Origin of the sequence: Marinobacter sp. (genome assembly GCF_041690455.1) — a bacterium.
GTDB lineage: Bacteria > Pseudomonadota > Gammaproteobacteria > Pseudomonadales > Oleiphilaceae > Marinobacter.
This window is the reverse complement of sequence record NZ_JAWLHI010000034.1, coordinates 1-44,306: the sequence shown is the minus strand read 5'-3', so window position 1 is coordinate 44,306 and position 44,306 is coordinate 1. Positions and strand designations below refer to the sequence as shown.

The window sequence follows — 44,306 nt, the reverse complement described above, 5'->3', positions numbered from 1 at the left end:
CGAGGCCGGTGCCGCTGCCTCCTACATTCCCGGCGGTGAGCTCTACTCGGCGCTGGATTCTGGCATTGTCGACGGCGCCCACTGGGGTGCTTCCCAGGGTGCTTACAGCATGGGTCTGTACGAGGTCGCCAAGTACCACGTGCAACCGGCCCTGAACATCGCCGGCACCGACGTCATCATCGTCAGCCAGAAGGCCCTGGACAAGCTGCCGGAAGACATGCAGAAGATCGTCAAGGATGCCCTGAACGAGCAGTTCTGGGTCCGCACCAACGAGTACCAGTACAAGGAACGCATCACTCTGGCCAAGGCCATTGCCGAGCAGGGAGTACAGGTCAACGTTCTTCCGGATGAAGTGCAGGACAAGCTGGTGGCAACCGCCCAGCAAATGTGGGACGAGGAAGGCAAGCGCAGCGAGAATGCCCAGAAGGCACTGGACATGCTCAAGAGCTACCTGAGCGACCTCGGCTACCTCTGATCAGCCATCGGAATAACCCGGGCCGGAGTCCAGCACTCCGGCCTTTTTGTCCCTGACTACAACCAACGTCCTCCTGGAGAGAACCATGGGTGTGATGATTGCCGCATTCATGAGAGGGGTAACCCGTCTCAATGATGTCGTCGGGCGCTGGATAGCCCTGCTCGTGTTCGCGATGTTTGCGTTCCTGCTGCTTGAGGTGGGCTTCCGCTACCTGTTCAACTCGCCGACAGTCTGGACCAATGAGTTGACCCAGATGCTGTTCGGTATCTATGCGGTGATGTCCGGTGGCTACATTATGGCCCACCGGGGCCACGTCAATGTCGACCTGTTGCATTCCCACCTGGCGCCGCGCAAACGGGCGGTGCTGGACATCGTCACCTCCACGGTATTCTTCATCTTCACTCTTGCGCTGCTCTGGTTCGGCATCGACATGGCCCGGGAGTCCATGTCCAGCTGGGAGACCTCCTACTCCGCATGGAATCCGCCCATCTGGCCGGTCAAGCTGGCGATTCCGGTAGGTACGGCACTGCTGGTCCTGCAAGGCCTGGTGAAGCTGCTTGAGGACATCGCCGTGGCCTTCAACCTGGATTACTACACCCCCGAAGAGTCTGATTCCGAAGGAGAGCAGCTGTGAGTATTGAAGCCCTGACCCTGCTGTTCTTCGGCGCACTGCTGTTTTTCCTGCTGCTGGGCCTGCCGTTGGCGTTTGTGCTGGGCGGCGTGTCCGTGGTGTTCCTCTATTTCACCTGGGGTTTTGATTCCTTCTACATGGTGGCTTCCCAGATCTGGGGCACCATGGAAAGCTTCACCCTGGTGGCCATTCCCCTGTTTGTGTTCATGGCCATGATCCTGGAACGCACCGGCGTGGCCAGGGATCTGTACCGGATGATGCACCTCTGGTGCGGCGGCCTCAGAGGCGGCCTGGCCCTGGGCACCCTGGGGATCTGTGCGGTGTTCGCCGCCATGGTGGGCATCAGCGGCGCCGCGGTCGTGGCCATGGGCACCATTGCCCTGCCCTCCATGCTCGAACGCGGCTACGATAAGAGCATGGCTCTTGGTGTCATCAATACCGGTGGTGGCTGGGGCATCCTGATTCCGCCCAGCATCCTGATGATCCTGTATGCGTTGATCACCGGGGTTTCGGTGGGCCAGATGTTCGCTGCCGGCATCATGCCCGGCATCCTGCTGATGGTCCTGACGGCCATCTACATCATCGTGCGCTGCCACCTGCAGCCGGAGCTGGCCCCCGCCCTGCCCAAAGAGGAAAGAGGCACCTGGCCGGAAAAATTCCGGGCCCTGCGGGCGGTGCTGTTGCCAATCGGTGTGGTCGTTATGGTGCTGGGTTCCATCATCGGCGGCATTACCACTCCGACCGAGGCCGCCGCCATGGGCGTACTGGGCGCACTGATTTCGGCCGCCGTCTATAAACAGTTCAAGTGGAGTATCCTGCAGGAAGCGGCGATCCGCACCTTCAAGCTCACCGGCATGATCATGTGGATCCTGTTTGCCGCCCACGCCTTCAGCGCCGCCTACCAGAGCATGGGCGCCCAGGAACTGATCGAGAGCCTGATGAACATGGTCCCCGGTGGTCCCTGGGGCATCATCATCGCCATGATGGTGATCGTGTTCCTGCTGGCCATGGTACTCGACCCGGTGGGCATCATGCTGATCACCCTGCCGGTCTTCATGCCGATCGTGGAATCCCTGGGCTTCGACCCGATCTGGTTCGGTATCCTGTTCGTGATCAACATGGAAATCGGGTACATGACGCCGCCCTTCGGCTTCAACCTGTTCTATCTGAAGGGCATCGTGCCACCGTCGATCACCATGAAGGATATCTACAAGTCGATCATCCCCTTTGTCATTGTGGAGATCATCGGCATCATCCTGATCATGATCTTCCCGGAGATTGCCACCTGGCTACCGGACCTGTTCTTCTAACCAGGCACTCCTGACGGGCAAACAAAAAGCCCGGCGGACATCCTCCGTCGGGCTTTTTGTTTCCGGTTCCCGGCCAGGCCGAGGACGGCAACCGGGGCGGGAGTTAAAGCGGGGTCAGATGAAAACTTTCATCTGACCCCTGGTTTGGCGGCAACTGGGGGGATCAGGCCATCAGGTTGTAGATGAACACGATCACTACGGCAATCGGGGTCACGAACCGGATCAGGTTGTACCACAGGCCGAAGGCGCCACCGGTCAGCGCCAGATCGGACTTGAGTGACTCCCGGGCCACGAACCAGCCCACGAACAGGGCCGTCAGCAGGCCGGACAGCGGCAGCATGATGTTGGCGGTGACGTAGTCCAGCAGATCGAAGATGGTCTTGCCCTCGAAACGGTCGAACATGGCCAGCGGGGTAATATCGGACCACACATTCAGGGACAGAATCGAGGCAATGCCCAGTGCCCAGCACAGCAGACCTACCAGAACTGCGCTGCCGGTGCGGGCAAGGCTGGTCTTTTCCTCAACCCACTCGACCACCGGCTCCAGCAGGGAAATGCCCGAAGTCCAGGCTGCGAACAGCAACAGCACGAAGAACAAGGCGCCAAACAGGCTGCCAAAGGGCATGTTGCCAAACGCCAGCGGCAGGGTCTGGAAGATCAGACCGGGGCCCGCACCGGCTTCAAGACCGTTGGCAAACACCACCGGGAAAATGGCCAGGCCCGCCAGCAGGGCAACCCCGGTATCCATGATCGCGACGCTGATGGCGGTGCGGCCAATGGACACATCCCGGCCCAGATAGGAGCCGTAGGCCATCATGATCGCCATGCCCAGGCTGAGGGTGAAGAAAGCGTGGCCGAGGGCAACCAGCACACCGCTGACGGTAAGGGCGCCGAAGTTCGGACTGAACAGGAAGCTGACCGCCTCACCGAAATGCCCGGTGGTGGTGGCATAGCCCACCGCAACCAGCAGCAGTATGAACAGCGCCGGCATGAGGATGGTCGCAGCGCGTTCCAGACCGCCCTTCAGACCCCGGGAGACCACCAGCACCACCAATGCCATAAACACTGTGTGCCAGATCAGCAGTTGCACCGGGCTGCCGAGCAGGCCACCGAACAGGTCGCCGATGGATTCGGCAGTACCACCGGTGAAGTCACCGGCGGCGGCGTGACCAATGTAGGAAGCGGCCCAACCACCAATCACCGAATAGAAAGAAAGGATGATAAAGGCCGCAAGCATGCCCACGATCGCCGAGATCCGCCAGAGCGGGGAGGCGAGGTTGCGCTCGGCCACCAGGCGGAAGCTGGTAATCGGGTTGTGCCGACCGTTCCGGCCGATGAACACCTCGGCCATCATGATGGGGATACCGATGATGGCGATGCACAGCAGGTACACCAGGACAAAGGCGCCACCACCGTTCTCACCGGTGACGTACGGGAATTTCCAGACGTTGCCCAGACCAACGGCAGAACCGGTAGCCGCCAGAATGAACGCCAGCCGGGACGACCAGAGGCCACGGGCGGTGTAATCGCCGTTACCCGACACGGAGTTGGATTGAGACATGTTGATTTCCTGTGCTTTTGGCTAAGGAATTGAAAGAGGATCGAGCGCCCGGGGCAGGCCCGGGCTGTTGGGTCGCGATTCTGCCAGCACTGACGTGCCGATGCCAGTGCCGGCTTGTATCAGGCAGTCGCCGTCAGACGGGCCCGGGGATGGAAGCGGGCATTCACCCACAGGGAAAAGACGATGACCGCACCACCAATGGCCAGCCGGAGCAGATCGGCATCCCGGTTCCAGATCAACAGGTTAACCAGCAGGCCGGCCGGTACCAGGGCATTGTTCATGATCGCCAGGGTACCGGCATCCACCTTGCAGGCGCCCCGATTCCACAGGAACAACCCCAGGCCCGAGGCGGCAAATCCGAGCCATGCCAGCACACCCCACTGCAGACCAGTGGAAGGCAGCCGCTCCGGGTTACCGAAGATCAGGAACGAAGGCAGCGCGATGACCAGTGCACCGAAGAAGAAATAACCGAAGGTCCGGAACGAGCCCAGATCCAGCGGATACCGCTGCATGATGTGCTTGTAGCCCACCTGGCCGGCGGCAAAGGTAAAGTTGGCCACCTGCAGCAGCAGGAAACCGGTGACGAAGTCCTGGCTCAGGCCGTCATACCGGATGATCCCCGCCCCAAGGGTAGCAATGGCCGCAGCCAGCAGGGCCACCGGCGAAAACCGGCGGAACAGTGCGTCATCGATCAGCGTCACATACAGGGGCGTGAAAATGGTGAACAACAGGACTTCCGGAACCGTCAGGTAGCTGAACGAGCGGTAGAGACACAGATAGGTCACCCCGAACTGCAGCATACCAGTCACCAGAATACCCAGCTTGAGTCCGGACGGCACACCGCGCCAGCGGGTAAAGGGCAGAAAGATCAGTGACGCGATCAGGACCCGTGTCAGCACCGCAAAATCACTGTCTACTTGCCCGGCAAGGAATTCTCCGATCAGGCTGAAGGAGAACGCCCAGAGAACCGTAACAAAAATCAGCAAACCCATGTTGATAATCTCTCCCATTAACCGAGGCGCGTACTGTAACTGCTTTTCGGGTAGGATGCAGGCCTGTTTGATACTGAGATCCGGGAACCAAACGCCAAGATGGACGAAACCCACCAGCCATTACCCGAAGCCCGGCAACCGCTTCTGACCCGGGTCCTTGCCGAGTGGCGTACCCTGGCCATTCTTGGCGGGCCGATCCTCATCGCGCAGGTTGCCCAGATGGCGAACGGGGTGATCGATACCGTCATGGCCGGTCATGCCAGCGCCGAAGACCTGGCCGCCGTGGGTATAGGCAGCAGCCTGTGGATGCCGCTGTTCCTGTTTTTCATGGGGGCCTTGAGCGCCCTGCAACCGATCATCTCCGGCTACAACGGCGCAGGCAGCCGTGAAAAGATCATGCCGGCCACCTGGCAGGGCCTCTACCTGGCCGCCGGCGGCTCGGTGATCATGATCCTGCTGCTGATCAATGTGAAGCCGGTGCTCACCCTGCTGGAACTGGACGCCAATACCACCCGCATCACCCAGGGTTACCTGGATGCCTTTGCCTGGGGTGTTCCGGCCATGCTGTTGATGACCGCCTTGCGGGGACTGACGGACGGCCTGGGGCACACCCGGGTGATCATGGCATTTTCCGTACTCAGTACGCTGATCAACCTGCCCCTGAACTACATCTTCATCTATGGCAAGCTCGGGCTTCCGGCCATGGGTGGCATCGGCTGTGGCTGGGCCACCTCACTGTCCAATGGCTTTGCTGCGGTGGCGATGCTGGTCTACCTGAACGGGAGCCGGCTGTACCGGAGCTTCCACCTTATTGCCGATTGGGCCGCCCCGGACCGGGCGGGCCTGGGGTACATTCTGCGAATCGGCGTGCCGATCGGCTTCACTATTTTCGTCGAGGCGAGCATGTTTGCGGTCATTGCCCTGTTCCTGGCGCCGCTAGGCCCGGTGGTGGTCGCGGGCCACCAGATTGCCCTGAACGTGGTATCGCTGCTGTTCATGCTGCCATTGAGCCTGGGCATGGCCCTGACTCTGCGGGTGAGCTTCCTGATCGGCGCCCGGGCGCCGGACAGCGCCAGGCTCATTTCCCGAAGCTCGCTGGCGTTGGCGGCAGCCATTGCCCTGGTCTTTGCTACCCTGCTCTACACCTTTTCCCCGGAAATTGCCGCCCTGTATTCGGGGGAGGCAGACGTTCGATCGGTCACTGTCGCCCTGCTGGGCTTTGCGGCCCTGTTCCAGGTGGCCGATGTGGTGCAAGTGACCTGCATCAGCGCCCTGCGGGGTTACAAGGATACCCGCATACCCATGTTCATCATGCTGTTTTCGTTCTGGGGGATCGGACTACCCCTGGGTTACACCCTGACCTTCACAGACTGGATCGTGCCCGCCATGGGGGCAGCAGGCTTTTGGGTGGGTCTGACCTGCGGCCTGACCTCCGCCAGCCTTCTGCTCGGCTGGCGCCTGTTCCGCTACACTCCGGGTCAGGCCGGCTGAGCTACCGCCCGAATCCTCGGTTCCGCAAATACAGCCCGATCACGGCCGGTTTCCTTGGCCTGATACAGGGCATGATCGGCGCGGGCAAGCCAGCTATCGATGCGCTCGCCCCAATCCAGCTCGGCCACGCCGAAAGACGCTGTTATTGCACCACCAGGATGCTTCACATGCTTGCGGAGAAGATGCTGCAGGTTACCAATGACAGTCTTTAGGCCATTGCCGTCGACGCCCGGGAGCAGCAGGACAAACTCCTCACCGCCATACCGGAACAACTGGTCCGACTTGCGGGTGTTCTTGCGCAGTACCTTGACCAGATCGACGAGGACAGCATCACCTACACCATGGCCATACTCATCGTTGATTTTTTTGAAATGATCGATGTCAAGCAGGATCAGCGCGCAGGAGATTCCGGTGCGGGTCGCATGGGCCTGAGCAATTTCCAACTCCTCGTCCATGGCCCGTCGATTCTTCACCCCGGTCAACGGGTCAAGGGTCGCCAGATGCTCCAGGCGCCGCCGTTGGTCCTCATTGCGATTGGCAAAAATGAAGGCGCAAGCACTGACCACCAGTGCCGTGGACACAAACGAACCCATCTGCTCTATGCCTGAGAACGCACTGACCTGGGTTACCATCAGCAAGACGGCGGTAGTATTTATGGCGATGGCAACCCGGGGGGGTGTCAGGAAAAAACTGGTAACCAGGCAAGGGTATAGCCAGAACAATCCAGGATCGCCCACCAGACCCGCCATTAGCACCGCTCCGAATGAAGCGATGATCGCCATGACCAGGCCGCTGCGGCCGGTATCACCGGTCCACCAGGCATGCGCGACGCTGCCGCACAGCCCACTCAGGATCAGAACGTCCAACGTTCCCGCCGTCAGATTACCCTGATAGAAGCGAAGCACAGCAAAAGGCGTAATGCCCAGAAAACCGCACAGGCCCAACAAACTGATGATGGACAGGCGAAAATCCGATCTAAGGCGTTGGAACATTGGAAAAGGTTTCCGACATGGGTCGCGTGGTGGTCCAAAGCGTAGCCCAACAAGTCCGACAGGTCGTCATGTCTGGCTATTTTTTAATAATGTTTCATGGTACGTACAGGTTCATACGCGGCATTCCCCGGAACGGACCGGAAAACCCACACTAGCTACAGGGAATTGATAACGTAACTCCGCACTCCGGAAACCAAACTTTACCAAGCGGTAAAAAACGGGCATCTATACTGGGATCAGCTGAAATTTCAAGGTTACGGTTGTCTATGTCCAACGCCCCTACTCCCCAGTCAGACCAGGAATTGCTAAACGCCCGCCTGGAACAGGCCAACCAGCAACTGCTTCAGTCGGAAAAACTGGCGGCCATTGGCCAGCTTGCCGCCGGCGTAGCCCACGAGATCAATAATCCCGTGGGCTACGTCTATTCAAACCTGCAAACCCTGGACACCTATCTCAACGACCTGTTCCGGCTGACCGAGGCGGTGGACAGCGCCAGATCCCTTGATGACCTCCGACTGATCAAGCAGAACATTGACTACGATTATCTGAGGGATGACCTTCGGGATCTGCTGGCGGAGTCCCGGGAAGGCATCGAGCGGGTCAAGACCATCATCGCGGCGATGAAGGACTTCTCCCACATCGAGGAGGAAGCGTTCAAGCCGGCGGATATCCATCGGGGCATCGAGACCACCCTGAACGTGGTCAACAACGAACTGAAATACAAGGCGGAGGTCGTTCGGGAGTTCGACGAGCTGCCGGAGGTGGAATGTATCATCTCCCAGATCAACCAGGTGGTGATGAACCTGCTGGTCAACGCCGCCCATGCTATTGAAAGCTTTGGCCGGATCACCATTCGCACCCGCCAGGAGGGCGACCATGTCATCATCGAAGTGCACGACACTGGTAAAGGCATATCGCCCGAACACCGGCACCGGATCTTCGAGCCGTTCTTTACCACCAAGCCGGTTGGCAAAGGTACGGGCCTGGGCCTCTCCCTGTCCTTCAACATCATCGAAAAACACAAGGGCAGCCTCGACGTGGACAGCACCCCCGGTGAAGGCACCTGCTTCCGCCTGACCCTGCCAGTTACTCAGCCAGACACCGATAACGAATAACCCCGGCGACACGGAGACGAGCCATGATCAAGATCCAGCTGGTGGACGACGAACGCAACATTCTCAGCGCCCTGCGCCGGCTGCTCAAACCCGAGGGCTGGGAGGTGCACACCTACGACAATGTCGAGGAAGCGCTCGGCAGCCTCCAGGAACATGAGTACGCCGCGATTGTCTCGGATTACCGGATGCCCACCGCCGACGGCGTCACCTACCTGCAGTTCGCCAAACAGCGCCAGCCCGATGCCATCCGCCTGGTGCTCAGTGCCTATGGTGACCGGGACTCCATGATCAAGGCCATCAACCAGGCAGAGGTGCATCGGTACCTGTCCAAGCCCTGGGAAGACCATGAAGTGGTCAGTGCCATCCGCTCGGCCATCGATCTGTATCAGCTGAAAAAGGAAAACCAGCGCCTGCGGGAGGAAAACAACCGCCAGAAAGACATGCTCCGGGCCCGCGAGGAAGAGCTGTTGCGACTGGAGGCCGAGAACCCCGGCATCACCCGGGTCCAGCGCGATGCCGACGGCTCGGTGCTGATTGGCGACGATGACTGAACCGGACCTGCGCAATGCCTGATTTCAGCCCGGAAGATAACAAGCTTGCCCTGAAGGTTGTGTTTTACGGCCCGGCCCTGAGCGGCAAGACCACTAACCTGATGCAGCTGCATTCCCTGCTCAATCCGGAGCGCAAGGGCGAGCTGATGGTGCTCGAAACCCGGGACGACCGCACCCTGTTCTTCGATATGCTGCCCATCGGCCTGCGCAGCCGCTCCGGACTGGACCTGAGGCTGAAGCTCTATACCGTACCCGGCCAGGTCCAGCACGACAGCACCCGCAAGGCGGTACTGTCCCGTGCCGACGGCGTGGTGTTCGTGGCCGACTCCCAGGTCGCCCAGCAGGACAACAACGCCATCGCCTTCGGTAACCTGGAAGAGAACCTGGACAAAGTGGGGCTGGATATCGACACCCTGCCCATGGTGGTGCAATTCAACAAGCGCGACCTCCCGGCGGTGGTCGACGAGGCCGAACTCCAGGCACGCTGGGCCGGAACGCCCTGGGCACCGCTGGCCATGGCCTCCGCCCTGCAGGGCACGGGTGTCATCGAAACCTTCCAGGCTCTGCTCGACCGACTTTACACGGGCATCGATGCCGAGTTTGACCTTGTCGGCAAGCACGGCATTGACCGGGCTACTTTTATCGGCCGACTGAGCGCCAGTCACGGAGTGGGTGATGCGTAACTTCGAGGACGATCCGACGCTGTCCGACCTGCTGGATCCGGATCAGCTCCAGAGACTCAGCAACGGGCTGAGCGCCCTGTGCCGCGAGCCGGTTATGATCAGCGAAGCCCGTAGCGGGGATGCTGTTCCGGTGGAATTCAACCTGGAAACCGTCGGCTGGCTGGGCGGTGGTGCCTCTGCGGGGGAACGGGAGGCCGCGGCCGAACTGGTGTCGTTCCTGATGCTGTTCGTGGCCAAGTACCGGCTGGCCGCCAATATCCACCATGACACCACCGAAGCCAGCTATGCGGAGCTTCAGCGCCAGAACGAGGCCCTCCGGGCATCCGAGGCAAAGTACCGGGAACTGTCCGACCAGTTGCAGCAGAAAGTGGATGAACAGGTCGCCGTGATCCGCCAGGCTCAGCAGGAACTGTACGAGAGTGCCCGGTTACGCTCCGTTGGCCACCTGGCGGCCGGTGTCGCCCACGAGATCAACAATCCCGTCGGGTTCATCAGCAGCAACCTGCGGGTGGCCCGGGATTATGTCCAGAACCTCGAGCCCCTGTTGGCAGAGACTGCGGAAAACCGGGAACTGCTGGAGGATTTCAACGATCTGCTGAGCGAGTCGATCGAGGGGACCGACCGCATTGCCCGCATCGTCGCTGACCTGAAGACCTTCTCCAGCATCGACCAGGCCGACAACGCCCTGTGCGACCTGAACAGCCTGCTGCGAAGCGCCTGCCACCTGGTACAGACTGAATATGACCACCGCCTGAACATCACGGAGAACCTGGCTGAGCTGCCCAGGATCCCGGGCCATCCTTCCAGGCTGTCCCAGACCCTTTTCAATTTGCTGGACAACGCGGCCCAGGCGGTCGGTGACGATGGCCGCATCCTGGTCAGGACCCTGGCCGACAATACCAGTATCCAGGTGATCATCCAGGACAACGGCTGCGGCATACCGGAGGCGGTTCGCAGCCAGGTTTTCGATGCCTTTTTCACCACCCGGCCGGTGGGCTCCGGCACCGGACTGGGACTCACCGTGGCCCGGGATACAGTCCGTGCCCACAGTGGCCAACTGACACTCGACAGCCAGGAGGGGGCGGGTACCCGCGTCGTCCTTACACTGCCAGTCAAACAAGGTTCCTGAATGGCAAATCGCTACGCATCCCTGTTCTACGGAAACGACACCGACAAAGATCCGGGCCCGGAGCCGGCGAAGCGCGCCGCGCCCTATCGCCTGCTGCTGGTGGACGACGAGCCCAACATCCTGGCCTCCCTGCGCCGGGTGTTCCAGCGGGAGAACTACGAACTGCTGTTCGCCCGCAGCGGTGCCGAGGCCCTGAAAATCCTGGAAAAGCAGCCGGTCGAGCTGATCATGACCGACTTCATGATGCCCGGCATGAATGGCAGCGAACTGCTCCGGGAGGTCCGGGAGCGCTGGCCCCAGACGATCCGTATCATGCTCACCGGCCACGCCAACACCGACGCGGTGATGGGCTCGATCAAGGACGGCGCGGTCTATCGCTTCATCCTCAAACCCTGGAACGACGACGACATCCGCCTGACCATTGCCCTGGCACTGGAACAGTACGAGCTGATGCAGCGCAACCGGAGCCTGGAACAACAGACCCAGAAACAGGGCCGGGACCTGGAGACCATCAGCAAGCTCACCGCCACCAACCGCAGCCAGCTGGCCATCCTGCTGCACAAGAAAGGCTGGCTGAACCCCCAGCAGATCCAGCAGCTGCACCGGGAAATGCAGAGCCAGAAGACACCGGTGGTACGCCAGCTGCTCAAGCACGACTGGGTCGACTTCACCAAGGTCTTCGAACTGCTGCGGGACGAGATGCTGTTCGAGGAGGTGGACCTGAGGGAGTTCCAGCCGGACCCCAGCCTGCTGTCCCTGATCCCCCAGAAGATCTGTACCCGCCAGCTGGTGCTGCCACTGCGGGTCAGCGGCCAGCGGCTGCGCCTGGCCATGGTGGACCCCATGGACATCAACCTGATCGACGAACTGGGGTTCATGACCGGCTACACCGTCCACCCCCTGCTGTGCGAAACCTCGCAAATGCAGACCAAGCTGGCGGAGATCTTTGGCGACACCAACGATCTGGAAGATATCACCACCAAGGTGGGCTCTGATGATCCCTACGAGGGCATCGAGATCGTCCTGGACGAGGACACCGACCAGGAATCCCTGGAACAGTTGCTGGGCAGCTCCGAGGAACCGCCGGCGATCCGGCTGGTGAATGCCATCATCCTCGAAGCCCTGCGCCTGGGCGCCAGTGACATCCATATTCACCCGCGCACCAAATCACTGGTGGTGCGCTACCGCATTGACGGGGTGCTTCAGGACAAGATCCACATTCCCACCAACCTGCTGATGTCGGTGGTCTCGCGCATCAAGGTCATGGCCGAACTGGACATCACCGAGCGGCGGCGGCCCCAGGATGGCCGGATCACCGTCAAGACCCCGATGCGCATTGTCGACCTGCGGATCTCCACCCTGCCCACCATCAATGGCGAAAAGGTGGTCATGCGGGTGCTGGAGCGCCAGTCCTCGGCGCAGTCCCTGGAAGACCTGGGCCTGTCGCAGCACAACCTGGCCCGGCTCAAGCACGTGATCGCCAAGCCCCAGGGCATCATCCTGGCCACCGGCCCCACCGGCAGCGGCAAGACCACCACCTTGTATGCGCTGTTGCAGCACAATGCCTCACCGGAGCGCAATTACGTCACCATCGAGGACCCGGTGGAGTTCCACGTGGACATGGCCGGCCAGGTGCCGGTCAAGGACCGCATCGGACTGGATTTCGCCAGCGTCCTGCGGGCAATCCTGCGCCAGGATCCGGATGTGATCCTGCTGGGCGAGATCCGGGACGAGGAAACCGCCGATGTAGCCTTCCACGCGGCGATGACCGGCCACCTGGTCTATTCTACCCTGCATACCAGTTCCGCCGCCGCCACCGTGGCGCGGCTGCTGGATCTGGGCCTGAAGCCTTTTGTGCTGGCCTCGGCGCTGGAAGCCATCATTGCCCAGCGCCTGGTGCGGCGGATCTGCACCCACTGCCGGGAAGAGACCGAACGGCCCACAGAGGTTCTTGAGCAACTGGGGCCGCAGTTTCTGAGTGAGGATCTGCGCTTCTTCCGGGGCCGGGGCTGCGAGAAATGTCACAAGGGTTATAAGGGCCGGGTCGCCATTCACGAAGTGCTGACCATGAACGAGGAGCTCCGGATTGCCATTACCGAAGGCGCCAGCGCCATGCAGATCGAGACCCTGGCCCGGGAAAAGGGCATGATGGTGCTGCTGGACGATGCCCTGGAAAAACTGCGCGACGGTCTGACCACCGCCGACGAAATCCTGCGCCTGCTGGGACCTCAGGTACTCCATGGTTAATGCGCTCAAGCGACCGGCCTTCTGGTACTGCCTGGCCCTCGCCCTGGCCATATCCCTGGGCTCCGTGGGCCTGATCATCCTGATCGATTTCGGCGTCAGCGGCCCGGAAAGCGTCGGTCGCCTGGCACTGCGTCCCGGAGGAGGACTAATCGCGTTAACCCTGTGCGCAGCCTTCCTGGCGCTGTTGTTGCGCTACCGCTGGCTCGCGACCGGCCTGGGCTTCGGCCTCATTGCCCTTGCCTCGCTGCTGACGCTGGCGCCCCGTTTACCCAAGAGCGACTGGCTGGACATCGCCGCTCTCAACCCGTTACTGATGCTGGTAATTCTGCTGATCAGCCTGAGCGGATTGGCCGCCATGCACCTGTCCCGGGGCTGGTTTGTCGGGCTGGTCTGCGGCCCGATGGTGTTCGGCCTCGGTCTGCTGTCCCTGCTATCCCACTGGCATCCGGGGTTGTCCGGTCTGGGGCTTGGTAATATCACCGAATCCACCCTGGTTCTCAGCCCCCTGGTCATGCTTGCGGGTTTGACCCTGCCGTTCCTGTACTCCATCTATCACAGCGAAGTGCAGTTCTATTCCAAGGGTCTGCTCGTGCTCGGAATCCTGGGCATCCTGGTCACCACACTGAGCTGGCATGCCTTGCGCCTGCAATCCGGCGAGCGCCTGATCGAACGGGCCGAGTCACTGGCGAGCCAGCTCGAGGCCTCTGCCAACTCCGAGTTCGACATCAAGCTTGCCCTGATTCGCCGCCTCGCCGAGCGCTGGGAGCTGCTCGACGGTGTCCCATCACAGACGTTCTGGGAGCAGGAAGTGAGCAGCTACCTCCGTGACTTCCCGGACCTGCGGCTGATCACCATCCTCAACCGGGAGCACAGCCCGGTGCGCATCGAGTCCCGCACCCTCGATTACCGGGGCTGGCTGGAAATCTTCCTGTCAGACCAGCAAAACCGGGATTGGCTCGATCACATCATCAAATCCCGCTCCGCGCATCTGAGTGTGCCGCTGGAGGACTATCAGGGCCGTTATCACGCAGCCATCGCCGTTCCGATCACTCCGGGCCCGGGGTATTCGTGGTCAGTTCTTGCCGTGGTGGATCTCCAGACTGTCTACGAGAAGTTGACGGCCTATTATGACGGTAACCTGCACATCAAGGTGTACCACCACGAAGAGGCTGTTTTCGATAGTGCACTGGATATCCCCTCGGACCAGGAATCCCTGCTGGCTTCCCATCGGATCACGCCACACCACGACAGTGAACGCAGGATTGAGGTCTACACCCGCAGAGGCAGCCTTCCCCCGGGCGAACTCTACCTGCCACCGGCGGTTCTGTTCACCGGTCTGGGACTGAGCTTCCTGGTGATGCTGTCGCATTTTTTCTGGCGTCAGTCCGAACAACGGGCCCGAACCCTGGCAGAGCTGAACGACGCACTGAACCAGCATCTGGAAGAGGAGCGGGAGCTGCGGACCACCAATGAGACCCTGTCCCGGGAACGGGACCAGTTCTTCGCACTGTCTCCGGACATGTTTTGTATCGTTGACCTCAACAGCCATTTCTTCGAGCTCAACGAAACCTTTGTCCATACCCTGGGCTACACCCGCGACCAGCTGCTGGGCAGCTCCTACATGAATCTGATCCACACCGAAGACCACGAAAAGGTCATCGAGGCGGTGCAATCACTGACCGAGGGCCACGAGGTCAAGGACCTTCTGATTCGGGCCCTGGACTGTGAAGGCAACCCGCACTGGCTGCAGATCAACGCTATTCTCAGTGCCGACGACCTGATCTACGTGGTCGCCAGGGACACCACCGAACAGCTGGCCATTGAAGAAAAGCTGAGGGAAAACGAGACCCTGCTCAAACTGGCCGAGCGCCTGGCGCTGCTGGGTGGCTGGGTGGTTGACCTGTCAACGGGCCAATCGGTCTGGTCGGATGGCGTCTGCGATATCCACGAAATTCCCCGGGGACAGGCGCCGGACGTGGAAGACGCCATCAATTTCTATGTCGACGAACACCGGGAGCAGATCCGGGCAGCGGTGCTACTGTGCATGGAAACCGGCATTCCGTTCGATGAGGAGCTGCAGATACGAACCGCCAAGGGCAACCTTCGGTGGGTCCGGTCCATCGGTCATGCGGTGCAGGACGATGAGGGCAAGGTAGTAAAGCTTCAGGGGGCGTTCCAGGACATCACCGCCAGTCATCAGGCGATGGAGCAGATCCGGCGCTATGCAGAACGACAGGCGAACATCTTCGAGAGTATCACCGATGCCTTCTTTACCCTCGATGCCGACTGGCGCTTTACCTACGTCAACCGAAAATCAGAGGAACTCCTGCACAAAAAGCGGGAAGAACTGATCGGTCACAGTCTGTGGGAGATGTTTCCCGAAGCCATCGGGACAGAATTCGATGACCAGTACCGCCATGCCATGGACACCGGCGAATCCGTTTCCTTTGAAGCCTATTACGCGCCCCTGGACAACTGGCTCGAAGTCAGCGCCTACCCGTCCGACGAGGGCCTCGCGGTCTACTACCGCAGCATCCGGGAGCGCAAGGAAGCCCAACAAAAACTCGAAGCGGCCATGGCCGAACTGGAACGCAGTAACCGCGAACTCCAGGATTTCGCCTTCGTGGCATCCCACGACCTGCAGGAACCCCTGCGCAAGATCCAGGCTTTCTCCGACCGGCTGATGACCAAGTCCGACCAGTTCGGCCCCAGCGAACAGGACTACCTGAAACGCATGCAGTCCGCCGCCGGGCGCATGCAGCAGCTGATCGAGGATCTGCTGAGTTACTCCCGGGTCACCACCCGCGCCAAGCCGATGGCACAGTGCCACACGGACGACGTCCTTACCGGAGTGCTACAAGATCTGGACACCGCCATTACCCGAGAGCAGGCCCGCATCAAGGTTCAGCCGCTGCCGGATCTGGTGGGAGACGCGACCCAGCTGCGCCAGGTATTCCAGAACCTGCTCAGCAACGCCATCAAATTCCATGCCCCTGGCACACCTCCGGAAATTTCCGTCTATGCTGAGGATGTGGATGACTCGGGCTGGACGCTGGTGGTGCAGGACAGGGGGATCGGATTCGATCCACGCTACACCCAGAAACTGTTCCACCCGTTCCAGCGCCTGCATAGCCGGGAGGGGTATGTGGGTACCGGGATTGGCATGGCCATTGTGAAAAAAATCCTGGATCGCCATAGTGCGGAGATCACCGTGGTTAGCGCACTCGGCGAAGGAACCACGTTCCGGATCCGGTTCACAAGCAGTCCTACCCAGGAGCAGAGCAAGGATGAATAAACCTGTAAAACCCGCCCTGGTGGTGGTTGCCGATGATGACCCGGACGACTGCCTGATGATCCGGGAAGCCTTCGAGGACCAGTGTGCCGACTGCACACTGTGCTTTGTCCACGATGGCGAAGAACTGATGGATTTGCTCCATGGTCAGCATCCGGACCGCGAGGGCCAGACCTGTCCGGTTCCGGACCTGTTGCTGCTGGATCTGAACATGCCGCTCAAGGATGGCCGGCAGTCCCTGCAGGAGATCAAGTCCGACCCCCGGCTGCAGGTACTGCCTACGGTCATCATGACCACATCCAGTGATCAGGATGACCGGGACTTCTGCCAGCAACGGGGCGCCAATGACTATATCGTCAAGCCCCGGAAATACAGCGATCTGCTGGATGTCGTAGAGTCACTCACAAAACAGTGGATTAACAGGGAACATGACTGATCCGATGCTCCGTGTCCTGCTCATCGAGGACGACGAAGACGATTACCTGATCACACGGGATCTCCTGCACGACGTCAGCCCCTCGGGCGTTGAGCTGATCTGGCGCGACACCATGGCTGCCGGGCTCGAAACCCTGGAGCAGGAGCGGATCGATGTCACCCTCGTCGATCTCCGCCTGGGTCCGGATTCCGGCCTGGATGTCATCCGGGAAGCCCAGGACCGGGGGATTACCTCTCCTTTCATCCTGCTCACCGGCCAGGGCGATGCCGATCTGGATGCCCGGGCGGTGGAACTCGGCGCAGCGGATTACCTGATCAAAGGGCAGCTGGATGGCCATTCCCTTATCCGCAGCATCCGCTATGCAGTAGACCGGGCCGCCGCCAACGAGGATCTGGCCAGCAGCGAGGCCCATTACCGCCTGTTGTTCGAAAACAATCCGGCACCCATGTACCTGGTGCAGCCCGAATCAGGGCGTATCGAATCCATGAACCGCGTCGCCATGGCACTCTATGGTTTCCATACCGAAGAAGCCGTTGACCTGTCACTGCCGGATCTGCGGTGCAATACCAGCCCCGTGCCCCGGGAAGGCGTCATCCTGCGCGAGGGCAGCATTCTGGAGGAGCATCGGACCCGGGATGGCGACAGCCTCTATGTTGAACTCCTCACCGAGCGTATTGTACTGGATCATCATCCCCTCGATCTGGTGATGGTCACCGACATGACCCGGCAGATCGACAACAACCGCCGGCTGCGGCTTCTGCAACAGTGCATCGAATCCAGCTCGAACGGCATCGTCATTGCCGATGCCCAGAAACCGGACATGCCGCTGGTGTATGTGAACCCCACCTTCGAACGTATCACCGGCTTCAGTCCGGAAGAGTCGGTAGGGCGGAATTGCCGGTTCCTGCAGGGCTGCAGCGACGATCCGAGCAACGAACAGGCGCTCGCCGAGATCCGCAATGCCCTTTCCACTGGGGGCGAGACATCCGTGGTACTACGCAACTTCCGCAAGGACGGCACGCCGTTCTGGAACGACCTGTACCTGTCGCCGATCCGCAACGACGAAGGCGAGGTGACCCACTTCGTCGGCGTCCAGAATGATATTTCCGAACGCAAGGATGTCGAGAACCAGCTGGCCTACAACGCAAGCCATGATGTGCTCACCCAGCTGCCCAACCGGGCCCTGCTGGAAGACCGTCTGGAACAGGCCTGCCGCTTCGCCCAGCGCCATGGCCGCACCCTGGCCCTGCTGTTCATCGACCTGGACGGATTCAAGCTGATCAATGACTCCCTGGGGCACCGCACCGGGGACAAGCTGCTGATCGAGGTGGCCCGCCGACTCATGGAGGTCTGCCGGACCGGGGATACCGTGGCGCGGGTCAGTGGCGACGAGTATGTGATGTTGTTGCCGGACCTGGCCCGCAACGAAGACGCGCTGATGGTGGTCGAACAGATCATGCGCACACTTTCCGCGCCCTACAACGTCAACGACGAAAACCTGCATCTGACCGCCAGCGTAGGTATCGTTACCACCGACGGCAGCATCAGCCAACCCACAGAACTGATCCAGCAGGCCGACCTGGCCATGTACCGGGCCAAACAGATGGGGCGGAACACCTACCAGTGGTTCTCCGAGCAACTCAATACCGAGGCCAGTTACCGGGTCAAGCTGCGCAACGAGCTGCAGGATGCCATCGACAATGAGCGGCTCACCCTCTATTACCAGCCCCTGATCGATTCTCGCACCGGCAAGGCCAGGGCAGTGGAAGCCCTCGTGCGCTGGAACCACCCGGAACGGGGCCTGGTGTCACCGGGAGATTTCCTGCCCCTGGCGGAAGAAACCGGGCAGATCATCGCGCTGGGCCAGTGGGTTCTGGAGCAGGCCTGCAGAGACATGCTGCGGCTGCATAAGGCCGGGTTCAAGGACTGCACGGTAGCCGTGAACGTGTCTCCCATGCAGGTACGCAAAGCCGGCTTTATTAGTGCGGTAAGCGATGCACTGGAAGCCTCCGGCCTGCCCCCGGAAGCCCTGGAACTGGAAATTGTCGAGTCGGCGGTGCTCTACGACGCCGACCAGGTGATCCGGACCCTGCATGATCTGAGGGATCTCGGGGTGGGCATCGCCATTGACGATTTCGGCACCGGTTTCTCCAGTCTCAGCTACATCAAGCTGTTGCCGGCCAACAAGATCAAGATCGACCGCTCCTTCATCCGGGATGTCATCCAGGACCGCAGTGACGCCGCCATCACCCAGGGGGTGATTTCCATGGCCCACCACCTGTCCCTGGACGTGGTGGCGGAAGGGGTGGAGACTGACGCCCAGGCCGCATTCCTGCGCCGGAACAAGTGCGATCTGCTCCAGGGGTTCCTGTTCGCACGGCCCATGCCCCTCAACCTGCTGGAAGAATACATGCACACCCGGGGAGGCTACGCCAACACGACGTCCGATGTTCAGGACAGCCCGGAAAAGACCCTGTTGCTGCTGGACGATGAAACAAACATCCTGCGGGCTCTTACCCGGGTGTTACGCCGGGATGGTTACCGAATCCTGACCACCACCAGCGTGCAGGAAGCCTTCAGCCTGTTGGCGGAGAACCATGTCCAGGTCATCATCTCGGATCAACGGATGCCGGAAATGTCCGGCACCGAGTTTCTCAGCCGGGTAAAGGGGATACACCCGGATACCGTCCGCATCGTGCTATCCGGCTACACCGACCTGAAATCCGTAACGGAAGCCATCAACGAGGGATCGATCTACAAGTTCCTGACCAAGCCCTGGGACGACAAACAGATCCGGGAGCACGTGCAGAATGCCTTCCAGTATCACCGGACCCTTCAGGGCTGATCAGGTCAGTCCCAGGGCTTTGGCATGATGGTTCAGATGATCGTCAATGAACGAGGCGATGAAGAAGTAGCTGTGGTCGTAACCCCGGTGCATACGCAGGTTGATGTGATGGTGAAACTTTTCACAGATATCCGCCAGCGCCTCCGGGTTCAGCTGGGTTTCCAGAAATTCGTCGGCGGTCCCCTGGTCCACCAGCAGCGGCAGCCGCTCCCGGGCCGTGGGAATCAACAGGGAGGCATCCCACTGCTCCCAGCTTGAGTGATCATCTCCCAGGTAACCGCTGAACGCCTTCTGGCCCCAGGGGCACTCGGTGGGGTTGGCGATCGGTGCAAAAGCCGAGACTGACTGGTAGCGCCCCGGATTCTTCAGGGCACAGATCAGGGCGCCGTGCCCGCCCATGGAATGACCACTGACCGATCGCAGGTCCGTCACCGGCAGTTCGTTCTCCACCAGCTGCGGCAGTTCCTTCACCACGTAATCATACATCCGGTAGTGGGGAGCCCAGGGCTGCTGGGTGGCATTGATGTAGAAACCCGCACCGGTGCCGAAGTCGTAGCTGTCATCCTCGCCCGGCAGATTGAGTCCCCGGGGGCTGGTGTCCGGACACACGATGGCCAGACCCAGTTTCGCGGCCAGTTTCTGGGCACCGGCTTTCTGCATGAAGTTCTGGTCGGTGCAGGTCAGCCCGGACAGCCAGTAGAGCACCGGCGCCGGCTTGGGCGAGCTGCCCACGGCAGAAGGGGGCAGAAACACCGCGAACTCCATCGAGCACTCGAGGCTCGCGGAGGTGTGACGATAACGGCGGTGTTCGCCACCAAAGCAAACGTTGCTGGATAGCAGTTCCATAATGGATCCCGGTCTGAAAAGGTGAACTCAGTCCTCGTCCGCGCTGGCGTATTTCGGCAACTCAAGACCACAACCGGTTCGGGCCAGCTCGGCGAGGATAGCAGTACGTGTAACAATGCCGACCAGTTTGCCGTGGTCGACAACCGGATACACTTTCGGCTTGCCGGCGCCAAGGTTCTGGGCCAGATCCACCACCGCCATCTCCGGTGAGATGGTCACGGGCTGACGGAACATGACATCGTCCACGATCGGGTCACCCTCACAGTGATAGCTGCTCACCAGCAGGGAATGAATGCAATCCTGTTCGGAGACGAACCCCAGTACCCGCCGATGGTCATCCACCACGGGCAGACCGGTGACATGGTTGGTCAGCAGGGTCTTGACCACCTTCGTCAGGGGTGTGCCGCAGCGAACCGGCTCAATGTGGTTCCACATCACATCGGATACTTTCAGTGACCGCATGGGCAAATCCCTCCACTTCCGTTTTCATCGCAGGCCAAACCAGACCGTCTATCCCTAAACATAGGCAATCAGGGGACAAAAGGAAAACCGATTCGGTGGAAACGGTTTACAGTTGAAAATAACTGACTAAACTCAATCAGTTATACCCAAGACAGGGTAAATCCACTTTCTCAATCCATGGCAAACGCAGGGAGATCCCCATGTCAGCCATTGAAAACTTTATTGGTCAGATCAACGGTCTGGTGTGGGGCCCTCCCATGCTGGTCATGATCCTCGGGGTGGGGCTGTTTCTCAGTATCGGCCTCAAACTGATGCCGGTCCTCAAGCTGGGGGCCGGTTTCAAGCTTATGTGGCAGGGGCGCAAGGCCACCGGTGCCGAAACGGAAGGTGAAATCCCGCCGTTCCAGGCCCTGATGACCGCGCTCTCGGCAACCGTTGGAACCGGCAACATTGCCGGCGTGGCCACCGCGGTCTTCCTGGGTGGACCGGGTGCCCTGTTCTGGATGTGGCTCACAGCCCTGGTGGGTATGGCCACGAAGTACTCCGAGGCGGTACTCGCGGTACGCTTCCGCGAGGTGGATGAGCGCGGCAACCACGTGGGTGGCCCCATGTATTACATCCGCAACGGTCTGGGCAGCAAATGGACCTGGCTGGGTGTGTTGTTCGCCATCTTCGCCGCCATCGCAGGCTTTGGTATCGGCAACACGGTACAGGCCAACTCGGTGGCGGATGTGATGGAGGCCAACTTCGGCCTGCCCCACTGGGCCACCGGCGTCATCCTCATGGTGCTGGTCGGGATGGTGCTGATTGGTGGTATTCGCCGGATCGGCCATGTGGCCAGCGCTCTGGTTCCCTTTATGGCCATCTCCTACCTGCTGGCGGGCATCGTGGTGCTCGCCATCAACGCCGCGGACATTCCCGCTGCCATCGCGCTGGTGTTCAAGCATGCCTTCAGTCCGATTGCCGCCGAAGGTGGCTTTGCCGGTGCCGCGGTCTGGACCGCCATCCGCTTCGGTGTCGCCCGTGGCGTCTTCTCCAACGAGGCCGGGCTGGGTTCCGCGCCCATTGCCCACGCCGCCGCGCAGACCCGTGACCCGATCAACCAGGGCATGGTGGCGATGCTGGGTACCTTCATCGACACCATCATCATCTGCACCATCACCGGACTGGTAATCATCACCTCCGGCGTCTGGACCAGCGGCGTTTCCGGGGCGGAACTCACTTCCATGGCGTTTGCCGATGCACTTCCGGGTGTGGGCAACTATATTGTTGCTATTGCCCTGGCGGTGTTTGCCTTCACCACCATCCTGGGCTGGTCGTTCTACGGCGAGCGCAGCATCGAATTCCTGTTCGGTGTGAAGGCAATCGTGCCTTACCGGGTTGCCTGGATTATCGCCATCCCGGTAGGCGCCACCCTGAACCTGGGATTCGTCTGGCTGGTGGCCGACACCCTGAACGCCATGATGGCGCTGCCCAACCTGGTGGCTCTGTTACTGCTCAGCCCGGTGGTGTTCAAATTGACCCGGGAGCACTTCGCCCGGGAAAAAGCACTGGGCGTTGATTGATACGCAGGGTCTCAAGCTCCTGTTATATCGATGTAAAAAAGTGTTTGGATGAGATGGATCATTGGCCCCTTGTATTCACCTCATCCAGCACCAGAATAGTTGTATACACTCAAGAAACCGGAACGACCATCAGAGGAGAGAATCTATGAGTTTGCGTCTTGGAGATACCGCACCGGATTTCGAACAGGATTCAACGGAAGGCAAGATCCGATTCTACGATTGGCTGGGCGACAGCTGGGGCGTGCTGTTTTCGCACCCGGCAGACTTCACCCCGGTGTGCACCACCGAGCTCGGCCTCACCGCCAAGCTGAAGGACCAGTTCGCCAAGCGTAACGTCAAGGCCATTGCCCTGAGTGTCGACCCGGTCGACTCCCACAAGGAATGGGTGAAGGACATCGAGGAAACCCAGGGCTGCTCGGTCAACTTCCCGATCATCGCTGACGAGGACCGCAAGGTTTCCGAGCTGTACGACATGATTCACCCCAATGCCGACAGCAGCCTGACCGTGCGCTCCCTGTTCGTGATCGACCCGAACAAGAAGGTGCGCCTGATCATTACCTACCCGGCCTCTACCGGTCGTAACTTCAACGAGGTACTGCGGGTCATCGACTCCCTGCAGCTGACCGACGAGCACAAGGTCGCAACCCCGGGCAACTGGGAGCGTGGCGGTGACGTGGTGATCGTGCCGTCACTGCAGGACGAGGAAGAGATCAAGGAACGGTTCCCACAGGGCTACAAGGCGGTGAAGTCCTACCTGCGCATGACCCCCGATCCCAAGACCAACTGGGGCGGTGACTGAGGAATGAAGAAGGGGTCAGAAGAAAACTTCTTCTGACCCCGGAGTAAGGTCTCAAGATGGGGTCAGATGAAAGCTTTCATCTGACCCCTTTTTTTATGAGCCCGGATCAAGCCAACGGGGTCTGAAGAACTCGTTCTTCTGACCCCATTTTTACACCTCGATCAGAATGCCGGAACCACGGCACCCTCATACTTCTCCATGATGAATTCCCTCACGGCCTCGGACTTCAGCGCCGCCGCCAGCTTCTGCATGGCTTCGCTGTCCTTGTTGTCCGGGCGGGCCACCAGGATGTTCACGTAGGGAGACTCGGAACCTTCGATCACCAGCGCGTCTTCAGACGGGTTCAGGCCCGCTTCCAGCGCGTAGTTGGTGTTGATCAGGGCGAGGTCCACCTGGTTCAGGATCCGCGGCAGGGTGGCTGCTTCCAGCTCCTTGAACTCCAGATCCTTCGGGTTTTCGGCAATGTCACGCGGAGTCGCGGTGATCTTGCTCGCGTCCTTCAGCTTGATCAGACCGGCCTTCTGCAGCAGAAGCAGGGCGCGGCCACCGTTGGTCGGGTCGTTCGGAATCGCTACTACGGCACCGTCTTCCAGCGCATCCAGGGAATCGATCTTGCTGGAGTAGGCACCAAACGGCTCAACGTGAACACCGGTGACGGTGACCAGATTGGTTCCACGGCCTTCGTTGAACTCGTCCAGGTACGGCTGGTGCTGGAAGAAGTTGGCGTCCATCCGCTTCTGGTCCACCTGGATGTTGGGCTGGATGTAGTCGGTGAATACTTTCACATCCAGCTCCACACCTTGCTCAGCCAGGGTCGGCTTCACAAACTCCAGGATTTCCGCGTGGGGAACAGGAGTCGCGGCTACGGACAGCTCCTCGGCGGAAGCGGCAACGGAAAAAGTGGCGGCTGCGGCAAACGCGGCCAGTGTTTTCTTGATATTCATAACCTGTTCTCCTGTGTAAGAGACATTGAAGTTAGATGATCCTGCTGGCTCGGGCCGCCGACGGGCGATGCTTCCCGAAAACGTGGAGCGCCAGGGATGACGCGACCGAGCCCTACAGGGACGTATTCACGGGCGTTTTTCGGGAAGCATCGCCCGTCGGCGGCTCCCCCCAAACTCTGACGGCTATTTACGGCTGAAATAGAGCACCAGACGGTCGCCAACCATCTGCAACACCTGAACAAAAATGACCAGCAAAGCAACGGTAATCACCATTACGTCGGTCTGGAATCGCTGATAACCGAAGCGGATGGCCAGGTCGCCGAGACCACCACCGCCGATGACACCGGACATGGCGGCATAGGACACCAGGGTAATAGCGGTAACGGTAATGCCGGCGATGATGCCCGGCAGGGCCTCGGGCAGTAAAGCCCCGAAGATGATCTGGCGCACGTTGGCACCCATGGCCTGGGTGGCCTCAATAATGCCCCGGTCCACTTCCCGCAGGGAGGTTTCCACCAGTCGGGCGAAGAAGGGCGCGCCCCCGGCCACCAGCGGGGGAATGGCACCGGCGACACCCAACGAAGTGCCGATCAGCATCACGGTGAACGGGATCATCACGATCAGCAGGATGATGAACGGCACCGAACGCAGCACGTTTACCACAAATGACAATACGGCGTAGGCCACCGGTTGTTCCAGCAATTGGCGCTTTCCAAACAGGAACAGCAGCACCCCGATGGGCAGGCCAATCAGCACGCTGAACAGCAGGGACATGCCGACCATCACCAGGGTATCCCAGCTGGCCCAGCCGATTTCGCTCCAGTCGACGTTACTCAACAGGGCTTCCATTAGCGCAGCACCTCCACGTGAACGTCGGCGGCGTCGAATTCCTGCATGGCCACATCCAGATCACCACCGACCAGGGACAGGGTCAGCTGTCCGTAGGGAGTGTCCTTGATATGGTCGATGCGGCCGGACAGGATGCTGAAATCCACGCCGGACTTGCGGGCCACGCCGCCCAGCAGCGGCTGGTAGGTGGACTCACCCTTGAAGGTCAGGCGCAGGATGCGGCCATCGGCTTTCTGCAGATCCTCCTGCAGTTCCTCGTGATCGATGCTCTCGCTCTCGAATACGAAATCCCGGGTGGTCGGATGCTGCGGGTGCAGGAACACTTCGCTGACCGGTCCCATCTCCACCACGCGACCGGCGTCCATCACCGCCACCCGGTCGCAAACCCGGCGTACCACATCCATCTCGTGGGTGATCAGCACGATGGTCAGGCCCAGCTCCTGGTTGATGTCCGCCAGCAATTTCAGGACCGATTGGGTGGTCTGCGGATCCAGGGCGCTGGTGGCTTCGTCGCACAGCAGGATGGTCGGGCGGCAGGCGAGGGCACGGGCAATACCCACCCGCTGCTTCTGGCCGCCCGAGAGCTGGGACGGGTACTTGTTGGCATGGTCGGTCAGGCTGACCCGGGCCAACAGTTCCTCGACCCGTTCCCGGATCTCGGCTTTTGAATAGATACCGGCGAGTTTCATCGGGAAGGCGATGTTGTCCGCCACGGTCTTGGAGGACAGCAGGTTGAAGTGCTGGAAGATCATGCCCACCTTGCGGCGGAATGCCCGCAACTGGGCCGGGTTGTAGCCGGTTATGTCCTCGTCGTCGATCAGGATGCGACCACCCGTGGGTGGCTCCAGCAGGTTGATCAGACGCACCAGCGTGGATTTGCCCGCCCCGGAGTGACCGACGATGCCGAACACCTCGCCGGTTTCAATGGTCATATCGGTGGGGTGCAGCGCAGGGATCGCCCGGCCGCCCACCTGATAGGACTTCTGTACCTGGTCAAATACAATCACAGTCAGCGCCTTGTGGGTACAGCGTTAAAAGCCGCCGATTATAGCGCAATCAGTGACCAAACCCGAATGGGAATGAATTACGAACCATGGCGAGGGCATGGGTAAATGCCCTTACAACCACGGTCCAGGGTGCTCATGCCAGCCTACAGTGAGTAGAGCTTGGTCACGTGCAGGATCGGTCCGGTCGGAGCACCGGTCGGTGAACCACCTCTGGGCTCCAGACTGATGGCCAGGGTCCGGCTCCGGGACAGCGCCTCACGGGCCTCATCGGTCAGACGGACCTGATGAACTCCGCCGGCGGGAATGACGCCGAGCGAGAGCGGCTGGCCGTTTTCCGGAACCACCCACAGCTCGTAGTCCTTGCCAGCCTCGGCAGCACTGGCGGCGACCGAACGCAGCTTCAGCAGATTCTCGGCCCCGGATTCACTGACCAGCCAGAGCGGATCTTCCAGGTTAGCCTGTACGATAGCGCCGGAGAGCTGCTCGCCGGTTGGGCGGGGCTGCTGCACCATGACCACCGCAAGAACCAGCACCGCGGCAGTCGCCAGTACACTCCAGCTGGGCCAGAACCAGCGGCCAATACCACGAACCTCGGCCTGCGCGGGCTGCTCCTGCGCGCCCCACAGCCGTCGCTCGATGTTCTTCCAGACGGAAGCGGGGGGCTGATTCTCCGGGACATCCTCGGCCAGGGCACCGAGTTTTTCTTCCCAAAACCAGACTTCCCGGCGCACCTGGGCCGATTCCATCATCCATTGCTCGAATCGGCGGCGAGCTGCTCCCCTCAGGGATCCGAGGACGTATTCCGCCGCCAGTGCTTCAATGCGTTCCGGTGTCTTTTTCATTGTTCAAGGCACCTTTTCAAAGCCATCAGCCCGCGCCGTATCCAGCTCTTTACGGTACCGATGGGGGAGCTCAAAGCCTGGGCCAACTCCTCATGGGTAAAGCCACGGTAATAGGACAGGAGGATGCTGTCACGCTGAACATCGGACAGCTCATCGAGGCAACCGGTCAATTTCTCGGCACCGGACTCCCGCAGGGAGAACTCCAGCGGCCCCTCACGACCGTCGTCCAGTTCGTTCAGGTCCTCATCGTTGACGGTTTGTCGCGCCTTGCGGGCACGGATGAGGTCCAGGGTGCGGTAGCGGGCAATGGTCATCATCCAGCTCAGTGGCGCGCCCCGGTCACTGTGGTACTCACCGGCGCTGTGCCAGATCTGGATGAAAGCGTCCTGAAGCGCTTCCTCCGCCAGCTCCCGTTGACCGGCCAGCCGGAGACACAGCCCGAACATGCGCGCGGCAATGTGTTCATACAGCTCCTGGAATGCCCGGCGGTCCTGCTGGGAAACCTTCATTAGCAGCCGCATGAGCTGATCCTGATCGGCATCGGTCTGTGCCATAGCTACCCCTTAATTATCCTCGTTGTCTTCGGGTAATACGCGGCCCCAGTCTGCAGGGATGCGTATCGAGGCTATACCGGTATTTTTTGTTCCATGGTGCATCTGTCTGCAAACCCGCCCCGTTTCCCCCTGTGCAATACCCAAAAACCCATATTCGAGGAGAACGGGATGAACAACGTAATAAAACGGTCCGGCCTCACCATTGCTATCGCCAGTGCTGTGCTGTCTGCCGGCCTCAGCCACGCCTCAAGCCATCGCGAGGCGCCCTTCATTACGGAAGTGCCCAAAGTCGATGGTACTGATTTTTACATGTTTCGCAGCTACGAATCCGGCCGTGAGGGATTTGTGACCCTTATTGCCAATTATCTGCCCCTGCAGGATGCCTACGGCGGTCCAAATTATTTCGACCTGGACGAGGATGCCATCTACGAGATCCACGTGGATAACGATGGTGACGCAGTTGAAGATCTGACGTTCCGGTTTGAACTCCAGGACGTTCTCAACGACATTCAGCTACCCGTCGGGCCCGAAGGTGCCACTGAAATGGTCTCGGTCCCGCTGAAAAACATCGGCGACGCCACCGACAACGCCAACGTTCAACTCCGCCAGGAGTATAGCGTGAAGGTTGTAACCGGTGACCGGAATACCGGGACGGTACAAACAGCGACCAACGTGAGCACCGGTACCGATACCTTCGCCAAGCCCCTGGACAACATCGGTGCCAAGTCGTTCGCCGACTATGCGGCCTATGCGAACCAGCACGTGTTCGGCGTCGACATTCCGGGCTGTAACACCAACGGCAGGGTCTTCGTCGGCCAGCGCAAAGAGGCTTTCGCGGTCAATCTGGGCGAGATCTTTGATCTTGTGAATACCAACCCGCTCGGAGCACGCAATGGCGAGGGCCCTGGTGATCTGGCCGACAAGAACGTCACCTCTTTTGCCCTGGAAGTCCCGACGGACTGCCTGACCGGCTCTGCCGTGAACTCCAACGGTCAGCCGGTGATCGGTGCTTGGACCACCGCCAGCGTGCGTCAGGCCCGCGTGCTCAATCCTGCGCCTTCCGCCAATGGCAAGGGGGCGACCGTAGAAGGCGGCGCCTATACCCAGGTTTCCCGGTTGGGCATGCCACTGGTGAACGAGGTGGTGATCGGTCTTAAAGACAAGAATCGCTTCAATGCCAGCGAACCCAAGGACGACGGTCAGTTCCTGACCTATGTGACCCATCCGACCTTGCCGGAACTGCTCGAAGTTCTCTTCCCGGTCGAGGCGCCTAACAACTTCCCGAGAAACGACCTGGTCACTGCCTTCCTGACCGGTGTCCCCGGCGTCAATATGCCGGTCGACGTGACGGCTTCCGAAATGCTACGCCTGACTCCCGCCATTGACCCGACGCCACTGGACTCCCAATCCGACCTGGGCGTACTCGGCGGGGATAATGCCGGCTTCCCGAACGGCCGCCGGCCCTATGATGACACTGTCGACATAGCGCTTCGCGTTGCCATGGGCGTGCTCGCAGATGCTGCAGACGCGCCGGATGGAGGCCTTGCTTACACCGACGGTGTCCAGCTGGCAGCCGACCCGTCGACCCTGCCAGCCGACTACGAAGTCTTCCCGTACCTGGCAACGCCGATTGCAGGTTCACCCAACGATTAAGAGGTGCAAGCCATGAGAATTCTGCTCCGATTGGCAACCGCCGGGTTACTGGCAGCGGCTCTTAGCGGCTGTTTCGGGGGCTCCAGCAACGGACGCCCGAATCCATCGGTTGATTTTACGACCTTCGTGAAAGCCCAGATCGCTTCGACCGGCAAGGTCACGGCAACTGTGGCAGTCAACCCGATCGACTTCAGTTTCAACGATAAGAACAACCCACAGGCCTATGACGATCTTTTCCGTTAACACCAAAGGCAGCCGGACATTGCTTGACCCGTGTCCGGCCACCTTCCTCCCTGCCCTCCGGGGCAGGGCTTTTTGGATTGGGCTCGGTCTCGCCGGCCTGTTGTTGTCTCGAGACCCGTTGCAGGCGGCGCCGAGTCCAATCCAAAGCGATTTCGTGGACGACACTGTCTTGGCGACCCTGCCCGACACCCCGCCGGTACCCGAACAGCTCCCGACGACGTCAACCGACCTTGCCGACCGCGTTCAGAACCTGATCGGCAAGGCCCGCAGCACCGGCGACCCACGTTACCTCGGTTATGCGGAGCGGCTGTTCCAGCGGTGGCCGGAATCACCGCTCAATGACCGGCTGCTGGTACTCCGGGCCACGCTCTCCCAGAGCCTGCACCGGTTCGAGCAGGCACGGGAGGACCTCACCGTGGTGCTGGAACGAAGCCGGAACCGCCAACACCGGATCCAGGCCCGGCTGACGCTGGCCAACCTGGAGACGGTCCGGGGTCGCTACGCCGAAGCTGATCACCAATGCCGCCAGCTGGCACTCGAATACCCGGGGCTTATCGCCGAGAGCTGCTCCGCCCAGGTTGCCGCCAGAACCGGGGATCCGGAGGCCGCATACCGGGCACTCGTAACACTCTTGGCGAACGGCGAAACAGAGCGCTCGACCGCCCGACTCTGGGCCGAGGGAACCCTGGGAGACATCGCAGCACAACTGGGCCGGGACGTGGCAGAGAATCACTGGCGTAATGTGCTGTCGGCCTCTCCCTCCGATCTCTATACCCGGGTCCTGCTCGCGGACTGGCACCTGCAGAAGAGACATTATCAGGAGGTACTGGCGATCACTGAGGGCCATGAGCAAGTGGACTCACTGGCCGTCATTCGCGTCATCGCGATGCTCCGCAGCAATCACCCGGAACAGGATGTCCTTACCCGGCAACTTCGAGAGCGTTTCAACGAGGCCCGTTGGCGCGGGGCATTGCTGCATCAGCGCGATTACGCACGATTTCTGCTGGACGTGGAATCCCGCCCCGAACAGGCGCTGGAACACGCCCGGAACAACTGGCAATCCCAGCGCGAGCCCCTGGATACCCGCTTGCTGCTGCGGGCGGCGCAGGCCGCCGGAAACCGGGACACGCTCGCGTTGCTCCGCCAGTGGCTGGAGCAGCATGGGCAGACCGATGCCCGCTATCCGGAGGCAGCTTCATGATTGCGCTCAGGCTCTGGACACCGTGGCTGCTGATCCTGACATCCCTCACCCAGAGCAGCCTCGCACTGGCCCACAAAGCCAGCGACAGTTTTATCTACCTGGACTCGGATGCCGGGGAGCTGCGGATCGATGTCGCTCTGCGTGACCTTGCCTTACTGGTGCCGCTGGATCAAAACCAGGACCGGCAAATTACTGGCCGCGAGGTGCGCAGCCAGCGCCCGGCCATCACCCGAACGGTGGAAAATGGGCTTGAGCTATCGGCAGAGTCCGGTGTTTGCCGCCTTCAGGGCCTTGATTGGGGACTGAGCCGGCACAGTGACGGCCGCTATGCGGCAGCGCGCTACCGGATCGTTTGCCCGGATGGCGATGATCCCGAGCAACTGCAGTATTCGCTGCTATTCGACCGGGACAGCCTCCACCGGGGGCTGGTCCGGATCACCTCCGATTCCGGCTCCACGCTTGCGGTGCTATCGCCGGACCGCAACACGTTGCCGCTGACCTCCGGGTCATCCCGCCCGCTGGAGACCTTCACAGCATTCCTCGTGGAAGGGGTGGTCCATCTGTTGATTGGTCTCGATCACATCCTGTTCCTGCTGGTTCTCGTCCTGCCGGTCAGCCTAATGGCCCAGGACACAGGGAACGACTCCATGACATCCCGCATGGTCCGATTGGCCGGGATCGTCACCGCCTTCACCGTCGCTCATTCCATCACGCTGGCGCTGGCGGCCCTGAAGCTGGTGACCCTGCCCATCGCCTGGGTCGAGACGATCATCGCGCTGTCCATTGCGGTCGCGGCAGTGAACGTGGTCTGGCCCGTGCTCGGCCGGAAAACCTGGAAGCTGGCGTTCGCCTTCGGCCTGATACACGGCTTCGGCTTCGCCAGTGTGCTGGGGAATCTGACCAGCGGTATGTCGGACTTGGCCGTGGCGCTGGCGGGATTCAACCTGGGGGTCGAACTGGGTCAGCTGGGGCTACTGGTGCTGGGCTTCCCCGTTCTGTGCCTGTTCTCGCGGTGGCGACTTTACCAGCGGGCGATCGTGCCGTTCATGCTGTTGGCCGTGGTGGGCACAAGCCTGGTATGGGCGGCCGAGCGGGCCGCCTCTATCTGAAATGGCTTGCGGTAGCCGTCACCGGCTACCGCATGGTTGGCTTTCAATGCAGGGCGCGCATTTGGCGCGGATAAAGTGCGGCGCTTACTTCGGGTTCCTCGAGGAGGTCCGCCAGCTCACGATCCACTTCCGTTTCCTCACCCTCGGCCGGCAACGGCTCAAAGAGCGTATTCAGCCAGGCAGTGACCGACGGTGCTTCGTCCCGCCGGTAATCCGTGGACAGCGCCTTGATCCGGCGGAAGCCGATGATGCGCTGGTGGCGTGGATCCCGGATCTGCTCAAAGCCCCGCCAGTAGACATGATCCCGGGTGTGGAGCTGAACGAACAGGGTGTCGATGGGTCCGCCGGAATCATCATCCGAGGCGGCTTCATCTGCGTCGTTTGCTTCGCCTTCTTCGGTTTTTTTCTGGCGAATGGTGGTCCAGGCCGGGTAGAGCACCGCCACGGCGTCCGCTTCCACGTGCTCCCGCGCAGCACGGAGAATCAGTCCCCAACGGGCCTTGTCGGCATCGCTTTCAAGGGAGTTAATGGGCAAGTCGTAGCTTTGCTCACTGGACAGGACGATTGCCATCATCGGGGCGTCAAGCTCCCCCATGGCCTCGGCCTGTGCTACTGATACCAGTTCGTCGATTGCCATCGGTTGGTTCATAATACGCTCGCCTCCTCGATGCCATCTGGTGGGTCAGGAAGAAGATGCCTTCCTGACTCACAGCATAGCCTGTTCCACACACAAAGATAAACGTGGAGTTTCGGAAGCCGGATCACAACCCCTCAGAATGCATCTTCCAGGCGTTCATAGTGACTGAACCACGGCGTGGCCTCCTCGAGCTGCGCCGCCAGCTGAAACAGCACGTCCTCACCCCCGTGAGCCGCCCCGAACTGGACACCGACGGGGAGCCCCGACAGGGTCCAGTGCAGGGGCACCGACATGGCCGGCGTACCGGTCAGGTTGGCCAGCTGGGTAAAGGGGGTGCGTGCGAGGCTCTCCAGGGCCATCTGATCCACCTGGCCACTGCGATGCACCAACCGGCCCGCCTTCAGGGCCAGCATCAGTTTCGCCGCGAATTTCAGGTGAGACGGCGTTTCAAGTTCGCCTATGCGGGCCGGCAACTGCCCCGTGGTCGGACACAGGTAGAGATCATAACTCTCGAAGAAGGTCCCCAGTGCCCGGGCGAACTCGTTCCACTGCTGGCGACGGCGGACATACTCCGGCAAGGGCATGGTCCGGCCAAGCATGGCGATCAACCGGGTATCCAGCTCGAAGTCATCGTCCGTGGCACCGAACTGATCCCGGGCCCGTTCCATCAGCGCCGACACCTCGCCGAAATACAGTCCGAGGTAACATCGGGCCAATGCCATGCCATCGAATTCCGGCTGGGCGTACTCGACAATATGGCCCATCCTCTCCAGGGTGCGGGCGGTTTCCTCCACGGCGGCAATGCATTCGGGCGCAACCTCGGTATCGTAGGGGGACTCGGTGAATACACCGATGCGCAGCCGGCCGAGGGCCTTCTGCATCAGCTCCGCGTAGGGGGCCGGTGGCGGTGCAATGACAAACGGATCCCCCGTGGCCGGTCCGGCCAGTACATCGAGCATCGCCGCGCTGTCGCGAACGGTGCGGGTCACCACGTGGTCGACGGAAGCCCCGGTCCAGGTCTCGCCCAGGAACGGCCCACTGGATATCCGGCCCCTCGATGGCTTGAGCCCGAACAGCCCGTTGTAGGCAGCCGGGATACGAATGGAACCACCGCCGTCGTTGGCGCCGGCCATCGGTACCACTCCGGCAGCGACGGCGGCACCGGAGCCACCGCTGGAACCGCCCGGCGTGAGATCAAGGTTCCAGGGGTTGCGACTCGCGCCCCAGAGCTCCGATTCGGTTACCCCCTTCAGACCGAACTCCGGGGTGGTCGTTCTCCCGAGAAAAACCAGACCACCCTGACCTGCGCGTCGGGTAAACTCGGAATCCACCGGCGCGATATTGTTTTTCAGCCCACGACTGCCGTAACTGCATGGATGGCCGGCCTGTTCCTGCGCCAGGTCCTTGAGCAGAAAAGGTACGCCACTGAACGGGGCGGATTCGGTAAACTTCTGTTCGAGGGCTTCGGAGAACTGGGGATGACAGATGGCATTCAGGGTTCCATTGACCCGGGTTGCCCGGTCAATAGCCGCTTCGCAGACATCCCGGGCTCGGATCTCGCCTCGCCCGATCAGGTCGGCAAGGGCCGTGGCATCAAGTTTCAGATACTCGGATTGCTTCATGATCACGTCCGTTTGTTATTGTGTTATCTGAATGGTGACGGGTATTACTGATATGAACCGGAAAATCGGAAGCTTACGCCAGCCTGCTCTGTTTTTCATCCTGGTCCTGCAGGCCTTTTCTGCAACCGGAGCTGCGTCACAGGACGAAAGTGAAAACGACGGCTGGACCAGCGTTATCCGAAACTCACCGTACTGGGTCAGCCAGGGGGTCTACCAGAACGTACAGACCATCCGCAGCTGGGTACTGGCCGAAAATGCCTACTGCTCCGAATCCGAACGCCACATCCTGTTCGACATGCGCGGCCGGTTCCTGGGCTGGATTGCCGATGGCCCAGACACTGCCAGCACCCAGCAGAAGCTGAACAGCACCCGCCAGTCCCTCCATGAGCGGGGCGAGGTGGACAGCTGGCTGGCGGGCAGCGAGGGGCAGACCGGTTACCCCTTTGCCCTCGCCTGTGACCAGCCACACGTCAATTTGCCCGAAGCCCTCGCCCGTTACCTGGGCACCCTGCCAGCAGACCGTCTCTGGGGCCGCTGGGACGACCTGAGCTTTGCCAGTAATGACCAGCCCGGCACTCTGCACGACGCTCTGCTCTATGTTTACAGCACCCGTCAGCAACAGGGTCGGCTGGACCTGCCAGCCGCCATGCCCCGGTACCTTGCCGGTCAGCTGTTGATTGAGAGCGGCGGCCAGGCCCGGGCGCACTCGGCGGCGAATGCCCGGGGAATACTGCAGCTCTCCCAAAGCGCGCTGTCCGATTGCGGCCTCAAGCCTGAAAACTACTGGCACCGGCTGGCACAGATCGACTGCGCCCTGCGCCTGACCAACCAGAATGCCCGAAATTTACACCCCGCCTTCGACGCAAGATTCGGGCACCTGCCAGAGGAGAAACAGGACCGTCTGTTCACCCTGCTGCTGATCCAGGCCTACCATGGTGGTGCCGCCCGGGTGCAGGCACTGCTTGAAGACGAAACCCTGGCCAGACCTGCGGCCTATTTTGCCGAGCACCAGGAGCGCTTCACTGCCGGCGATATTGCCTTTGGCATGGTCTTCCACAACCTGGGCCGGGACCGGCTCGGCCTGGCGTCACTGTATTATGTCGCCGATGTACAACTTGCCACCGAAGCCCTGTGCCGGAACCCCCGACTCAAGGACACGGACTTCTGCCAATGGAACTGACCCTGGTCCCGGAGGCACTGTCACCGGGGGTTGCCCTGTTCCTGCTGGCTTGCTCAACGCTGACCTCGATGATAACCGCCAGCCTGGGCGCCGGTGGCGGCCTGCTGTTGCTGGTCCTGATGGCGAGCTGGCTGCCCCCAACCGCCATCATCCCGGTTCACGGCATGATCCAGTTGGGCTCCAACGCCGGTCGCATGGTACTAACCTGGAAACACATCGACTGGAAAGTGATTGCCGCCTTCGCCCCGGGCGTTATCGCCGGCGCCGGCATCGGGGCCTGGCTCCTGGTGAACCTGCCTGAACACCTCTGGCAACTGGCCATTGCCCTGTTTGTGCTCTATCTGTGCTGGGGCCCGGCCCTGCCCAGGGCGGCCTTCGGGCGTTTGGGGGTCTTCCTGGCCTCCGGACTGACCAGTTTCATCAGTCTGTTCGTGGGTGCGACCGGGCCCCTGGTGGCCGCCTTCATCAAGCAGATCCATCGGGAGCGGTTTGCCACGGTCGCCACCTTCGCCACGGCCATGACCCTGCAGCATCTGCCCAAGGCCCTGGTGTTCGGCTTTGCCGGTTTTGTCTTTGCCGACTGGCTGGTGTTCATCCTGGCCATGGTGGCATTCGGCTTTGCCGGCACCTGGCTCGGGTTGCACGTGCTCAGGTCCATGGGTAACCGCTGGTTCACCCTGGTGTTCAATGTCATGCTCACCGCCCTTGCCCTGCGCCTGCTCTGGCAGGCGGGTATAACCGCCGGCTGGTGGTTGTCGCCTTTCTAATCAACGGGATCCGGGGGCACGGGCACCACCACGACAGCATTCCGTCCCCGGGATTTGGCGACATAACAACCCTCATCCGCCCGGGCCATCACCTCACGGGGGCCGCTGTCCCTGGCCGTGAGTTCAGTCAGGCCTATCGATGCCGTCACCCCGAAACTGCGGCCATCGTGTTCAATACGCAGCGCCTCGACGCCGGCCCGGATCTTTTCCGCCAGGAGTTCAGCCGGGCCGAGTCCGCAGGACGGCAGGATCACACCAAACTCATCGCCGCCCAGCCGGGCGACCGTATCGGAGTGGCGCACGGAGTCCTTGAGCAGATCCGCCAGCCGACGGAGCAGGTCGTCGCCGAGCAGGTGACCACCCTGGTCGTTAACCGGTTTGAAGTGATCAAGGTCGATCAGCATCAGCACCGAAGGTGTATCGTGCCGGGCAGCTTCACCCAGCAGTTTGACCAGGGTTGCGGTAAAGGCACGGCGATTCAGCACCTGAGTCAGGCTGTCGTGGGTTGCCTCCCACGATAGTCGCTGTTCCTCCCGACGGCGCTCGGTGTCATCCCGGAGGACAAACACAAGCTGCTCGTTGTGCAGACCCTGTCGGATGTGAAGCAGGGTCAGGTCGATGTCGAACTCCACCTCCCGGCGATTACGCAGAATGACATACAGACTGTCGATGTCCTCGCCCTGGAGAAAATCAGTGCGATGCCAGGGCTTGCCATCCGCCTCGATGGTCACCAGGTCGAAAAAATCCTGACCCAGGCAGTCGTCCTCGGCTCCGACGAACCGGCAGGCCGCCCCGTTGGCAAAGCGGATCATACCGTCGGCGCCAAGCATAAGGACCCCTTCCTGCAGGACACCCAGGATGCTCTCTGCCCGCTGCTGCTCCAGGTGCAGGGTTTCTGTCACGGTGTTGAAGACCTCGGCGACACGGCGGATTTCCCGGCCACCGGCCACATCTACGGGGGTTCTCCGGGTACCGCGATGACGCTCCTGGATCTGTTCGCTCAGGGTCTGCAGGGGAGCCATCAGACGACGGAACCGCCAGAGCGCCAGTGGTACCAGGACGGCGATGACGGACAGCAGAATCCAGATGAAGGTATCCGCCACCCGCGTGATCGGCGCGTAGGCCTCCCGGGCGGGCCAGACTGCAACCACGAACCAGGGCACCTGGGCCATCTGCTGGAAGGACATGATGCTGTTCTGACCGGTACTGCTCTGGTTTTGAACGGTACCTTCAAAACCTTCCAAGGCCTCATTCAAGAATGGATGATTCTTGCCCACCGGGATCATCATCTCACCCGTTCCGCCATGACTGATGACCATCCCACGACGGCTGACCAGCTCGATATAGCCGGTTTTCCCGAGGGTCAAACCGGCGAATTCCTCCAGAAAGTTATCGCTTTCAAGCAGGATGGCGCCCCCGAGCATGCCAATAAACCGACCCTTGTGGTTGAAGATCGGTGCCGCAATCATCACCGCCGGCTTATCCTTATAGTTGGACACGAAGGGCTCGCTGATCACAGGTGTCAGCTTGCCAGAGACATCCTTGAAATAGTCCCGGGAACTGACGTTCAGTCCGGTCTGGCCATAGGCTTCTGGATATTCCGACAGCACGTCGCCCATCGGATCAATCAGGTAAACGCCATCGAACTGGTGATGCAGGGCAACCTGTTGCTGCACCAACACGCGGGCACGTCCCAGCAGCGCGGTTTCACTCATGGTGAGACTGTCGGCCACCTCGGTCAGGATCTTCAGCCTGCGACCGAGCTTGTCGTCCAGCTCTACCGCGACCAGCTCGGCGATGGTGGCGACCTGGTTACGCGCCTGCTGCTCCAGTTCGGCGCGGCTGAGCAGGGAGCCTGCGCCGGCCACGATCAGTGCGGTCACCAGAACGACGATGGTCACCAGGACCACCGCCCGGTTCACCAGGCTTCCGAACCACCGTTGGATCAGCACGTCAGGGTAACTCCATAGACGAGAATCGAGGGTTCGATCGGCTCCCCTCCCGTTGAACAGAATTCAGTCACTCAGTTTAGCGAGCGGACAAACCTCTGCAAAAGACCAACACAGGCCAGTCCACAAGATTTAACATGTTTGAAATTTTACTGATAATCGTTATTATTTAGATCCAACTTTGAAACCGAGGGGATTCCGATGTCCGATCCTGCCAATGTAGTCAACTTTCCCTTCCTGCAGGGTCCGATTGCACAACTGGTTGATATGGGTGGCCCGGTCATGATGGTGTTGCTCACCCTCGCGGTGCTGGGTGTGGTGACATTTTTCTATCTGATGCTGTCAGGCACACTCTACGCCCCAAGGCTGAACCGGCACCTGAAACAGACTCTTCGTCACTGGCAGGCCAACCCTGGCGCCGTTGACCCGGAGCACCTCCGCAGTCAGGCCCGATTCCGGGACCGGATGAACCCTCTGTTCCACCTGGTGGCCGACACCATGGAAGCCTGGAAGAGGCGTGTCGACGGCCAGCAGATCCGGGAAACCGCCGCGCGGGACGCACAGCACGCCCTTGAGCCTTTTGAAGCGCCCCTGAAAATCATTGAAGTGATTGCCGCCCTGGCGCCCCTGCTGGGGCTTCTCGGCACCGTCATGGGGATGATGGAGGCCTTCAGTGCCATGGCCGCCACCGAAGGCCGGGCGAATGCCGCACAACTCAGCGGCGGCATCTACGAGGCGCTGACCACCACCGCTGCGGGTCTGGTGGTGGCTATTCCCTTTGCCGCCCTGGCCGCCTGGATCGAATTCCGCCTGCGCGGGATTCACAAGACCATCAACAGTACCCTGGTCAGCATCCTCAACGTAGCAGACAGCCCCCGGAGCGGTGAGGGCGAGCTTTCGCCGGCCACTGAGGCCGGATCCGACTGGTCACGGGAACAACCTGAGAACCACGGATTCACCGGCAGGCAGCGGTTTGCCCATGCAACTGGTTGATCCCCGGCCCAGTCGCCCCATCCCGATCCGCATTACGCCGTTGATCGACGTGGTGTTCATCCTGCTGGTGTTCTTCATGCTCACCAGCCGTCTGTTGCCGGTGGGCGCCCTGGAGCTGGCCAACGACACCGGCAACCACAGCGGCGCGACCGGCGAGCCCCTGCCGGCACTGACCGTCATCAGTGATGGAAATGTGCGCTGGGAGGACCGGACCTACCAACCCGATCAACTGGCAGCGGCGCTGAAGCAGCGCGGCATCAACGAGGTCAACCTGGCCACGGAAGGGCAAACACCGCTTTCGGGCTTCACCCGAACCCTGAGCCTGCTCGACGGGCAGGGCATTACCACTCACTGGCAACGAACAGAACCGGAACAACCATGACCAACCTGGTTCCGCCTCCGGCCACCTCCGGCAAATCCCTGCTGGAACGGGTGGAGGACGCCCTGTTACCACTCATCAACCTGGTGTTTCTGCTGCTGATGTTCTTCATCGTGGCGGGCCAGCTTGCCAATGGGCCCTTGCCCGAGTTGCCGGGCGCTGCCGCCAGCGGCCAGGAACAGACGCCGGACGCCGACCTGAAAGTCACGGACGGCGGCCGCTGGCTGGTGGGTGCCAGCAGCGTCGATGAACAGACCCTGCTGGCCAGCCTGCCGGAACCGGGGGCCGGGCAACCCTTGCGAGTGGCGGCAGCCAAATCCGTGACCATGGCCGAACTGGAGCGGCTGTTCCGAATCCTTGAACGTGGGGGTTACATCGACATCCTGCTGTTGACGGAGCCCGGCTCATGAGCCTCTCCCGCCCCCTGCAGAAAACCGGGCTGGTGATCCTGGCCATGCTGCTGACGGCAGCCGTACTGGTATGGGCCGCTCCGCAACAACCACTCAATCTTGAACCCCTGGGCGAGGCGGCGATTGACCCGGCGCCCGCCATTCGCATCAGCCTCGCGGGCCAGCCACCGGAGCCGAGGAAGCCCGATTCCCCGCAGGAACCGACTCCGGAACCTGAGCCGCAGGCTGAGCCTGAGCCTGAGCCTGAGCCTGAGCCTGAGCCTGAAACGAAGCGTAGTCCGGCCGTCCCGGACCCGGAACCCCAACCAGAACCGGCAACCAAGGTAGCAGCGACGAATGCGGGATCACCGGAAAATGACACCAGTGAGCAACAGCCGGTGGCACTGCAGGACGCAGGATCTTCCTCGGATCTGGACAACTATCTCTCACGGCTCAGCCGTCACCTGGCGCGCTTCTATGACTACCCGAGACGGGCACGAAGGCTGGGACAGGAGGGCACCCCGGTGATCGTGTTCCAGTTCCGGCGGGACGGCACCCTGATCCGCCATGAACTCAGGGATTCTTCCGAGCATGAACTGCTCGACGAGGCCGCAATGAACATGCTGGCGCAGGCCGCCCCCCTGCCCCAGGTTCCGGACCGGATGAAAGGGCAGAGCTTCAGCTATGCCCTGCCGGTTCGGTTCCGCCTGCGCTGACGTCTTTCACGTAAAGACTTGTCCCGGGCCAATTCCTGCCCCCTAGGCAAACTCTGGCCCACCATGCAGGCACGGTGTTGCCTGCGGCCCGTAAGGAATCCCGAATAAAACACTTACCTCATTGGTTTTAAAAGAATTTCAGAAACTGGCACGAGGCTTGTTAATGACAGAGGCGTCCAGGGAAACACCCAGGGACAATCATTCATCAAGTCAAGGAGCAGACCCATGCCAACACCGTGCTATATCAGCATCGAAGGCCAGACCCAGGGCAACATCACCGCCGGTGCATTCACCTCCGATTCTGTCGGTAACATCTACGTGGAAGGCCACGAAGATGAAGTCCTGGTTCAGGAATTCAGCCACGTGGTCACTGTGCCGACCGACCCCCAGTCCGGTCAGCCGTCCGGCCAGCGGGTTCACAAACCGTTCCGGTTCACAGCAGCCCTGAACAAGGCCACCCCCCTGATGTACAACGCTCTCGCTTCCGGCGAGATGCTGCCCAAGGTGGAACTGAAGTGGTACCGCACTTCCGTTGAAGGCAAGCAGGAGCATTTCTTCTCCACCATCCTGGAGGATGCCACAGTCATCAACATCGACTGCAACATGCCCCACTGCCAGGATCCGGCCAAGGCCGAATTCACCCAACTGGTGGAAGTATCCCTGGCCTACCGCAAGGTAACCTGGGAACACGCCGTTGCCGGCACCTCCGGTGCCGATGACTGGCGCTCGCCGATCGAGGCCTGATATACCGGTCCGATCCCCGGAAAACGGCTGGCCCAAGGGCCGGCCGTTTTCATTTGTGCTACCTGCCGGGCGCCGTTAAGATGACCTCCTGCATAACAGGTTCATCATGCGCGACTCATCTACTGCATTACATCAGATCGGCCACCTCATGTGCGAGGCCACCCGGGATATCCTCTGGCAGCCTGCTGCTGACTGGCTGAGCTCACAGTCCACCGGGGGTGCCCTGCGTTGCCGGGTTGGGTCCGGGCAGGCCACCTACCATCGCTACGATCCCCGGAATAAGCAGCACCTGATCAACTACGGGCTGCGCATGATCGCCGCCAAGCTGCAGCCAGAGACTGCCGAGGGATGGCTGTCGACCCGCGAAATCCGGGGGCGGGGTTATTTCGATGGCGAACTGAGCACCCTGAACCTGCTCGCCCACACCTGCTGCCATGAGTTTTCCCATCTGCTCCAGTACAGTGCCGGCCAGCGTTCCTACGGTTCGGTCCACAACCGGCACTTCTACGAGATTCTTGACCAGTTGCACGAGAGCGGAGGGGCGGTGGCTACCAGGAACTTCCTTGCCGAACAGGCCCGTACCCGAGGGCTCGAGCTTCCGGCTGCGACCTTCGAGCTGCCAAACAGCCGTCATCGGGCACAGCAATGGCAGGTAGGAGAAACCGTTACTTTCGGCGAGGGCACTCGGCAAAAACACGGCGAGATCATCCGGGTAAACCGGAAAACCTGTACGGTGCGGGGCACAGGCCCCGCCCGGGGTACCCGTTACCGGGTACCACTGTCCATGTTACGCAAGACCGGGTAGCAGCCGACTCGGGGCCTCAATTCCGTGCACGCCGCCCCGCCAGGGGGCGAAAATCCCTACCACCTACTGTGACAAAACCGATCCGTCCTTCCACCTCTATGTTTTTCATAGAATTATAGAGTTGGCACGAAGATCGCTAACTTCTCTGCAGGGATGAACGTCCCGGCCAGGGATTCGGCCGGACCATCAGATCATTGTTGTTGGCATTGGCACCGGGCTCACAAATCCTTTGCAGGAGGCGGAGTCCGGTTTTTTTACTGAATAGCACGGGCAATTGCCGGTTTTCGCATCCAGTCATTACCAGAGGTCAATTCCCGTCCGGCAAGACTGGGGTAAGATCACGGAAAAGAAAACGACAAGGATGCGCCCCGTGAAACCCCTGAGTCCCACCGACCAATTGTTCCTCTGGCTCGAGAAACGCCAGCAACCCATGCATGTGGGCGGCCTGCAGCTGTTCTCATTTCCGGAGGACGCACCAGACGACTACGTGGCCCGGCTGGCTGACCAGCTCCGGGAGCACACCCTGGTAACGCCCCCGTTCAACCAGCGCCTGAGCTACCGACTGGGTCAACCGGTGTGGGTTGAGGATGAACACCTGGACCTGGAGCACCATTTCCGCTTCGAGGCGTTACCCACACCCGGTCGCATCCGGGAGCTTCTGACCTTCATCTCGGCAGAGCACTCACACCTGATGGACCGGGAGCGGCCGATGTGGGAAGTGCACCTGATCGAAGGGCTAGGGGAGCGACAGTTTGCCCTGTACACCAAGGTCCATCATTCCCTGGTGGACGGTGTCTCGGCCATGCGCATGGTGACCCGCACCCTTTCCGAGGACCCGGAACAAAGAGGCATGCCGCCAATCTGGGCATTGCCACCCAGGGTCCGGGGAGAATCAGGTGAGGGCGCGTCGCTGTGGCGCAGCGTCGGACATCTGCTGGGGGAATCCGGCAAGCAACTGGGCACGATACCCACGGTGGCCAGGGAGTTGCTGAGGACCATCAACGAGGCCCGCAAGGATCCGGCGTACCATTCCATTTTCCACGCGCCCCGCAGTGTGCTGAACCAGAGAATCACCGGTTCCCGCCGGTTCGCGGCCCAGTCCTTTTGCCTGAAGCGGATCAAGGCGGTGTGCCAGGCCTACGGCACCACCGTCAACGACGTGGTCACTGCCATGTGCGCCACGGCATTGCGAGGCTACCTGATGAACCAGGAGGCGCTTCCGGCCAAGCCGCTGATTGCGATGGTGCCGGTGTCCCTGCGCCGGGACGAAAGCTCCGGCGGCAACCAGGTGGGCGTGATCCTGGCCAACCTGCACACCGACGAGCCGGACCCGGCCGAACGGCTTCGCAAGATCCATCAGGGCATGCAGGACGCCAAGGAGCGCTACGCCCACATGTCGCCCGAGGAGATCATCAACTACACGGCGCTGACCCTGGCTCCGGCCGCGTTCCACCTGCTCACCGGTATGGCCCCGAACTGGCAGACGTTCAATGTGGTGATTTCCAACGTTCCGGGCCCCCGGGAAAGCCGATACTGGAACGGTGCGAAAATGGAAGGCATGTATCCGGTGTCGATTGCCATGGATCGGCTGGCCCTTAACATGACGCTGACCAGCTACAACGATCAGGTGGAGTTCGGGCTGATCGGTTGCCGGCGCACCCTGCCCAGTCTCCAGCGTATGCTGGATTTCCTGGACGAGGGTCTGGCCGAACTGGAGGCCGCCGCCGGGTTGTGATCAGCCGAAGCGACGCTCTTCGTTACGTACGGAGATCTGGTCGTTGAGGGTCCAGAAGTCGTAGAGCACGCCGATCATGAACAGGCCGCCGGTCAGCAGGTACAAAAGACCGGTCAGCCATTTACCCATGTACATACGATGCACCCCGAAGACGCCGAGGAAGGTGAGCAGCAACCAGGCGATGTTGTAGCTGATCTCGCCCTGGCGGAAGCGCAGATCGGCTTCCCGGTCCATGGCGGGGATAAGGAAAAGGTCGATGATCCAGCCGATGAAGAACAGGCCGAGGGTGAAGAACCAGATGGTTCCGGTTACGGGTTTGCCGTAGTAGAAGCGGTGTGAGCCCAGGAATCCGAAGATCCAGAGGAGGTAGCCAAAGATCTTGCTGTGGGTGTTGGGTCTGTCGGTCATTTACACATCCTGGTGGTTTTTGGGATTCGGGGACATATATGGGAGTCTGATTTTAATTTAGCAAGGCCTGATGATTTGTGCCGGGCCGGAGGGCGGGGAATTTTCCCAGCCGGTAAAAACAACTCGCTGCGCTCAGACAATTTTCCCGGCTGGGAAAA

The 44,306-nt window shown here is 60.9% G+C and carries 41 protein-coding genes; 27 read left to right on the top strand and 14 right to left on the bottom strand.

Going from position 1 to position 44,306, the window contains the following annotated elements; all coding sequences use genetic code 11:
- From dctP to ACESMW_RS10145, 3 genes are all read left to right on the top strand, one after another.
- Positions 1-475 (top strand): TRAP transporter substrate-binding protein DctP (gene dctP / locus ACESMW_RS10155; protein WP_372986917.1); only part of this gene is annotated, 475 nt, incomplete at its 5' end.
- 85 nt (positions 476-560) lie between these two features.
- On the top strand, positions 561-1,109 hold the full coding sequence (locus ACESMW_RS10150; protein ID WP_372986915.1) for a TRAP transporter small permease subunit: 549 nt from the start codon (positions 561-563) through the stop codon (positions 1,107-1,109).
- The gene (locus ACESMW_RS10145; RefSeq protein WP_372986914.1) at positions 1,106-2,416 is read left to right on the top strand and encodes a TRAP transporter large permease subunit; all 1,311 of its coding nucleotides are present in this window, start codon (positions 1,106-1,108) and stop codon (positions 2,414-2,416) included. The genes ACESMW_RS10150 and ACESMW_RS10145 overlap by 4 nt, the downstream gene beginning before the upstream one ends.
- 163 nt (positions 2,417-2,579) lie before the next feature.
- On the opposite strand, the gene ACESMW_RS10140 is transcribed toward ACESMW_RS10145, so the two are convergent.
- Positions 2,580-3,977: a sodium-dependent transporter gene (locus ACESMW_RS10140; RefSeq protein ID WP_372986912.1), complete on the bottom strand. Its 1,398-nt coding sequence runs from the start codon at positions 3,975-3,977 to the stop codon at positions 2,580-2,582.
- 119 nt (positions 3,978-4,096) lie between these two features.
- Positions 4,097-4,969: a carboxylate/amino acid/amine transporter gene (locus ACESMW_RS10135; protein ID WP_372986911.1), complete on the bottom strand. Its 873-nt coding sequence runs from the start codon at positions 4,967-4,969 to the stop codon at positions 4,097-4,099.
- 99 nt (positions 4,970-5,068) lie between these two features.
- Between ACESMW_RS10135 and ACESMW_RS10130 the strand changes: the two genes are divergently transcribed.
- Complete coding sequence (locus ACESMW_RS10130) at positions 5,069-6,460, top strand: MATE family efflux transporter (RefSeq protein ID WP_372986910.1); 1,392 nt, start codon at positions 5,069-5,071, stop codon at positions 6,458-6,460.
- Here the strand turns inward: ACESMW_RS10130 and ACESMW_RS10125 are convergent.
- The gene (locus ACESMW_RS10125) at positions 6,448-7,452 is read right to left on the bottom strand and encodes a GGDEF domain-containing protein (RefSeq protein ID WP_372986909.1); all 1,005 of its coding nucleotides are present in this window, start codon (positions 7,450-7,452) and stop codon (positions 6,448-6,450) included. The two genes, ACESMW_RS10130 and ACESMW_RS10125, sit on opposite strands and share 13 nt — an antisense overlap.
- A 266-nt stretch (positions 7,453-7,718) precedes the next feature.
- Between ACESMW_RS10125 and ACESMW_RS10120 the strand changes: the two genes are divergently transcribed.
- Genes ACESMW_RS10120 through ACESMW_RS10085 form a run of 8 tightly spaced genes read left to right on the top strand, consistent with a single transcriptional unit; the run spans position 7,719 to position 19,750 of the window.
- Positions 7,719-8,567, top strand: a complete 849-nt coding sequence (locus tag ACESMW_RS10120) for a sensor histidine kinase (protein ID WP_372986908.1) — start codon at positions 7,719-7,721, stop codon at positions 8,565-8,567.
- A gap of 23 nt (positions 8,568-8,590) precedes the next feature.
- Positions 8,591-9,118 (top strand): response regulator, encoded by a 528-nt coding sequence (locus ACESMW_RS10115; RefSeq protein ID WP_372986907.1) that lies wholly within the window; start codon positions 8,591-8,593, stop codon positions 9,116-9,118.
- A 14-nt stretch (positions 9,119-9,132) separates the two neighbouring features.
- Positions 9,133-9,801, top strand: a complete 669-nt coding sequence (locus ACESMW_RS10110) for a GTP-binding protein (protein WP_372986906.1) — start codon at positions 9,133-9,135, stop codon at positions 9,799-9,801.
- Entirely contained in the window at positions 9,794-10,930 is a 1,137-nt protein-coding gene (locus ACESMW_RS10105) for a sensor histidine kinase (protein ID WP_372986905.1), read from the top strand. Before ACESMW_RS10110 ends, ACESMW_RS10105 begins: the two co-directional genes overlap by 8 nt.
- Complete coding sequence (locus ACESMW_RS10100; protein ID WP_372986904.1) at positions 10,931-13,177, top strand: ATPase, T2SS/T4P/T4SS family; 2,247 nt, start codon at positions 10,931-10,933, stop codon at positions 13,175-13,177.
- The gene (locus ACESMW_RS10095; RefSeq protein ID WP_372986903.1) at positions 13,170-16,472 is read left to right on the top strand and encodes a PAS domain-containing protein; all 3,303 of its coding nucleotides are present in this window, start codon (positions 13,170-13,172) and stop codon (positions 16,470-16,472) included. The genes ACESMW_RS10100 and ACESMW_RS10095 overlap by 8 nt, the downstream gene beginning before the upstream one ends.
- A complete protein-coding gene (locus ACESMW_RS10090; protein ID WP_372986902.1) occupies positions 16,465-16,905 on the top strand; it encodes a response regulator in 441 nt (146 codons plus the stop codon). The genes ACESMW_RS10095 and ACESMW_RS10090 overlap by 8 nt, the downstream gene beginning before the upstream one ends.
- Complete coding sequence (locus ACESMW_RS10085; protein ID WP_372986901.1) at positions 16,898-19,750, top strand: EAL domain-containing protein; 2,853 nt, start codon at positions 16,898-16,900, stop codon at positions 19,748-19,750. The genes ACESMW_RS10090 and ACESMW_RS10085 overlap by 8 nt, the downstream gene beginning before the upstream one ends.
- On the opposite strand, the gene fghA is transcribed toward ACESMW_RS10085, so the two are convergent.
- Entirely contained in the window at positions 19,751-20,596 is an 846-nt protein-coding gene (gene fghA, locus ACESMW_RS10080; protein ID WP_372986900.1) for an S-formylglutathione hydrolase, read from the bottom strand.
- Between the two features lie 27 nt (positions 20,597-20,623).
- On the bottom strand, positions 20,624-21,058 hold the full coding sequence (locus ACESMW_RS10075) for a CBS domain-containing protein (RefSeq protein ID WP_372986899.1): 435 nt from the start codon (positions 21,056-21,058) through the stop codon (positions 20,624-20,626).
- 200 nt (positions 21,059-21,258) lie between these two features.
- On the opposite strand from ACESMW_RS10075, the gene ACESMW_RS10070 reads away from it, so the two are divergent.
- Positions 21,259-22,623, top strand: a complete 1,365-nt coding sequence (locus ACESMW_RS10070) for an alanine/glycine:cation symporter family protein (RefSeq protein ID WP_372986898.1) — start codon at positions 21,259-21,261, stop codon at positions 22,621-22,623.
- Between the two features lie 145 nt (positions 22,624-22,768).
- Positions 22,769-23,422, top strand: a complete 654-nt coding sequence (locus tag ACESMW_RS10065; RefSeq protein WP_113861925.1) for a peroxiredoxin — start codon at positions 22,769-22,771, stop codon at positions 23,420-23,422.
- Positions 23,423-23,583: 161 nt separating this feature from the next.
- Here the strand turns inward: ACESMW_RS10065 and ACESMW_RS10060 are convergent, their stop codons facing one another.
- The 5 genes from ACESMW_RS10060 to ACESMW_RS10040 form a co-directional block, all read right to left on the bottom strand.
- Complete coding sequence (locus ACESMW_RS10060) at positions 23,584-24,366, bottom strand: MetQ/NlpA family ABC transporter substrate-binding protein (RefSeq protein WP_372986897.1); 783 nt, start codon at positions 24,364-24,366, stop codon at positions 23,584-23,586.
- A 183-nt stretch (positions 24,367-24,549) separates the two neighbouring features.
- Positions 24,550-25,215, bottom strand: coding sequence for a methionine ABC transporter permease (locus tag ACESMW_RS10055; protein WP_372986896.1), 666 nt, complete (start codon positions 25,213-25,215; stop codon positions 24,550-24,552).
- Positions 25,215-26,222 carry a methionine ABC transporter ATP-binding protein gene (locus ACESMW_RS10050; RefSeq protein WP_372986895.1) on the bottom strand — a complete coding sequence of 336 codons (1,008 nt, stop codon included), beginning with the start codon at positions 26,220-26,222 and terminating at the stop codon, positions 25,215-25,217. Before ACESMW_RS10050 ends, ACESMW_RS10055 begins: the two co-directional genes overlap by 1 nt.
- 143 nt (positions 26,223-26,365) lie before the next feature.
- Positions 26,366-27,064: an anti-sigma factor domain-containing protein gene (locus tag ACESMW_RS10045; protein ID WP_372986894.1), complete on the bottom strand. Its 699-nt coding sequence runs from the start codon at positions 27,062-27,064 to the stop codon at positions 26,366-26,368.
- A complete protein-coding gene (locus tag ACESMW_RS10040) occupies positions 27,061-27,618 on the bottom strand; it encodes a sigma-70 family RNA polymerase sigma factor (protein ID WP_372986893.1) in 558 nt (185 codons plus the stop codon). Before ACESMW_RS10040 ends, ACESMW_RS10045 begins: the two co-directional genes overlap by 4 nt.
- Positions 27,619-27,786: 168 nt before the next feature.
- Between ACESMW_RS10040 and ACESMW_RS10035 the strand changes: the two genes are divergently transcribed.
- From ACESMW_RS10035 to ACESMW_RS10020, 4 genes are all read left to right on the top strand, one after another.
- The gene (locus ACESMW_RS10035; RefSeq protein ID WP_372986892.1) at positions 27,787-29,271 is read left to right on the top strand and encodes a DUF4331 domain-containing protein; all 1,485 of its coding nucleotides are present in this window, start codon (positions 27,787-27,789) and stop codon (positions 29,269-29,271) included.
- A 12-nt stretch (positions 29,272-29,283) separates the two neighbouring features.
- Positions 29,284-29,514 carry a hypothetical protein gene (locus tag ACESMW_RS10030; protein ID WP_372986891.1) on the top strand — a complete coding sequence of 77 codons (231 nt, stop codon included), beginning with the start codon at positions 29,284-29,286 and terminating at the stop codon, positions 29,512-29,514.
- 154 nt (positions 29,515-29,668) lie between these two features.
- The gene (locus ACESMW_RS10025) at positions 29,669-30,715 is read left to right on the top strand and encodes a tetratricopeptide repeat protein (protein ID WP_372986890.1); all 1,047 of its coding nucleotides are present in this window, start codon (positions 29,669-29,671) and stop codon (positions 30,713-30,715) included.
- A complete protein-coding gene (locus ACESMW_RS10020; protein ID WP_372986889.1) occupies positions 30,712-31,824 on the top strand; it encodes a HupE/UreJ family protein in 1,113 nt (370 codons plus the stop codon). Before ACESMW_RS10025 ends, ACESMW_RS10020 begins: the two co-directional genes overlap by 4 nt.
- Positions 31,825-31,867: 43 nt before the next feature.
- On the opposite strand, the gene ACESMW_RS10015 is transcribed toward ACESMW_RS10020, so the two are convergent.
- Both ACESMW_RS10015 and ACESMW_RS10010 read right to left on the bottom strand, forming a co-directional pair.
- Positions 31,868-32,473 carry a hypothetical protein gene (locus ACESMW_RS10015; RefSeq protein WP_372986888.1) on the bottom strand — a complete coding sequence of 202 codons (606 nt, stop codon included), beginning with the start codon at positions 32,471-32,473 and terminating at the stop codon, positions 31,868-31,870.
- A 122-nt stretch (positions 32,474-32,595) separates the two neighbouring features.
- Entirely contained in the window at positions 32,596-34,083 is a 1,488-nt protein-coding gene (locus tag ACESMW_RS10010; protein ID WP_372986887.1) for an amidase, read from the bottom strand.
- Positions 34,084-34,135: 52 nt separating this feature from the next.
- Between ACESMW_RS10010 and ACESMW_RS10005 the strand changes: the two genes are divergently transcribed.
- Together ACESMW_RS10005 and ACESMW_RS10000 are read left to right on the top strand one after the other, a co-directional pair.
- Positions 34,136-35,263 carry a hypothetical protein gene (locus tag ACESMW_RS10005; RefSeq protein WP_372986886.1) on the top strand — a complete coding sequence of 376 codons (1,128 nt, stop codon included), beginning with the start codon at positions 34,136-34,138 and terminating at the stop codon, positions 35,261-35,263.
- Positions 35,254-36,030, top strand: coding sequence for a sulfite exporter TauE/SafE family protein (locus tag ACESMW_RS10000; RefSeq protein WP_372986885.1), 777 nt, complete (start codon positions 35,254-35,256; stop codon positions 36,028-36,030). Before ACESMW_RS10005 ends, ACESMW_RS10000 begins: the two co-directional genes overlap by 10 nt.
- Here ACESMW_RS10000 and ACESMW_RS09995 read toward each other — a convergent pair.
- Positions 36,027-37,982 carry a diguanylate cyclase domain-containing protein gene (locus tag ACESMW_RS09995; RefSeq protein ID WP_372986884.1) on the bottom strand — a complete coding sequence of 652 codons (1,956 nt, stop codon included), beginning with the start codon at positions 37,980-37,982 and terminating at the stop codon, positions 36,027-36,029. The genes ACESMW_RS10000 and ACESMW_RS09995 overlap by 4 nt on opposite strands.
- Before the next feature lie 198 nt (positions 37,983-38,180).
- Between ACESMW_RS09995 and ACESMW_RS09990 the strand changes: the two genes are divergently transcribed.
- From ACESMW_RS09990 to ACESMW_RS09960, 7 genes are all read left to right on the top strand, one after another.
- The gene (locus ACESMW_RS09990; protein ID WP_372986883.1) at positions 38,181-38,972 is read left to right on the top strand and encodes a MotA/TolQ/ExbB proton channel family protein; all 792 of its coding nucleotides are present in this window, start codon (positions 38,181-38,183) and stop codon (positions 38,970-38,972) included.
- A complete protein-coding gene (locus tag ACESMW_RS09985; protein WP_372986882.1) occupies positions 38,959-39,354 on the top strand; it encodes an ExbD/TolR family protein in 396 nt (131 codons plus the stop codon). The genes ACESMW_RS09990 and ACESMW_RS09985 overlap by 14 nt, the downstream gene beginning before the upstream one ends.
- Positions 39,351-39,761 carry an ExbD/TolR family protein gene (locus ACESMW_RS09980; protein WP_372986881.1) on the top strand — a complete coding sequence of 137 codons (411 nt, stop codon included), beginning with the start codon at positions 39,351-39,353 and terminating at the stop codon, positions 39,759-39,761. Before ACESMW_RS09985 ends, ACESMW_RS09980 begins: the two co-directional genes overlap by 4 nt.
- Complete coding sequence (locus ACESMW_RS09975) at positions 39,758-40,456, top strand: energy transducer TonB (protein ID WP_372986880.1); 699 nt, start codon at positions 39,758-39,760, stop codon at positions 40,454-40,456. Before ACESMW_RS09980 ends, ACESMW_RS09975 begins: the two co-directional genes overlap by 4 nt.
- Before the next feature lie 225 nt (positions 40,457-40,681).
- A complete protein-coding gene (locus ACESMW_RS09970; RefSeq protein WP_239038042.1) occupies positions 40,682-41,200 on the top strand; it encodes an Hcp family type VI secretion system effector in 519 nt (172 codons plus the stop codon).
- Positions 41,201-41,306: 106 nt separating this feature from the next.
- On the top strand, positions 41,307-42,005 hold the full coding sequence (locus tag ACESMW_RS09965; RefSeq protein WP_372986879.1) for a hypothetical protein: 699 nt from the start codon (positions 41,307-41,309) through the stop codon (positions 42,003-42,005).
- 370 nt (positions 42,006-42,375) lie between these two features.
- The gene (locus ACESMW_RS09960; RefSeq protein WP_372986878.1) at positions 42,376-43,740 is read left to right on the top strand and encodes a WS/DGAT/MGAT family O-acyltransferase; all 1,365 of its coding nucleotides are present in this window, start codon (positions 42,376-42,378) and stop codon (positions 43,738-43,740) included.
- On the opposite strand, the gene ACESMW_RS09955 is transcribed toward ACESMW_RS09960, so the two are convergent.
- Entirely contained in the window at positions 43,741-44,148 is a 408-nt protein-coding gene (locus ACESMW_RS09955; RefSeq protein ID WP_372986877.1) for an NINE protein, read from the bottom strand. It abuts the gene before it with no gap.
- Positions 44,149-44,306 lie beyond the last annotated feature (158 nt).

Excerpts from the sequence above, each read along its gene's own strand:
- ACESMW_RS09970 (WP_239038042.1), top strand. The coding sequence starts at position 40,682 with ATGCCAACACCGTGCTATATCAGCATCGAAGGCCAGACCCAGGGCAAC.
- ACESMW_RS10125 (WP_372986909.1), bottom strand. The coding sequence starts at position 7,452 with ATGTTCCAACGCCTTAGATCGGATTTTCGCCTGTCCATCATCAGTTTG.
- ACESMW_RS10065 (WP_113861925.1), top strand. The coding sequence starts at position 22,769 with ATGAGTTTGCGTCTTGGAGATACCGCACCGGATTTCGAACAGGATTCA.
- ACESMW_RS10110 (WP_372986906.1), top strand. The coding sequence starts at position 9,133 with ATGCCTGATTTCAGCCCGGAAGATAACAAGCTTGCCCTGAAGGTTGTG.
- ACESMW_RS09985 (WP_372986882.1), top strand. The coding sequence starts at position 38,959 with ATGCAACTGGTTGATCCCCGGCCCAGTCGCCCCATCCCGATCCGCATT.
- ACESMW_RS10060 (WP_372986897.1), bottom strand. The coding sequence starts at position 24,366 with ATGAATATCAAGAAAACACTGGCCGCGTTTGCCGCAGCCGCCACTTTT.
- ACESMW_RS09955 (WP_372986877.1), bottom strand. The coding sequence starts at position 44,148 with ATGACCGACAGACCCAACACCCACAGCAAGATCTTTGGCTACCTCCTC.
- ACESMW_RS10075 (WP_372986899.1), bottom strand. The coding sequence starts at position 21,058 with ATGCGGTCACTGAAAGTATCCGATGTGATGTGGAACCACATTGAGCCG.
- ACESMW_RS10070 (WP_372986898.1), top strand. The coding sequence starts at position 21,259 with ATGTCAGCCATTGAAAACTTTATTGGTCAGATCAACGGTCTGGTGTGG.
- ACESMW_RS10120 (WP_372986908.1), top strand. The coding sequence starts at position 7,719 with ATGTCCAACGCCCCTACTCCCCAGTCAGACCAGGAATTGCTAAACGCC.
- ACESMW_RS10150 (WP_372986915.1), top strand. The coding sequence starts at position 561 with ATGGGTGTGATGATTGCCGCATTCATGAGAGGGGTAACCCGTCTCAAT.
- ACESMW_RS10035 (WP_372986892.1), top strand. The coding sequence starts at position 27,787 with ATGAACAACGTAATAAAACGGTCCGGCCTCACCATTGCTATCGCCAGT.
- ACESMW_RS10105 (WP_372986905.1), top strand. The coding sequence starts at position 9,794 with ATGCGTAACTTCGAGGACGATCCGACGCTGTCCGACCTGCTGGATCCG.
- ACESMW_RS10095 (WP_372986903.1), top strand. The coding sequence starts at position 13,170 with ATGGTTAATGCGCTCAAGCGACCGGCCTTCTGGTACTGCCTGGCCCTC.
- ACESMW_RS09975 (WP_372986880.1), top strand. The coding sequence starts at position 39,758 with ATGAGCCTCTCCCGCCCCCTGCAGAAAACCGGGCTGGTGATCCTGGCC.
- ACESMW_RS10100 (WP_372986904.1), top strand. The coding sequence starts at position 10,931 with ATGGCAAATCGCTACGCATCCCTGTTCTACGGAAACGACACCGACAAA.
- ACESMW_RS09965 (WP_372986879.1), top strand. The coding sequence starts at position 41,307 with ATGCGCGACTCATCTACTGCATTACATCAGATCGGCCACCTCATGTGC.
- ACESMW_RS09980 (WP_372986881.1), top strand. The coding sequence starts at position 39,351 with ATGACCAACCTGGTTCCGCCTCCGGCCACCTCCGGCAAATCCCTGCTG.
- ACESMW_RS10090 (WP_372986902.1), top strand. The coding sequence starts at position 16,465 with ATGAATAAACCTGTAAAACCCGCCCTGGTGGTGGTTGCCGATGATGAC.
- ACESMW_RS10040 (WP_372986893.1), bottom strand. The coding sequence starts at position 27,618 with ATGGCACAGACCGATGCCGATCAGGATCAGCTCATGCGGCTGCTAATG.
- ACESMW_RS10140 (WP_372986912.1), bottom strand. The coding sequence starts at position 3,977 with ATGTCTCAATCCAACTCCGTGTCGGGTAACGGCGATTACACCGCCCGT.
- ACESMW_RS10135 (WP_372986911.1), bottom strand. The coding sequence starts at position 4,969 with ATGGGTTTGCTGATTTTTGTTACGGTTCTCTGGGCGTTCTCCTTCAGC.
- ACESMW_RS10045 (WP_372986894.1), bottom strand. The coding sequence starts at position 27,064 with ATGAAAAAGACACCGGAACGCATTGAAGCACTGGCGGCGGAATACGTC.
- fghA (WP_372986900.1), bottom strand. The coding sequence starts at position 20,596 with ATGGAACTGCTATCCAGCAACGTTTGCTTTGGTGGCGAACACCGCCGT.
- ACESMW_RS10085 (WP_372986901.1), top strand. The coding sequence starts at position 16,898 with ATGACTGATCCGATGCTCCGTGTCCTGCTCATCGAGGACGACGAAGAC.
- ACESMW_RS09990 (WP_372986883.1), top strand. The coding sequence starts at position 38,181 with ATGTCCGATCCTGCCAATGTAGTCAACTTTCCCTTCCTGCAGGGTCCG.
- ACESMW_RS10010 (WP_372986887.1), bottom strand. The coding sequence starts at position 34,083 with ATGAAGCAATCCGAGTATCTGAAACTTGATGCCACGGCCCTTGCCGAC.
- ACESMW_RS10115 (WP_372986907.1), top strand. The coding sequence starts at position 8,591 with ATGATCAAGATCCAGCTGGTGGACGACGAACGCAACATTCTCAGCGCC.
- ACESMW_RS10030 (WP_372986891.1), top strand. The coding sequence starts at position 29,284 with ATGAGAATTCTGCTCCGATTGGCAACCGCCGGGTTACTGGCAGCGGCT.
- ACESMW_RS10015 (WP_372986888.1), bottom strand. The coding sequence starts at position 32,473 with ATGAACCAACCGATGGCAATCGACGAACTGGTATCAGTAGCACAGGCC.
- ACESMW_RS10055 (WP_372986896.1), bottom strand. The coding sequence starts at position 25,215 with ATGGAAGCCCTGTTGAGTAACGTCGACTGGAGCGAAATCGGCTGGGCC.
- ACESMW_RS10000 (WP_372986885.1), top strand. The coding sequence starts at position 35,254 with ATGGAACTGACCCTGGTCCCGGAGGCACTGTCACCGGGGGTTGCCCTG.
- ACESMW_RS10020 (WP_372986889.1), top strand. The coding sequence starts at position 30,712 with ATGATTGCGCTCAGGCTCTGGACACCGTGGCTGCTGATCCTGACATCC.
- ACESMW_RS10130 (WP_372986910.1), top strand. The coding sequence starts at position 5,069 with ATGGACGAAACCCACCAGCCATTACCCGAAGCCCGGCAACCGCTTCTG.
- ACESMW_RS10005 (WP_372986886.1), top strand. The coding sequence starts at position 34,136 with ATGAACCGGAAAATCGGAAGCTTACGCCAGCCTGCTCTGTTTTTCATC.